At 71.9% G+C, this 57,671-nt stretch carries 44 protein-coding genes (2 of these 44 cut by a window edge); 8 read left to right on the plus strand and 36 right to left on the minus strand.

Translation table 11 applies throughout. The annotated features are described in order from the left end of the window. The 4 genes from ACIP67_RS34350 to ACIP67_RS34365 all read right to left on the minus strand — a co-directional run. Positions 1–465 carry the beginning of an LCP family protein gene (locus ACIP67_RS34350; RefSeq protein WP_401697129.1) on the minus strand. Its footprint begins 1,428 nt before the window's first position, so only the first 465 of its 1,893 coding nucleotides appear in the window; the start codon lies at positions 463–465; its stop codon lies beyond the left edge, outside the window. Between the two features lie 16 nt (positions 466–481). Then, entirely contained in the window at positions 482–1,108 is a 627-nt protein-coding gene (gene nadD / locus ACIP67_RS34355) for a nicotinate-nucleotide adenylyltransferase (protein ID WP_385065163.1), read from the minus strand. A 79-nt stretch (positions 1,109–1,187) separates the two neighbouring features. Then, complete coding sequence (locus ACIP67_RS34360) at positions 1,188–1,352, minus strand: hypothetical protein (RefSeq protein ID WP_389512297.1); 165 nt, start codon at positions 1,350–1,352, stop codon at positions 1,188–1,190. Positions 1,353–1,507: 155 nt separating this feature from the next. After that, positions 1,508–1,669, minus strand: coding sequence for a hypothetical protein (locus tag ACIP67_RS34365; RefSeq protein WP_401697130.1), 162 nt, complete (start codon positions 1,667–1,669; stop codon positions 1,508–1,510). Between the two features lie 140 nt (positions 1,670–1,809). Here ACIP67_RS34365 and ACIP67_RS34370 point away from each other — a divergent pair, with 140 nt between their 5' ends. Continuing rightward, a complete protein-coding gene (locus ACIP67_RS34370) occupies positions 1,810–2,904 on the plus strand; it encodes a M48 family metallopeptidase (protein ID WP_401697131.1) in 1,095 nt (364 codons plus the stop codon). Between the two features lie 124 nt (positions 2,905–3,028). On the opposite strand, the gene ACIP67_RS34375 is transcribed toward ACIP67_RS34370, so the two are convergent. The 5 genes from ACIP67_RS34375 to proB form a co-directional block, all read right to left on the minus strand. After that, entirely contained in the window at positions 3,029–4,099 is a 1,071-nt protein-coding gene (locus tag ACIP67_RS34375) for a hypothetical protein (protein ID WP_401697132.1), read from the minus strand. 99 nt (positions 4,100–4,198) lie between these two features. Beyond that, positions 4,199–4,810 (minus strand): hypothetical protein, encoded by a 612-nt coding sequence (locus tag ACIP67_RS34380; RefSeq protein WP_401697133.1) that lies wholly within the window; start codon positions 4,808–4,810, stop codon positions 4,199–4,201. A 155-nt stretch (positions 4,811–4,965) separates the two neighbouring features. Then, a complete protein-coding gene (locus ACIP67_RS34385; protein WP_401697134.1) occupies positions 4,966–6,252 on the minus strand; it encodes a glutamate-5-semialdehyde dehydrogenase in 1,287 nt (428 codons plus the stop codon). Positions 6,253–6,345: 93 nt separating this feature from the next. Beyond that, on the minus strand, positions 6,346–6,942 hold the full coding sequence (locus ACIP67_RS34390) for a hypothetical protein (RefSeq protein ID WP_401697135.1): 597 nt from the start codon (positions 6,940–6,942) through the stop codon (positions 6,346–6,348). 159 nt (positions 6,943–7,101) lie between these two features. Further along, positions 7,102–8,229, minus strand: a complete 1,128-nt coding sequence (gene proB / locus ACIP67_RS34395; protein ID WP_401697136.1) for a glutamate 5-kinase — start codon at positions 8,227–8,229, stop codon at positions 7,102–7,104. A 216-nt stretch (positions 8,230–8,445) separates the two neighbouring features. Between proB and ACIP67_RS34400 the strand changes: the two genes are divergently transcribed. Further along, positions 8,446–9,843 (plus strand): polysaccharide pyruvyl transferase family protein, encoded by a 1,398-nt coding sequence (locus tag ACIP67_RS34400; protein WP_401697138.1) that lies wholly within the window; start codon positions 8,446–8,448, stop codon positions 9,841–9,843. Between the two features lie 413 nt (positions 9,844–10,256). Here the strand turns inward: ACIP67_RS34400 and ACIP67_RS34405 are convergent, their stop codons facing one another. The 7 genes from ACIP67_RS34405 to rplU form a co-directional block, all read right to left on the minus strand. Then, the gene (locus tag ACIP67_RS34405; RefSeq protein ID WP_401697139.1) at positions 10,257–11,477 is read right to left on the minus strand and encodes a glycosyltransferase family 2 protein; all 1,221 of its coding nucleotides are present in this window, start codon (positions 11,475–11,477) and stop codon (positions 10,257–10,259) included. Positions 11,478–11,763: 286 nt separating this feature from the next. After that, positions 11,764–13,881: a hypothetical protein gene (locus ACIP67_RS34410; protein WP_401697141.1), complete on the minus strand. Its 2,118-nt coding sequence runs from the start codon at positions 13,879–13,881 to the stop codon at positions 11,764–11,766. A 165-nt stretch (positions 13,882–14,046) separates the two neighbouring features. Continuing rightward, positions 14,047–15,546 (minus strand): SDR family NAD(P)-dependent oxidoreductase, encoded by a 1,500-nt coding sequence (locus tag ACIP67_RS34415; protein ID WP_401697143.1) that lies wholly within the window; start codon positions 15,544–15,546, stop codon positions 14,047–14,049. Positions 15,547–15,771: 225 nt separating this feature from the next. Next, a complete protein-coding gene (locus ACIP67_RS34420) occupies positions 15,772–16,986 on the minus strand; it encodes a hypothetical protein (protein WP_401697144.1) in 1,215 nt (404 codons plus the stop codon). A gap of 507 nt (positions 16,987–17,493) precedes the next feature. After that, positions 17,494–18,939 (minus strand): GTPase ObgE, encoded by a 1,446-nt coding sequence (obgE, locus tag ACIP67_RS34425; RefSeq protein ID WP_401697146.1) that lies wholly within the window; start codon positions 18,937–18,939, stop codon positions 17,494–17,496. A 128-nt stretch (positions 18,940–19,067) separates the two neighbouring features. Further along, entirely contained in the window at positions 19,068–19,322 is a 255-nt protein-coding gene (gene rpmA / locus ACIP67_RS34430; protein WP_401697148.1) for a 50S ribosomal protein L27, read from the minus strand. Positions 19,323–19,336: 14 nt separating this feature from the next. Beyond that, positions 19,337–19,657 carry a 50S ribosomal protein L21 gene (gene rplU / locus ACIP67_RS34435; protein ID WP_004931419.1) on the minus strand — a complete coding sequence of 107 codons (321 nt, stop codon included), beginning with the start codon at positions 19,655–19,657 and terminating at the stop codon, positions 19,337–19,339. A 241-nt stretch (positions 19,658–19,898) separates the two neighbouring features. On the opposite strand from rplU, the gene ACIP67_RS34440 reads away from it, so the two are divergent. The 4 genes from ACIP67_RS34440 (at position 19,899) to ACIP67_RS34455 (ending at position 25,392) form a co-directional block, all read left to right on the plus strand. Further along, positions 19,899–20,501 carry an acyltransferase gene (locus ACIP67_RS34440; RefSeq protein WP_401697150.1) on the plus strand — a complete coding sequence of 201 codons (603 nt, stop codon included), beginning with the start codon at positions 19,899–19,901 and terminating at the stop codon, positions 20,499–20,501. 210 nt (positions 20,502–20,711) lie between these two features. Next, a complete protein-coding gene (gene wecB / locus ACIP67_RS34445; protein WP_401697151.1) occupies positions 20,712–21,815 on the plus strand; it encodes a non-hydrolyzing UDP-N-acetylglucosamine 2-epimerase in 1,104 nt (367 codons plus the stop codon). Positions 21,816–22,009: 194 nt separating this feature from the next. Continuing rightward, entirely contained in the window at positions 22,010–23,254 is a 1,245-nt protein-coding gene (locus ACIP67_RS34450; RefSeq protein WP_389512868.1) for a glycosyltransferase, read from the plus strand. After that, positions 23,251–25,392 carry a glycosyltransferase family 1 protein gene (locus tag ACIP67_RS34455; protein ID WP_401697153.1) on the plus strand — a complete coding sequence of 714 codons (2,142 nt, stop codon included), beginning with the start codon at positions 23,251–23,253 and terminating at the stop codon, positions 25,390–25,392. The genes ACIP67_RS34450 and ACIP67_RS34455 overlap by 4 nt, the downstream gene beginning before the upstream one ends. Positions 25,393–25,536: 144 nt before the next feature. Here ACIP67_RS34455 and galE read toward each other — a convergent pair whose 3' ends face one another. The 8 genes from galE to ACIP67_RS34495 form a co-directional block, all read right to left on the minus strand. Beyond that, a complete protein-coding gene (galE, locus tag ACIP67_RS34460; protein WP_401697154.1) occupies positions 25,537–26,505 on the minus strand; it encodes a UDP-glucose 4-epimerase GalE in 969 nt (322 codons plus the stop codon). An 83-nt stretch (positions 26,506–26,588) separates the two neighbouring features. Further along, entirely contained in the window at positions 26,589–27,872 is a 1,284-nt protein-coding gene (locus ACIP67_RS34465) for a nucleotide sugar dehydrogenase (RefSeq protein ID WP_401697155.1), read from the minus strand. A gap of 9 nt (positions 27,873–27,881) precedes the next feature. Further along, the gene (locus ACIP67_RS34470) at positions 27,882–29,594 is read right to left on the minus strand and encodes a glycosyltransferase family 2 protein (protein ID WP_401697156.1); all 1,713 of its coding nucleotides are present in this window, start codon (positions 29,592–29,594) and stop codon (positions 27,882–27,884) included. Positions 29,595–29,704: 110 nt separating this feature from the next. Continuing rightward, the gene (locus ACIP67_RS34475) at positions 29,705–30,724 is read right to left on the minus strand and encodes a Gfo/Idh/MocA family protein (protein WP_401697157.1); all 1,020 of its coding nucleotides are present in this window, start codon (positions 30,722–30,724) and stop codon (positions 29,705–29,707) included. Further along, positions 30,721–31,836, minus strand: a complete 1,116-nt coding sequence (locus ACIP67_RS34480; protein ID WP_401697159.1) for a DegT/DnrJ/EryC1/StrS family aminotransferase — start codon at positions 31,834–31,836, stop codon at positions 30,721–30,723. The genes ACIP67_RS34475 and ACIP67_RS34480 overlap by 4 nt, the downstream gene beginning before the upstream one ends. A gap of 463 nt (positions 31,837–32,299) precedes the next feature. Next, positions 32,300–36,709, minus strand: coding sequence for an Rne/Rng family ribonuclease (locus ACIP67_RS34485; RefSeq protein ID WP_401697161.1), 4,410 nt, complete (start codon positions 36,707–36,709; stop codon positions 32,300–32,302). Positions 36,710–36,982: 273 nt separating this feature from the next. Beyond that, positions 36,983–37,747 carry a TIGR03936 family radical SAM-associated protein gene (locus ACIP67_RS34490; RefSeq protein ID WP_401697163.1) on the minus strand — a complete coding sequence of 255 codons (765 nt, stop codon included), beginning with the start codon at positions 37,745–37,747 and terminating at the stop codon, positions 36,983–36,985. Between the two features lie 48 nt (positions 37,748–37,795). Further along, the gene (locus ACIP67_RS34495) at positions 37,796–38,863 is read right to left on the minus strand and encodes a hypothetical protein (RefSeq protein WP_401697165.1); all 1,068 of its coding nucleotides are present in this window, start codon (positions 38,861–38,863) and stop codon (positions 37,796–37,798) included. A 274-nt stretch (positions 38,864–39,137) separates the two neighbouring features. Here ACIP67_RS34495 and ACIP67_RS34500 point away from each other — a divergent pair, with 274 nt between their 5' ends. Beyond that, positions 39,138–40,130 carry a hypothetical protein gene (locus tag ACIP67_RS34500; protein ID WP_401697166.1) on the plus strand — a complete coding sequence of 331 codons (993 nt, stop codon included), beginning with the start codon at positions 39,138–39,140 and terminating at the stop codon, positions 40,128–40,130. Positions 40,131–40,199: 69 nt separating this feature from the next. Here the strand turns inward: ACIP67_RS34500 and ACIP67_RS34505 are convergent, their stop codons facing one another. The 11 genes from ACIP67_RS34505 to ACIP67_RS34555 form a co-directional block, all read right to left on the minus strand. Next, entirely contained in the window at positions 40,200–42,149 is a 1,950-nt protein-coding gene (locus ACIP67_RS34505) for a TIGR03960 family B12-binding radical SAM protein (RefSeq protein WP_401697168.1), read from the minus strand. Between the two features lie 65 nt (positions 42,150–42,214). Beyond that, positions 42,215–43,762: a CHAD domain-containing protein gene (locus ACIP67_RS34510; protein WP_401697169.1), complete on the minus strand. Its 1,548-nt coding sequence runs from the start codon at positions 43,760–43,762 to the stop codon at positions 42,215–42,217. 107 nt (positions 43,763–43,869) lie between these two features. After that, complete coding sequence (gene rodA, locus ACIP67_RS34515) at positions 43,870–45,069, minus strand: rod shape-determining protein RodA (RefSeq protein ID WP_401697171.1); 1,200 nt, start codon at positions 45,067–45,069, stop codon at positions 43,870–43,872. Beyond that, positions 45,066–47,324, minus strand: a complete 2,259-nt coding sequence (gene mrdA, locus ACIP67_RS34520) for a penicillin-binding protein 2 (RefSeq protein WP_401697172.1) — start codon at positions 47,322–47,324, stop codon at positions 45,066–45,068. The genes rodA and mrdA overlap by 4 nt, the downstream gene beginning before the upstream one ends. 227 nt (positions 47,325–47,551) lie before the next feature. After that, a complete protein-coding gene (gene mreD, locus ACIP67_RS34525; protein WP_401697173.1) occupies positions 47,552–48,220 on the minus strand; it encodes a rod shape-determining protein MreD in 669 nt (222 codons plus the stop codon). A gap of 12 nt (positions 48,221–48,232) precedes the next feature. Next, positions 48,233–49,174, minus strand: a complete 942-nt coding sequence (gene mreC / locus ACIP67_RS34530; protein WP_401697174.1) for a rod shape-determining protein MreC — start codon at positions 49,172–49,174, stop codon at positions 48,233–48,235. 172 nt (positions 49,175–49,346) lie between these two features. Next, positions 49,347–50,366, minus strand: coding sequence for a rod shape-determining protein (locus ACIP67_RS34535; RefSeq protein ID WP_110628156.1), 1,020 nt, complete (start codon positions 50,364–50,366; stop codon positions 49,347–49,349). A 354-nt stretch (positions 50,367–50,720) separates the two neighbouring features. Continuing rightward, positions 50,721–51,134: a nucleoside-diphosphate kinase gene (gene ndk, locus ACIP67_RS34540; protein WP_389512359.1), complete on the minus strand. Its 414-nt coding sequence runs from the start codon at positions 51,132–51,134 to the stop codon at positions 50,721–50,723. A 63-nt stretch (positions 51,135–51,197) separates the two neighbouring features. Further along, positions 51,198–51,551 carry a DUF4233 domain-containing protein gene (locus ACIP67_RS34545; protein WP_389512360.1) on the minus strand — a complete coding sequence of 118 codons (354 nt, stop codon included), beginning with the start codon at positions 51,549–51,551 and terminating at the stop codon, positions 51,198–51,200. 10 nt (positions 51,552–51,561) lie between these two features. Further along, on the minus strand, positions 51,562–53,082 hold the full coding sequence (locus tag ACIP67_RS34550; protein WP_401697175.1) for a bifunctional folylpolyglutamate synthase/dihydrofolate synthase: 1,521 nt from the start codon (positions 53,080–53,082) through the stop codon (positions 51,562–51,564). Between the two features lie 94 nt (positions 53,083–53,176). Next, positions 53,177–55,801, minus strand: a complete 2,625-nt coding sequence (locus ACIP67_RS34555; RefSeq protein ID WP_401697177.1) for a valine--tRNA ligase — start codon at positions 55,799–55,801, stop codon at positions 53,177–53,179. A 137-nt stretch (positions 55,802–55,938) separates the two neighbouring features. On the opposite strand from ACIP67_RS34555, the gene ACIP67_RS34560 reads away from it, so the two are divergent. Then, positions 55,939–56,904 carry a hypothetical protein gene (locus tag ACIP67_RS34560; RefSeq protein ID WP_401697178.1) on the plus strand — a complete coding sequence of 322 codons (966 nt, stop codon included), beginning with the start codon at positions 55,939–55,941 and terminating at the stop codon, positions 56,902–56,904. Positions 56,905–56,999: 95 nt separating this feature from the next. Here the strand turns inward: ACIP67_RS34560 and clpX are convergent, their stop codons facing one another. Then, positions 57,000–57,671, minus strand: partial view of an ATP-dependent Clp protease ATP-binding subunit ClpX gene (gene clpX, locus ACIP67_RS34565; protein WP_385065258.1) — the 3' portion only. It continues 618 nt past the right edge of the window; 672 of the gene's 1,290 nt are visible here — the last part of the coding sequence; its start codon lies beyond the right edge, outside the window — the gene reads right to left on this strand; the stop codon is at positions 57,000–57,002.

A 57,671-nucleotide genomic window follows, 5' to 3' on the forward strand; every position in this document is an offset into this window, starting at 1 on the left:
GTCGGACGGGCCGCCGCCCTGCGGGGCGTACGTGCCGACGCCGTAGGGGTCGTGGACCGGGGCCTGCTGCCCGGTGTCGTACGGATCGCGGACCGGGGCCTGCTGCCCGGTGTCGTACGGGTCGCGGACCGGGGCCTGCTGCCCGGTGTCGTACGGATCGCGGACCGGGGCCTGCTGCCCGGTGTCGTACGGATCGCGGACCGGGGCCTGCTGCCCGGTGTCGTACGGGTCGCGGACCGGGGCCTGCTGCCCGGTGTCGTACGGGTCGTAGGCCGGGGCCTGCTGCTGCCCGGCCGTGGCGTACGGGTCGTAGCCGTAGCCCTGCTGCTGCCCGTACGGGTCGTAGGCCTGCTGCGGGACCTGCTGCTGTTGCGGGACCTGCCGGTACACGGGCCGGCCGTACTCGTCGTAGCCGACGAGCTCGTAGGCGTCTTCCCCGTGATCCGCGTCGTATCGGTCGTTCACCGGTGCCCCTCTCGGCTCACTCGCCGCGGTACAGCTCGCGTTTGTCGATGTAGCGCACGACTCCGTCCGGCACCAGATACCAGATGGGGTCGCCCTTGGCGACTCTCGCTCGGCAGTCCGTGGAGGAGATGGCCAGGGCGGGCACCTCGACGAGGGAGACGCCGCCTTCGGGGAGTCCGGGGTCGTTGAGGTGGTGTCCCGGCCGGGTGACCCCGACGAAGTGGGCGAGGGAGAACAGTTCCTCGCTGTCCCGCCAGGTGAGGATCTGGCCGAGGGCGTCGGCGCCGGTGATGAAGAACAGGTCGGTGTCGGGGTTGAGGGCCCGCAGGTCGCGCAGGGTGTCCACGGTGTAGGTGGGGCCGCCGCGGTCGATGTCGATGCGGCTGACCGAGAACTGCGGGTTCTCGGCGGTGGCGATGACCGTCATGAGGTAGCGGTCCTCGGCCGGGGAGACCCTGCGGTGGCTCTTCTGCCAGGGCTCGCCGGTCGGGACGAACACGACCTCGTCCAGGTGGAACTGCGCGGCGACCTCGCTCGCCGCCACCAGGTGCCCGTGGTGGATCGGATCGAACGTTCCGCCCATGACGCCGAGGCGGCGCTTGCCCGGGTTCGACGGGCCGGTAGGCATGTCCTGCTCTCCCATGCGTGCAGACCCTACCGGCCCGCCCTGAGGGCCCCGGCCGACGGATGTCCGGGGTGCCCCGGTATGGACATGGTGTGCCTCAGCGGTCGCGGTTGAAGCGGGTGGTGACCCACAGCAGGAGCAGCAGGATGACGAACGCGCCCCCGCCGGTCAGCAGGGGGTTCAGGCTCTCGTGGTTGCCGCCGTGCTCCTCGCCCTCGGCGGCGAGGGTGACCAACTGGGCAGCGGCGCTGTGGAAGCTCATCTTCGGCAGGACCTATCGCGTGTGGGCGGGATAAAGATGTCGGCTCATCGTAAGCGGGTGCCTCTTCGCCCATCACGCCGACTCCACCGTTGGGGAGAGCCGTTGCCTCCCGGCGGCGGGGCGACGGGCACCCGGAGGGGAACCTTCCCGCCCGCTCAGTCGTCCTTCCGCTTGTAGCCCCGCAGCAGGAACCAGGCGGTCAGTGCGCAGCCCAGGACCATCACGATCAGGACGATCCGGAGAAGGTTCCCCGTCCCCTGCTGCTGGGCGGCGTCTGCGGCCTGGGCGATCCAGACGGCCGCGGGGTGGTGCTCCATGGCGCGGGACTCCTTCGGTGTGGTGCCCGTCCACCGTAACTCCGCCTAGGCTGGGCCCCGCTTCGGGGGCGCAAAGGGCAGTACAAGGGTCCGCAAAGGGCCAGACATACGAGGGCCAGACACACGCACTGGGGGAAGACATGTCCGACGACGGCCACGAGCAGACCGGCCACGCGAAGGTGCCGAGCAGGCAGCGCAGGCGCTTCCCCGGGATCTCCTCGCGTGCCTACGAGCACCCGGCGGACCGTTCGGCGCTGGTGGCGCTGCGCAAGCTGAGCGGCTTCGACACGGTCTTCAAGGCGCTCAGCGGGCTGCTGCCCGAGCGGAGCCTGAGACTGCTGTTCCTGTCCGACTCGGTCCGCGTCTCCGACCAGCAGTTCGCCCATCTGAACGACATGCTGCGGGACGCCTGTTACATCCTGGACCTGGAGAAGGTCCCGCCGATGTACGTCAACCAGGACCCGCAGCCCAACGCGATGTGCATCGGCCTGGACGAGCCGATCATCGTGGTCACCACGGGCCTGGTCGAGCTGCTCGACGAGGAGGAGATGCGGGCGGTCATCGGGCACGAGGTGGGGCACGCGCTGTCCGGCCACGCCGTCTACCGGACCGTCCTGCTGTTCCTGACGAGCCTCGCCCTCCGGGTCGCCTGGATCCCGCTGGGCAACCTGGCGGTCATGGCGATCGTGACCGCCCTGCGCGAGTGGTTCCGCAAGTCGGAGCTGTCCGCGGACCGGGCCGGGCTGCTCGTCGGACAGGACCTGAAGGCGTCGATGCGCGGTCTGATGAAGATCGCGGGCGGTAACCACCTGCACGAGATGAACGTGGACGCGTTCCTCCAGCAGGCCGAGGAGTACGAGGCCGGCGGTGACCTCCGCGACTCCGTGCTGAAGATCCTCAACGTGCTGCCCCGCTCCCACCCCTTCACCACGGTCCGCGCGGCCGAGCTGAAGAAGTGGTCGGAGTCCCGTGACTACCAGCGGATCATGGACGGCCACTACCCGCGGCGCAGCGACGACAAGGACACCTCGGTCGCCGACTCCTTCCGCGAGTCGGCGTCGCACTACGCCGACCACGTCAAGAACTCCAAGGACCCGCTGATGAAGCTGGTCAGCGACATCGCGGGCGGGGCCGGCGGTCTGGGCGGCCGGGTCCGGCGCGGCTTCGACGGCTTCACCAGCTCCCCGCCGCCGAACGACCGCCCGGCCGACGCGCCCCCGCGCGAGGACGACTGAGCCGAGGGGACGACCGAGCCGAGGGGACGACCGAGCGGAGGAGACGACCGAGCGGAGGGGACGACCGAGCGGAGGAGACGACCGAGCGGAGGGACAGCCGCCTGGTCGGCCGTGCGCCGGGGGTTCACACCTTCGGCTGCGCACTCCCCGCCAGTGATCCGCACAGTGCCGTCGCTCCGCCCGTCGCGTACGGGTCGGTGCCGGCCGGACCACCCGCCTTGGCGGTCTGGCCGGCGAGCAGGGGCCGCAGGTGGTTCGTGGAGTCCTCGCCGCAGGACAGCGGTCCGGCCTGGACGTAGGAGACGATCAGCTGGGTCTGGCGCAGCCGCAGGTCGTCGCGGTCGAAGCGGAACTGCAGCTCGCGGCGGACGGTGAACAGCGAGGCCGGCGCCTCAGCGTCGGCTCCGGCCGGCCGCAGCGCGTACACGAAGGTGTGGTCGGCGGTGACCTCCAGGGTGGAGGAGTCGGCCTCGGCGGCCTGGAGCGTGCCCTGGACACGGATCTTGCGGTCGGCGAGCTCCGCCCTGGCCGGGTCGAAGCGGACGAGCCAGCCGGTCGGCGCGTGCCGCCCGTCCGCCGTCGGACGGGCGAAGCTCTGGTCGAACTGGTCGAGCTGGTCGGGGTCGATCAGCACCCGCACGGGCCGCACCTGCCGGCCGGTGAGCACCTCCGGGTAGAGGGAGGAGCGCACGATGTAGTCCTTGGCGGTGGTCAGGGCGGTGACGACCTGGCTGTCGGAGAAGTGCGCGGTGCGCCGGGAGGCGGGCAGCGGGATGCCCTCGGCGCCGATGCGGTACTGCGCGGCGGGGCTGTGCGCGTACAGGTACTCGGGGTCGGCCGTGCCGGGCACGGCGGCCTGCGGGGCGAGCGGGATGACGGTCATCCGCAGGGGTTCCACGGTGCGGCGGGCGGTCGGGGTCTGGTAGGGGTGGCGGACGCCCATGTAGATCGCGGTGCCGAAGGCCAGGGCGATCAGGACGACCAGGACGAGCGCCTGCCGGGACAGTCCCCGGCGCAGGGGCGGGCGGCGGCGGACGGCGGGCGCGTGGTCGGTGATGCGCTCCTCGGCGGAGTACTCCTGGAGGCGGGCAGCGCGGACGAACGATTCGTCGAAGACGACGGATCGGTACTCGTCCTCCGCTCCACCGGGAGCTCCCTCGGGTGTCCCCTCCGGTGGGTCTCCGGGCCCGCCCATACCTTCAGAGTAGGTCGCCGGAGGCTCGCATAAACGCCCTGGTACACGACAACTTCTGACATGTTCTCACCCATCGGCGAGGTGTCGTCCCGGCCGGGCTCAGGGCGTGCGCGGGACGGCTGAGACGGGTGGCCGGTAAGAGTCGGCGGACGCGGACGGCACGGTCGGGTTCCCCTGTTCGAGCCCGGTCGAGGCGGGCGGCGGCACCTGCTCCCGGCTGCCCGCGGAGGCGCCCCGGTAGACCGCGGCGAAGGCCAGCGCGATCATGCCGACGCCCATCACCAAGGCGAGTATCCAGGCGACGGGACGGTGCCAGCGGACCTGCTTGCCGTACGTCCCGAAGGTGCCGTAGCGGCGGTCCCAGCCGTCGGGGTCGTCACCGTCGTCCAGGTCGTCGTAGTCCGGGTCGTGGCCGAAATCGCCCGGTCCGTCGGGGCCGTAGGGGTCGTCGTAGCGGTCGCCGCGGGCGCGGGCGCGGCGGGCCTCGGCCTCGGAGGCCTCCGCTCTGGCCTGCGCGGCGGCCAGGAGGCGCTCGACGGCGGTCGGCTCGTGCACCGCGGCCGCCTGTACGAAGGCCTCGTCGAAGACCACGGAGGCGAACTCTTCGTCCGACACCCCGCGGTCGTGGTCGTCGTCGGGCTCCCAGCCGTCCGGGAACGGCGTGCCCCCCACGTCCTCCGGCACGGATCCAGAGTAGACCTGGGGGGTCATTTTGGGCAGACGGTACGGACATTCATCCGTCTGGTGAGACGCCTGTCACGGCCTCGCGCACGCCCCTTCCCGAGCCGTACGCCCCCGTGCCGGGCCGTACGCCCCCGTCGGCGCCGCTCTGCCCGCGGGGGCGGGCCGGCCGCCGTGGGGCCGCGTCAGCGCCGGACGTGCCCGTCGCCGGTGACGATGTACTTGGTGCTGGTCAGCTCGGGCAGGCCCATGGGGCCGCGGGCGTGCAGCTTCTGGGTGGAGATGCCGATCTCCGCGCCGAAGCCGAACTGGCCGCCGTCGGTGAAGCGGGTGGAGGCGTTCACGGCGACCGTGGTGGAGTCGACCAGCTGGGTGAAGCGGCGGGCGGCCTGCTGCGAGGTGGTGACGATCGCCTCGGTGTGGCCGGAGGTCCACAGCCGGATGTGCTCGACGGCCTTGTCGAGCGAGTCGACGACCGCGGCGGCGATGTCGTACGACAGGTACTCCGTCTCCCAGTCCTCGGGCGTGGCCTCCACGACGGTCGCCTTGGAGTCCTCGGCGTACGCCAGCACGCGCTCGTCGGCGTGGACGGTGACCCCGGCCTCGGCGAGGGCGTCGAGGGCGCGCGGCAGGAACCGCGCGGCGATGTCCTGGTGGACCAGGAGGGTCTCGGCGGCGTTGCAGACGCTGACCCGGTGGGCCTTGGAGTTGATGAGGATCTCGACCGCCATGTCGATGTCGGCCTGGGCGTCGACGTAGACGTGGCAGTTGCCGGTGCCGGTCTCGATCACCGGGACGACGGACTCCGCGACGACCGTCCGGATCAGCGAGGCGCCGCCGCGCGGGATCAGGACGTCGACGAGGCCCCGGGCCCGCATCAGCTCCCGGACGCTCTCGCGGCTCTCGCCGGGCACGAGCTGGACGGCGTCGGCGGGCAGCCCGGCGCCGCCGACGGCGTCGCGGATCACCCGGACGAGGGCGGTGTTGGACTCGTAGGCGGAGGCCGAGCCGCGCAGCAGCACCGCGTTGCCGGACTTCAGGCACAGGGCCGCCGCGTCCACGGTGACGTTGGGGCGGGCCTCGTAGATGATGCCGACGACGCCGAGCGGCACGCGCACCTGGCGCAGGTCGATGCCGTTGGGCAGGGTCGAGCCGCGCACGACCTCGCCGACCGGGTCGGGCAGCGCGACGACGTCCCGGACGTCGGAGGCGATCGCCCGTACCCGCTCCGGGGTGAGGGTCAGCCGGTCGACGACCGACTCGGCGGTGCCGGCCTCGCGGGCCTTGGCGATGTCCTTGGCGTTGGCCTCGACGATCTCACTCGTACGGACCTCCAGCGCGTCCGCGATGGCGAGCAGCGCGTCGTCCTTGGCGGCCCGGGGCAGCGGCGCGAGGTCGGCGGCGGCGGCCTTGGCACGGTAGGCCGCCTGGGTGACCGGCGAGAGGGCGTCGTACGGCGAGAGCGTGGTCATACGGGAAGGGTAGTGCGCGGCGCGGGGCCGGACGGCGCTCGTTCCACACCCCGAGACACGCGGCGGGACCGCCCGGTGGCCGTCCGGAGCGGGTCAGTACGGGTGTACTCCGACGGGCGTCGCGGGGGGCGGACCGTAGCCCTCGGCGATGCGCTGGTGGTAGGTCTGGCGGTCGATGACCTCGAGGCCGACGATCTCCCACGGCGGCAGTCCGGCGGTCTGGCGGTGCTCGCCCCACAGGCGCAGGGCGACGGCGGCCGCGTCGTGCAGGTCGCGGGCCTCCTCCCAGTAGCGGATCTCCGCGTGGTCGACGGCGTAGCGGCTGGTCAGGAGGAAGGGGTGGTCGTGTGCGAGCTGTTCCAGGGCGCGCCGCAGCTCCCTGAGGTCGGCGTCCTCGCCGGAGACGCTGAGGGTGACGTGCCAGAGGCGGGGCAGCTCCTCGGGCCGGGTGGCCTCCGGGCCGCGGCGCTCGGCTCCCCGGTAGCGCTCGCCGGCCGCGACGCTGGTCAGCGCGCGCTCCTCGGCTCCCGCACGCGCGGTCGGCCGGCCGGCGGCAGCGGAGGAGGCGGACGGTCCGCCGGTCGCGGCGGGCGGTGTGCCGGCCGGGGACGCGCCCCCGGCGGACGCTGCTTCGCCGGTTCCGCCGGTACTCCCACGGGCCGCTGCCACCCCAGGGTGCACTCGTCTCACGACGGCCTCCTTCACGCAGCGCTCGTGCGGAATGTCCCGCGGAATATGTCCCGAAGACAAAGTTGAGCAGGCCGCACGGCTCCGCGGGGCGGTTTCACGGAACGTCCCCCACCGGTACCGACCGTTCGAGCGGGTGCGGGAGCGGCCGTTCGACGCCGGTCAGGGGTGCAGGACGACCAGGTCGTCCCGGTGGACGATCTCCCGCTCGTACTCGGCGCCCAGCTCTCGGGCCAGTTCGCGGGTGGACCGCCCGATCAGCTGGGGGATCTCCTTGGCGTCGAAGTTGACGAGCCCCCGGGCCACCGCGCGGCCCGTGACGTCGCGCAGCTCCACGGGGTCGCCCGCGCTGAACTCGCCCTCGACTGCGGCGATCCCGGCCGGCAGCAGCGAGGTGCGGCGCTCGACGACCGCGCGGACGGCGCCGTCGTCGAGGGTGAGCGAGCCCTGCGGGGTGGACGCGTGCTGGAGCCACAGCAGCCGGTCGGCGGAGCGCCGGCCGGTGCGGTGGAAGTAGGTGCCGGTGTCGCCGCCGGAGAGGGCGTCGGCCGCGTGGACGGCGCTGGTGAGGACCACGGGGATGCCGGCGGCGGCCGCGATGCGGGCGGCCTCGACCTTGGTGACCATGCCACCGGTGCCGACGCCCGCCTTGCCGGCGCTGCCGATGTCCACCCCGGCCAGGTCGGACGGCCCCCGCACCTCGGCGATCCGCGAGGTGCCCGGCTTGCCGGGGTCGCCGTCGTACACGCCGTCCACGTCGGAGAGCAGCACCAGCAGGTCGGCGTGGACGAGGTGGGCGACGAGGGCGGCGAGCCGGTCGTTGTCGCCGAAGCGGATCTCGTCCGTGGCGACGGTGTCGTTCTCGTTGACGACCGGGAAGGCGCCCATCGCCAGCAGCTTGTCGAGGGTGCGGGAGGCGTTGCGGTGGTGGGCGCGACGGCTCATGTCGTCGGAGGTCAGCAGGACCTGGCCGACGCGGACGCCGTAGCGGGCGAAGGAGGCGGTGTAGCGGGCCACGAGGAGGCCCTGGCCCACGCTGGCGGCGGCCTGCTGGCGGGCGAGGTCCTTGGGGCGGCGGCGCAGGCCCAGCGGGGCGAGGCCGGCGGCGATGGCGCCGGAGGAGACGAGGACGATCTCCCGCTCTCCCCCGCTGCGGCTCTTGGCCAGGACGTCGACGAGCGCGTCGACGCGGTCGGCGTCGAGTCCGCCCGAGGCGGTGGTCAGCGACGAGGAGCCCACCTTGACGACGATCCTGCGGGCCTCGCGTACGGCCTGCCTTGCCCCTGCCACCTGTGCTTCGTCCCCTCGCCTGGATCACGGCTGCCCTCCGGGCAATCTACGCGAAGGGACGCCCGGACGGCCTCCGGGTTTCACTCCCCGGACGCTCACGCCCCGTGACGGCCTGGTCACTGCTGCCGGACGGGGGGAAAGGCTGTACGCCTTCCCCGCCGGGATTGAAGGCAGTCCAAATTCATTTTGAAGTTTCCGTCACTTAAAGTTCGCCCTGTGAAGCGCATACTCCTGAGATCGGGGAAGGGCCCCTTCGACGTGATCCCCGTCGAGGAAGCCCTCCACCGCGACGTGATCGCCACCAATTCCGGCAACCTGATCTTCAGTGATGCCGCCCACAAGATCCTCACCACGCCGGACAGTGAGGTCTTCTCCAACGGCATGCGCACCGACATCGGTGCGGCCGGGCGGATCAACGACGAATACGACGCCTTCGTCGTGCCGCTCGCCAACGCCTTCCGGCCGTCGTTCGAGGCCGCGCTGCAACGGCTGACCCGGCTGATCGGCAAGCTGAAGATCCCGGTCGTCGTCCTGGGCGTCGGCGCGCAGACCGGGGTGACCTACGACCCGGCGCGGCTGAAGGCCATGGAGCCCACCGTGCGCGCCTTCTGCTCGGCGGTGCTGAACCACAGCGCCTCCATCGGCGTGCGCGGCGAGTTCACCGAGCAGTACCTCAACGACATGGGCTTCAAGGACGTCGAGGTCATCGGCTGCCCGTCGATGTTCCTGTGGGGCGACACCCTCACCGTCGAGAAGCGGGTGCCGGCGCTGAACGCGCAGTCCCGGGTCGCGGTCAACGGCTCGCACACCGCGGTGCGCGGCGGAGGCCTGCACAAGATCATCACCCGGGCGCACGGCCAGTACCCGAACCTGCGGTACATAGGCCAGAACCTCACCGACGCCAAGCAGCTGCACTGGCGGGACGTGGACTCCCCGGCGGGCAAGATCACCGAGATGCCGACCCACCCCGACCACCCGATGTACCGCGAGGACAAGGCCCGCGTGTACATCGACCCGGTCACCTGGATCGACGACCTGCGGGACTTCGACTACTCGTTCGGCTCGCGCATCCACGGCAACATCGCGGCGCTGCTGGCGGGCACGCCCGCGACCGTGCTGGCCTTCGACTCGCGCACGCTGGAGCTGTGCCGCTACTTCGAGATACCGCACCGCCTCCTCAGCGAGGTGCCCGCGGACCTCGATCCGGCGGAGCTGTACGAGGAGGCCGACTTCGGCCCGCTCACCGGCAACCACAAGGAGCGCTTCGACCGCTTCACGGCGTTCCTGGACAAGAACGGCCTGGACAACACCTTCACCCACGGTGACGGCGGCGAGGCCTTCGAGACGAAGCTGCGCTCGCTGTCCTTCCCGGCGGGCGTGCGCCCCTGGAACGACACCGGCGTGGCGTCCCTGACCAGCCGGTTCGGGTGGCTCCAGCAGCGCATCACGCAACTGGAGGGCGACAACGCCCAGCTGAAGAAGGACCTGGCCCGCTCCAAGGTCCTGGCCAAGGCGGCCGCCGCCAAGGCCGCGCTCCCCTCGCCCTCCATCTACCGCCGGGCGCGCCGTGCGGTCGGGGGCCCGCTGAAGCGCGCGCTGAAGCCGACGAAGTAGGCGCCGGCCGGCGCGGCGGGTGTCGCGGGTGCCCCGGGTTCCTCCCGCCGGGCACCACGCGCCGCCCTGGCGCCGTCGGCCGGGCCATCGGGACCGCTGCGGCGCCTCCAGGCCATCGGGACCGCTGCGGGCCTCCGGGCCATCGGGACCGCTGCGGCATCTCCGGGCCATCGGGACCGCTGCGGGCCTCCGGGCCATCGGCACCACTGCGGCGCCTCCGGGCCATCGGCACCACTGCGGCATCTCCGGGCCATCGGCACCACTACGGCATCTCCGGGCCATCGGCACCGCTGCGGGCCTCCGGGTTATCGGTACCACTGCGACGGGTCCGGACGGGGCGGGTCCGGACGGGGCGGGTCGCCGTAGTGGGTCCGCCGTGGTGGGTCCGCCGTGGTGGGTCCGCCGTCGGTGCCTCACGCCGCCGCGGGCCGCCCGGCGGTCGCGCCGCGCCGGGACAGCAGCCGCCGTACCTTCCGGGCGGCCCGCCGCAGGAAGGACCCGGCCGGCCCGCCGCGCCATCCCGGGTGGGCCTTGGCCTCACGCGGTCCGGCGAGGTAGACGCGGTCGGGTACGGCGGCCGTCCGGGACCGGAAGTGGGGGTAGGCGAGGTAGAGGCGGGTGCCGCGCTTCTCCAGCACGGGGGTGGGCTCCTGTCCCGCCTCTACGAAGCGCAGGACGTCCGCGAGCAGATCGGGGCGCCGCTCGGCCACCAGGTGCAGGCGCAGCCGTTCGTGGACGCGGAGGCGGTGGGCGACGCCCTCGTTCCAGTGGGCGTCCATCAGCGGCGCGGCCAGTTCCGTCTTGCTGCGCCGGGTCTCCTCGTCGTCGCGGAGGAAGACCGGCCCGAACTGCGGCAGGACGGTGACGAGGAACGGGCGGACCATGAGGGCGTCCCTGCGGGGGCCGGGCGGGAGCTTCCGCGCGAGGAGGTCCATCAGGGCGCGCGCGGAGTCGAAGCGCGGGGTGTGACCGCCGGTCCTGGTCACGTGCTTGCCGTCCGCGCGGCCCACCAGGTAGTAGCAGGTGTGGTCGGCCAGCACGGAGACGCCGTCGGCCCGCAGGTAGGCCTCCATCGTGAACAGCGCGTCCTCGCCGGTCCACAGGGACTCGTCGAAACGCATGCCGTGCCGTTCCAGCAGCGCGCGGCGGAACAGCTTCTGGGCGCTGAGCGTGAACTTGATGTCGGAGGAGAAGACGTCGGTGCGGTCGAGGTTCCTGCCCCACATCGACCGGGGCGCCTTGCGGTCGACGCCCTCGACGCGGCCGAGGACGACGTCCGTGCCGTTGGCGTCGGCCAGGGCGACCATGCGTTCCAGCGCCTCGGGGCCGAGCCGGTCGTCGGCGTCGAGGAAGAAGACGTAGCGGCCGGCGGCCCTGGCGAGACCGACGTTGCGCGGGCCGCCGGGGCCGCCGGAGTTCCGCTGGCGGACGACGGTGACGGCTATGGGGGCGCGGGCGGCGAACTCCTCCAGTTGCTCACCGGTGCCGTCCCGTGAGCCGTCGTCCACGGCGACGACCTCGAAGCGCGCCGGGTCCATCGACTGCGCCTCGACCGACGCCAGGCACTCGACCAGGTACGGCATCGCCTCGTAGGCGCCGATGACCACGCTGACGTCCGGCTCCGCCCGGATCATCGCTCCCCCTCGTCACGCATGCTCTCCCCCTCGTCATGTCTCCCGTCGTGCCGACGCTTCGACGCTTCGACGCTTCGACGCTTCGACGACCCGGTGGACGGGCTACGACGGGATGGGGTTGCTTCGACGGCTTTCGTCCTCGTATGTGTCCCGCGCGACGGCGCACGGAAACGGCTCGGCCCCCGGAGATCACTCTCCGGGGGCCGAGCCGATGGGGTGGCGGGGACGGCCTCCAGCCGGGGGCGGGCGCCGGTCGCGCCGTCGTCAGGCGGTCGTCGGGCGGTCGTCAGGCGGTGGTCAGACCGTCCGTCAGGCCTTCCGCGGCCACGCCCTCGTCCGCCAGGGCGTCCGCCGCGTCCGCCGCGCCGGCCGCCGCGGCGACGGCCAGGGACTCCTGGCCGACGTTGCGTGCCTCGGCCTTCAGCGCGAGGTCGGCCACGGCGGTGTTGAACTGCTCGATGGAGGTCGGCTCGTCGGGGCCGAGCAGGTACTCCTTGAGCTCCTTGCGGTCCTCGGCCAGCGGGTCGGCGGCCGGGGTGCGCACGGCGTCCAGCAAGCGGTCCAGCTCGTCCGCGCCGTTGCCCAGGATCACGGCCGCGCGCACGGCGGTGTTCTGCCGCCGGAACTCCTCCGCGCCCAGCCCGGCCGAGTCGGTGACCGCGTACGGCTTGCCGCTGGCGATGAAGTCGGAGACGACGCTGGAGATGTCGGAGACCATCGCCTCGGAGGCGTTGAAGCAGTCGTACAGGCGCGGTCCGGCGCCGGTGACGACCCGGTGCTCGAAGGAGGGGAAGGAGCGCCAGTAGGCGTCGTTCCACTCGGTCCGCAGCCGGGCGGCCTCCTCGTGCTTGCGCATGTCCACCAGGCCGTCGCGGCTGGTCACGGCTTCGTCGGCCTTGTCGTCGAAGGCGAGCGACAGGGAGTCCAGGCGGGCCTTGAGCCGGGTCAGGTCGGACTTGGCGCGGGTCTGGGCGGCCGCGTCCGCGTCCGCGGTGAAGCGGGGGTCGGCGGCGCGCTGGGCGGCGGCCTTCTTGATCAGCGCGGTGATCCGGCGGTGGGCGGCGCCGGCCTTGGCGCTGCGGGTGCCGGTGAAGGGGTGCGGCTTGTACAGGACGCGGACCGGGGGCTCGGCCGCGATCAGCTTCTTCACGATGTTCTCGCCGGCCAGCAGGAGCGAGGTGTTGCCCGGGTTGTCGTCCCAGCCCTCCCAGGTGGGCGCGTACAGGACCGTCGGGATCCGTCCCTCGGACGGGCCCCGCCACGGCTCGATGGGGGCGAGCTGCGGGCGGCCGACCTCGACGATGTCCTCGTCGCGGATGCCGACGTCGGCGATGGCGTAGCGGTCGCGGCCCGCGCGGCCGGCGGTCCACACCTCGTCGTAGACCTTGCTGAACGGGTTGACGCTGGCGAGCTTGTCGCTGTCGCCGTGGCCGATGAAGACGTGCTTCATGGTGGGCACGCGCAGCAGGTGGATGTTCTTGCCGACGTTGGCCGCGTACAGCGCCACCCGCACCGTGGACAGGTCCATGTTCATCAGGTGCACCCCCCCGGGCACGCAGACGACGGGGACCGTGGTGGGCGCCATCTTCTCCAGGATGTAGCGCTCACGCAGGATGACCAGCGGCCGGGAGTCCAACTGCTCCATGGTCTCCAGCCACATGTTGACCTGGTACGCGGAGTCCTTGGAGCCGGAGAAGTACAGCACCGTCTCCGGGCGGTACTCGCGCAGCCAGGTGCTGACGGTCTTCAGCACCTTGTCGGCGTGGGGCGGGATCCGGTCGGCCCGCAGGTGCGGCACGAGCGCGAGGACGTAGAGCACGCCCAGGCCCACGGTCACGCCGACGCCCGCGTAGGCGGCGGGCGCGGAGTCGGTGAGGGCGTAGACGAGCAGGCCCACGACGGCCGCGAGGTCCAGGTGGAGCATCTTCACGCCGGCCCGGCTCAGCAGGCGGCGCGGCGGGGCGTCCGGGATGCGCATCCGGGAGGCCAGGTCGACGTTGCGGGTGACGACCGGCATCTGGCGGCGGTTGCCGATGAGGGTGACCAGCGCGCCGTGCGGGGCCTGGAGGCCGAAGAAGGCCGTGAAGCAGGCGATCGCGGCGTAGAAGGCGGGCTCCTCCGAGTGGCCCAGCCGGGCCAGCAGCAGGATGAGCAGCAGTTCCCGGATCAGGAAGCGGGTCGACAGGCCGGCTCTCACCTTGCCCAGCAGGGCGATGAGGTAACTGCCCTTGCGGTGGAGGTAGAGGTCCGCCAGGTACGTCACGGCGGCCACGGCGGCGAAGGCGGGGACGCTCGGGACGAGCGCGGCCAGCATGAGGCCGGGGTAGCCCAGCGTCATGAGGGCCGCCGCGGCCAGCTCGGCCGCACTGCCCACCCGGGCGACCCGAATAGCGGTGCTTATCACGGAGGAACCTGCTCTGGGAGGGGTGCCGGTCATAGGGGAAAAGAGCCGGAAAGTCCGGAAAATCCCCTGCGGGGGTTTCGGGAGTTTTACGGATTCAGGCCTCTGTGAATTCTCCGTAAACGAGGAGCCACAGAGGCCTGAATTCTCATGGCTATGAGCGCCCGATTATGCCACGCCGTCCTGTCGGTCCAGGACCCCCGCCAGGGCCTGCTCGAAACCGGAGGCCCGGCTGGCGTCGGCGGTCGGGTCCTGCTGGCGTACGTCGATGACGTGCCCGGTCAGCTCGGACAGCAGCACGTCGAGGGAGGTGCGGGCGACCGCCTCGGAGGACAGCAGGCTGCCCGCGGGTTCCTGGCCGAAGGCCTTGGTGCGCATCGGGGTCGCCGTGCGCTCGGGGTTGATGCAGTTGACGCGGACGCCGTCGCCGGCCCACTCGTCGGACAGTGCCTGGGTGAGATTCACCATGGCGGCCTTGGTCGAGGAGTAGAGGCTGTACTCGGCGCGCCCGCGGGTGTAGCTGCTGGAGGTGTACAGCAGCAGCTGGCCCTTGCTCTCGGCGAGGTACTTGTAGGCCGACCGGGCGATCTGCACGGGGGCCAGGTAGTTGACCTTCAGCGCTTCCTCGATGGTCGCGTTGTCGGTCTCGGCGAGCTTGCCGATGCGCAGCACACCGGCGGTGTTGACGACGTAGTCGATCCGGCCGGTCTCCGCGTACGCCTTGGACAGCGCGTCGTCGACCTCCTCCGGGTTCTCCACGTGGGTGCCGGTGGTGGAGCGGCCCAGGGCGTACACCGTGGCGCCGTAGGACTCGGCGAGTTCGGCGATGTCCTTGCCGATGCCGTACGAACCGCCGAAGACCACCAGGGTCCTGCCGGTGAGCAGGTCCCGGTAGGCCTCCTCGCCGTTCTGCTCGGGCGCGGCGGTGGAGGCGAGCTGGAAGAGCTTGTCGGCGATGAAGACGTCGACCGGCTGCGTCACCTTCATGTTGTACTCGTCGCCCGCGACGACGTGGATCGGCACGTCCGGCAGGTAGCGCAGCACGACCGTGCAGTCGTCGGTGGCCTGGAAGTTGGGGTCGCCCGCCGCCACCTCGTACGCCCGGCGGATCGTCGACAGCTTGAACGCCTGCGGGGTCTGGCCGCGGCGCAGCCGGGAGCGGTCCGGGATCTCGGTGATGAACTCGCCGTCCTCGCCGTGGGTCCGGGTCACGATGATGGTGTCCGCGGACGGGATGGCGACGTCGACCGCCTGGTAGCGGTCGAGCGCGGCGACGCAGTCGTCGATGACGCGCTGCGAGAGCAGGGGGCGCACGGCGTCGTGGAAGAGGACGTTGAGGTCCTCGCCGTCGGCCAGCCCCTCGCCCAGGGCCGCGATGGCGCGCTCGGTGGTCTCGTTCCGCGTGGTGCCGCCCTCGATGACCCGGGAGACCTTGGTGAACCCGGCCTTGGCCACGATCTTCTCGACGTCGGGCACATAGCCGGGCGCCATCAGCACGATGATGTCGTCGACGGAGTCGGCCTGCTCGAAGGTGGTCAGCGTGTGCTCGATGACTGCCTTGCCGGCGATCTTCAGCAGCTGCTTGGGGATCGACAGACCCACCCGCTGGCCGGTGCCACCGGCCAGGATCACTGCGGTGGTACGGGGCTTGGCTATGTGCTGGGACACAGGTGACCTACCTTGGGGCGACAGGGAACGGGGAAATGGTCCCACTTGCGGTTACCGCGATGCAAGGTGAGCGCCCTTCCGTGCATATGTGCACGCCATCTGTCATTCACCTTGTCGGCCCGGCGATTGACGAGACATGAGTGCGCCTTCCTCGGAGCCCCCGTGAAATCCTGTGAGTAAGTCCACAGGAAGCGGCGGCGGGCGGCCGGAAGCGGCGGAAAGCGCCTAGCGCCGCCGCAGCCGCTTCAGACAGCGGTGCCCCAACACTCTCACGAGTTCCTTCGACGGCGTCCCATGCACCGTGCGCGCCTTGCCGGCGGGTTCGGCGGCCACCGCGGCGAGCGCGCCGTACAGCGCCTGAGCGGCGACTTCGGGTGAGATCCGGGGCTCCTCCTCGGGCTGCCCGGCCTCCTGTGCGGGACGGTGGGCGGGCTTCGGCACGGCGGACAGCAGGCCCGGATCGCCGATGACGCGCACGCCCATGGCCTCGATGCGCCCGGTCATCTCGGCGCCGATCGCGGCGGCCGCCTCGGCCGCCCAGGCCGGGGTGGAGATCCGCACGTCGCGGGACGTGGGGCTGCACGCGTTCTTCATATGCATGACCGCGCCGTGACGGACCAGCCTGGAATAGAGCTCGTCGGGAAGTCCATTGCCGCGGAATTCCTTATTGAGATTGCGCAGCATTTCGGTCTCGGCGAGCGTGAGCGAACGGTTCGCCGTGTCGGGCACGGGCTGCAGGAGCCGGTCCGGCAGGCCGAGCAGCGCCTCGAAGGTGCGCATCAGCCCGTCGCGGTCCCGGTCGTCGACCACCACGACGGTGACCCGGTCGGCGCCCACCACCCGCACCCACCGTTCGACGAGCCGGTCGTGCCGGTGGCGCCGCCAGAAGCTCGGGTTGGGCTTCTCGTAGGGCGCCTTGCGGAGCATGTGCTCCAGCCACTCCTCGTAGCTCATCCGCAGCCCGTTCTGCACGTACTGCTGCCACTGCGAGGGCATGATCCGCACCAGCGGGCGCAGGGTCACCAGGACGTGGACGCGCTCCCCGCCCAGTTGCCCGACGATCCGCTCGATCGTCTCGTCGTCGGGGGCGTCGGCGAAGAACTCGCTGCTGATCACCGACGTGCTCCGGCCGGTGGCGCGCACCTGCTCGACGAACCGGGTCCAGTGCTGCTCGGTGGGGGTGGTGTCCCCCATCATCCCGGAGCGGGCGCAGGCGGCCAGCACGGCCTGCATGGGGTGTCTGCTGGTCGCGGGGAACACGACGCCGCGCTCCGGCATCCGGTCCTTCGCCGCGAACAGGGCGCCCTGGATGGCGGTGGTCCCGGTCTTGTGCGGGCCGATGTGCAGCAGGCGGGTGCCGGTGGGCAGGGGCGCGGGGCGGCCGCCGGCCGCTCGGGTGTCGTTCACGTGCTTGTCGTCGCTCGTACAGTCCGTCTCCATGGTTAGGAGACGGTAAGAGACGTTCCTTAGGCGAAGCTGAGAGGAGCCTGGGTGTGCGATGAGTGACCGCTGGTCCCGGGCTGCTCCCCGCCGGTGTCAGGCCGGCCGTACGCCCGTCCTGCCGTCGCTCACGCACGGTTTCGCCGGCGTCCGGGCGGTCGCCTCGGGCTTCCGGACGGTGTCCACGACCCGCACTCCGGTACGGGGTGCCGGTACGGGGTGAGGGGGTACTGCTCCCCTCCTCCGGAGGCCTGAGGGTTCGGCGGCCACAGGCCGGCCCAGGCCGCGGGCGAGCCTCGAAGCGCCGCCGGACCCCGGACGCCGAAGAGCCCCGGGGCACGAACGGGCCCCAGGGCTCGGACGAACCCCGGCCCGTGGCCGAGCCTTGAAGCGCCGCCGGACCCCGGGCGCCGGAGGGTCCCGGACTGCCGGAGAGTCCGAGGGCACAGGCGGGTCGCAGACCGTGGGCGGCCCCGGGGCGCGCGAGTCCCGGGGGCTCCGGTGGGGTCAGAAGGGCTCGAAGCCCTCGAACTCCTCGGCGGCGTCGTCGCGTTCGGCCTGGCGGTCGCGGCGGCGCTGGGCCGCGGGCCGCGGGGCCTCGAAGCGGTGGTCCTCACCGCGGCGGCCGAGCATCTCGGCGCCGGCGGTCACCGTCGGCTCCCAGTCGAAGACGACGGCGTTCTCCTCGGGCCCGATGGCGACGCCGTCGCCGGACCGGGCCCCCGCCTTCATCAACTCGTCCTCCACGCCGAGGCGGTTGAGCCGGTCGGCGAGGTAGCCGACGGCCTCGTCGTTGCTGAAGTCGGTCTGCCGCACCCAGCGTTCGGGCTTCTCGCCCCGGACGCGGAACAGCAGCTCCCCGTCGATCTCCTCCCGCGTGACGGTGAAGCCCGCGTCGTCCACGGCCTTGGGCCGGATGACGATCCGCGTGGCCTCCTCCTTGGGCTTGGCCGCGCGGGCCCTGCCGACGAGGTCGGCGAGCGCGAACGACAGCTCCTTGAGCCCCGTGTGCGCGACGGCGGACACCTCGAAGACGCGGTAGCCGCGGGCCTCCAGGTCGGGGCGGACCATCTCCGCGAGGTCCTTGCCGTCCGGGACGTCGATCTTGTTCAGGACGACGATGCGGGGACGGTCGCCGAGCCCGCCGTACTCGCGCAGCTCCGCCTCGATGACGTCGAGGTCGCTGGCGGGGTCACGGTCGGATTCGAGGGTGGCCGTGTCCAGCACGTGCACGAGCACGCTGCACCGCTCGACGTGCCGCAGGAACTCCAGGCCCAGCCCCCGGCCCTGGCTGGCGCCCGGGATGAGACCGGGGACGTCGGCGATGGTGTAGACGGTCGAGCCGGCGGTCACCACGCCCAGGTTGGGCACGAGGGTGGTGAACGGGTAGTCGGCGATCTTCGGCTTGGCGGCGGAGAGCACGGAGATCAGGGACGACTTCCCGGCGCTCGGGTAGCCGACCAGCGCCACGTCGGCGACGGTCTTCAGCTCCAGCACGATGTCGTGCAGGTCGCCGGGCTCGCCGAGCAGCGCGAAACCGGGCGCCTTGCGGCGGGCGGACGCGAGAGCCGCGTTGCCGAGGCCGCCCCGCCCGCCCTGGGCGGCGACGAAGGAGGTGCCGTGCCCGACCAGGTCGGCCAGCACGTTGCCCGCCCTGTCGAGGACGACGGTGCCGTCCGGCACCGGGAGGACGAGGTCCTGCCCGTCCTTGCCGGAGCGGTTGCCGCCCTCGCCCGGCTTGCCGTTGGTGGCCTTGCGGTGCGGGGAGTGGTGGTATTCGAGCAGCGTGGTCACGGACTGGTCGACGGTGAGGATCACATCGCCGCCGCGCCCCCCGTTGCCGCCGTCGGGACCGCCGAGCGGCTTGAACTTCTCACGGTGGACGGAGGCACAGCCGTGGCCTCCGTTACCCGCGGCGACGTGGAGTTCGACGCGGTCCACGAAGGTGGTCATGGTGGGGTGCCTCCAGCACTTCGGTGATACGTACGGTTCTGTCTACTGCGTAACACGCGAAAGGCGGACCCGCCTTCCCGGATGGGAAGTGAGGTCCGCCTCGCGAAACGTTCGCGGAAAGCCTGAGGTCAGGCGGCCGGAACGATGTTCACGACCTTGCGGCCACGGTGGGTGCCGAACTCCACCGCACCGGCCTGGAGCGCGAACAGCGTGTCGTCGCCGCCGCGGCCCACGCCGGAGCCCGGGTGGAAGTGGGTACCGCGCTGGCGGACCAGGATCTCACCCGCGTTGACGACCTGACCGCCGAAGCGCTTCACGCCGAGCCGCTGGGCGTTGGAGTCGCGACCGTTCCGGGTGGACGATGCGCCCTTCTTGTGTGCCATGTCTCCTCAGTCCCTTACTTCGCAGCCGCGGGGATCTCAGTGACCTTGATCGCCGTGTACTGCTGGCGGTGGCCCTGACGACGGCGGTAGCCGGTCTTGTTCTTGTAGCGCAGAATGTCGATCTTCTGGCCCTTGTGGTGGTCCACGACCTCGGCCTGGACCTTGATGCCGGCCAGCACCCACGGGTCGCTGGTCACAGCGTCGCCGTCGACGACGAGCAGGGTCGAGAGCTCGACCGTGTCGCCCACCTTGGCGGTGGAAATCTTGTCAACCTCAACGATGTCACCGACAGCAACCTTGTGCTGGCGGCCACCGCTGCGCACGATGGCGTACACGCGGATCTCACTCTCTCGCTCGGGAACGGCACCCCCGCAGTCCAGCCACCCGGGAACGAACACGGACGGCCTCTCCCGGCCACCGAGGCAACTCGGGAGGAAGAGGTTTACGGGGATGTGGCACGTCTGTGGACACGCCGACGGTCAAGGTTACGGGGCCGGTGTACAGGGGTCAAACCGGGCCGGGACGCCCCCGGCCCGTATGCTCGCGGGGCGAAGCCGTACTGCGGAAGGCGAAGAAGTGAATTACAGGGTCCAGCCCAGCGCCCAGGTCGACGCGAGCGCCGAGATCGGCGCCGGGAGCAGCGTCTGGGACCTCGCGCAGATCCGGGAGGGTGCCCGCCTCGGGGAGGGCTGCGTGATCGGCCGCGGCGCGTACGTCGGCTCGGGGGTCCGCATGGGCGACAACTGCAAGCTGCAGAACTACGCCCTCGTCTACGAGCCGGCCGAGCTCGGTGACGGCGTCTTCGTCGGCCCCGCCGTGGTCCTCACCAACGACCACAACCCGCGCTCCGTCGACCCCGAGGGCAACCAGAAGCGCGGCGGCGACTGGGAGGCCGTCGGCGTGCGCATCTCCGACGGGGCCTCGATCGGGGCCCGCTCGGTGTGCGTCGCGCCGCTCACCATCGGGCGCTGGGCGATGGTCGCCGCGGGGGCCGTGGTGACGAAGGACGTACCCGACTTCGCCCTGGTCCTCGGCGTGCCGGCCCGTCAGGTGGGCTGGGTGGGCCGCGCCGGCGTCCGGCTGGTCGCACGCGAGGGCGAGCCGGGCGTGTGGGAGTGCCCGCAGAGCGGCGCCCTGTACGAGGAGAAGGACGGGGTGCTCGTCGAGCGCTCCGCGTGATCCGTCCCGTTGCCGCCCGGACCGGGCACAAGATTCACGAAACCGTTATGCGTCGACCCCAAAGCGTCGCTCCGGCCCCGCTGACCACGGCGTGAACACGGCGTGAACAGTGCCGGGCGACCCCGCGCCGGCCCGGCCAAGGGCCTGCCGGGGGTCGCCCGTTGCCTACCATTCCCCTACCAAAAGCCCGACCGAGAAGAAGAGTGCTCAGTGAAAGTCATCAGCATCGTCGGAGCCCGACCCCAACTGGTGAAGCTCGCCCCCATCGCGGCGGCCTTCGCGGAGACTGAGCACGAGCACGTGATCGTGCACACCGGGCAGCACTACGACGCCGACCTCTCCGACGTCTTCTTCTCCGGCCTCGGCATCCCCGACCCCGACGTCCACCTCGGCGTCGGCTCGGGCAGCCACGGGGTGCAGACCGGCGCCGTGCTGTCCGCGCTGGACCCGGTACTGGAGCGGGAGCGGCCCGACTGGGTCCTCGTGTACGGCGACACCAACTCCACCATCGCCGGCGCGCTGTCCGCCGTGAAGATGCACCTGCCGGTCGCGCACCTGGAGGCCGGCCTGCGCTCCTTCAACCGGCGGATGCCGGAGGAGCACAACCGCGTCCTCACCGACCACTGCGCCGACCTGCTGCTGGCCCCGACCGAGGAGGCCGTGCGCCACCTGGCGGGCGAGGGCCTCGCCGAGCGCACCCGCCTGGCCGGCGACGTCATGGTCGACATCTGCCTGCGCATCCGCGACCAGGTGCGGGCCGGCGAGTTCCCGGCGCCGGAGCTGCCCGAGGGCATCGACCCGGCCAAGCCGTTCCTGCTGGCGACCCTGCACCGCCCGGACAACACCGACGACCCCGAGCGGCTCGCCGCGATCGTCGGCTCGCTCGCCAAGCTGCCGGTGCCGGTGGCGCTGGCCGCGCATCCCCGTCTGGTCGCCCGCGCCGAGGAGCACGGCATCGACCTGGCCCAGGGCAACCTCCACGTCGGCCGCCCGCTGCCGTACGCGAGCCTGGTCGCCGCCGTGCTCGCCTCCGTCGGCGTGGTCACCGACTCGGGCGGGCTGCAGAAGGAGGCGTTCCTGCTGGAGCGCATCTGCACCACCATCCGCCCCGAGACGGAGTGGGTGGAAACCGTGCACACCGGTTGGAACGTCCTTGTACCCGACCCGCACACGCTGTCGCCGCAGGAGTGGGCCGAGACGGTGACCCGTCCCGTGCCGACCGCCGACCCCGGCACCCCCTACGGCGACGGCCGCGCGGCGCAGAACGTCGTCCGGCTCATGGAGGAGTGGAAGGGGGGCAGCCGGCCCGCCTGACGCGGCACAGGGGGTCGTGGCCGTCCGCCCCGCGGACGGCCACAAGCGACCCACAGTCCGCGCACGTCAGCGTGCTAGCGTCAACTGCTATGTCATCGTCTCCCACGTCCGGTCCGTCTGCGGAAGGCAGGCGGCCCCACGTCATCTATCTCGCGATCGGCTTCCCTCCGGCCGCCAAGAGCTCCACGTACCGGATGCGCGAGACCGCCAACCAGTTCGTGAAGGCCGGCTGGGACGTCACGGTCGTCAACATCGCCCGGGAGTCCTGGGAACTCGACTCCGGCATCGACCTCTCCCTGCTGGAGCAGGTCGACCCCCGGGTGAACATCGTCGAACTGCCGCTGTCGCGCGAAGACCTGGAGACGGACATCCGCCTCTACGACGAGGCGCGCGCCCTCGACCCCAACGGCTGGGTCGCCCAGCTCCGCCGCCGCCAGACCGCGGCCTTCCCGGAGCCCAACTTCGGTGAGTGGCGCGGCGACCTGGAACAGGCCGTCCTGCGCATCCACCGGGAACGGCCGGCCGATCTGCTGCTCGCCAGCTGCGTGCCGTACGTCAACCTCGCCGCGGCCTGGAAGCTGTGGGAGGACGCGAAGGTGCCGTACGCGGTGGACTTCCGCGACGGCTGGTCCATCGACGTCATCGACGGCGTCGAGGCGTTCTCCCGCGACTCCGAGGAGGGCCGCTGGGAGCAGAGGATCCTCGACCACGCGGTGTCGCTGTGGGTCGTCAACGACCCGATCGCCGAGCACTACCGCAAGCGCTACCCGGAGTTCGCCGACCGCGTGCACGTCGTGCGCAACGGCTACGACGCCGACAGCTCGCCGGGCCGGGTGCACAAGGCGGACCGCGAGTCCGGGCTGGTCTTCGGCTACCTCGGCACCGTCAACTTCACCATCCCGCACCTGGAAGTGGTGCTGAACGCCTGGCGCGCGGCCCGCGAGAAGGAACCGCTGCTGGCCAACGCGCGCTTCGAGATCCGCGGCCACCTCGGCAACGGCGCCAGCCGCGGAGCGAACCGGCACGCCGAGGTCCTCAAGGACGCCGAGCCCGACGGCGTCTTCTACGGCGGCCCCGCCGCCAAGGCCGAGGTCTCCTCGATCTACGCCGGCTGGGACGCCATGGTGCTGATCCTGATCGGCGGCCGGTACGTCACCTCCGGCAAGGTGTACGAGTACATGGCGACGGGCCTGCCGATCGTGTCGGCGCACGCCGTCGAGCACGACGCCTCCAACGTGCTGAAGGGCCACCCGCTGTGGACGGGCGCCCCCGGCCTCGACGAGGAGGGCCTGACCGAGTCGTTCATCAGGGCCGCGCACATGGCGGTGGAGACGACCGACGCCGAGCACGCCGAGGCGATGGCCCACGCCGACCAGTTCACTCGTGAGGCGCTGATGTCCGTCGCCGTCAAGAACCTCGTCGAGGAGCTCGCCCCGTGACCGAAGTCCTGCTCGTCGCCGCCGACCGGCCGCAGCTCGGCGTCCTGGCCTCCGCGGTGCGCACGTTCGAGGCCCTGGGGGCGCGCGTGCACCTGGCGGGCGCCTTCCACCTGGAGGCCGAGGGCGTTCCCGAGGAGCTCGCCAAGGTCGGGCTGGCCGGTGTGCACCAGCTGCCGCGCAGCCTCAAGCACCGCAGCCAGGCGCTGCGCCGCCGGGCCGGCAAGTCGCCGCGCGGCCTGCGCGTGTGGATGCAGATCGGCCGCGACTCGTGGCTGCGCTCCCGGGCCCGCAAGGCCGACGTGCTCGTCGCCCTGGATGCCGGCTCCGTGTACACGGTGTGGCGGCTGGCCGAGTACAACCGCGGCGCCGCCGCCAAGTTCGGGCTCGCGCCCGCGCTGAAGGCCGTCGAGGAGCTGAAGGACAAGGGCGGCGCCGCGGCCCGCTCCTCCGTCCTGCCGCCGCTGCACGTCGTCGCCCGCGATGTGCGCCGCGGTGTCGGTGAACTGCCCGCCCAGCTGGTGCGGGCGGCCACGCCGCGCACCGTGATGCGCTCCGGCGTCGGCGCCCGGCTGTGGCGCTCCGCCGTGACCGCGCCCGGCATGCCCGTCAAGGTGCGCGCCGCGACCTCGCGGTACGTCGCCGAGGGCATGCAGTGGGCGGGCCGCACCAGCGGTGCCGCGCTGACCCTCGCGGACGCCGCCGCGCGCATCCCGGACCCGAAAGTGCGGGCGGACCTCTACTACGAGGGCGCCATGCAGGAGATCCGCAAGGGCATCAGCCCGCGCATCATCGGCAAGGCGGTCGGGGCCCATCTCGCCCACGCCGACGCGGAGTTCGCCAAGGGCGACATCGGCGAGGCGGCCGAGGCGCTGAACCGTGCGCTGTTCCTGGACTTCCACCGGGTGCTGCACATCGACCAGCTGTCGTCGCCGCTGGCCAAGGACGCCGAGGGGTTCGTCGCCCCGCTGCACCGCTCCACGGCGTTCCAGGCGCTGAGCCGCCCCCGCGGCCGCAAGGTGCCCGCGGCGCCCGTGCCCACCGACCGCCCGCTGCGGCTGCTGCTGGCGACGAGCGCCAACGACAACTTCCTGCACCTCATCCGGGAGCACTTCGCCGACCACCCCGGCGTCGAGCTGCGCTACCTGGACCTCGCCTCGAACAAGCACCTCAAGCGGATCTCCTGGGCCGCCCCGAGGATGATCGAGGACCGTCTGTCGGACGGTACGAGCTCCTACCAGGAGGAGGTGGAGCGCCTGATGCGCCCCTACCTCGACTGGGCGGACACGGTGTTCCTGGAGTGGGCGGCGGGCCCGGCCGGCATGCTCACCACGATCGACCCGGGCGACACCCGGATCGTGGTGCGCCTGCACAGCTACGAGGCGTTCACGCGCTGGCCGCACATGACGGACTTCTCCCGGATCGACGACATGGTGTTCGTCGCGCCCCACGTGAAGGACCTCACCACCTCGCTCGTGCCGGTGCTCCGCGGCGAGCAGGCCCCGCGTTTCCACGTCCTGGACAACGCCATGGACCTGTCCGGCTTCGACCGGCCCAAGCCGGCCGAGGCCCGGTTCAACCTGGGGCTGATCGGCATCAGCCAGGTCGCCAAGGACCCCAAGTGGGCCGTGGACGTCCTGCAGCGGGTCCGCAAGCACGACGAGCGCTACCGGCTGATCCTGGTCGGCGGCGACATGGACCCGAAGACCAGCCAGGCCACCCGCGAGTACCGGCGCGAGCTGGACCGGCTGCTGGCCCCGCTGGAGGAGTCCGGCGCGGTCGTGAAGCTCGGTCCCACGGACGACGTCCCGTCGAAGCTGGTCGAGATCGGGACGATCCTCAGCTCCTCGGTGCGCGAGGGCTGCCACGTCGGCCTGATGGAGGGCGCCGCCAGCGGTGCCGTGCCCGTCGCGCGCGACTGGCCGTTCTACGCGGGCAAGCCCCACAGCGCCCGCACCCTCTACCCCGAGGGCTGGGTCGTGGCCTCCCCCGCGGAGGCCGCCGAGCGGATCCTGAAGGTCACGGCCACCGAGGAGGCCTGGCGCACCGCCGGCGAGCAGGCCACCGAGCACGCGCTGACGGTGTGGGACTGGCCCGTGGTGCGCAAGCACTTCGAGAAGCTGTTCCTCGAACAGGGCTGAGCCCGGCGAGGCCTGTGGGCACAGGCGCAACGAGGAAGGGCCCCCGGATTCCGGGGGCCCTTCCTCGTTGCGCGGGTGGCCTTCCGCGCGGTGGCCTACCGCACGGGTGACGCTCCGCGCGGGTGGCCTTCCGCGCGGGTGGCGTCACGGGTGCCGCAGCCGCCACCCCGCCCACGCCGACTCCACCATCTCCCGCACGTCCCGCCGCGCGCTCCAGCCGAGTTCCGTACGGATCAGGTCGCCGGAGGCCACCACCCGCGCCGGGTCGCCGGGGCGGCGCCCGCGCACCCGCGGCGCTACGCCGGTGAGGCCGGTGACGTCCTGGACGATGCCGACCATCTCCGCGACCGAGACGCCCTCACCGCGCCCGATGTTGAGGACCAGCCGGGCCTCCGGGTCGGCGGCGAGCCGCCGCGCGGCCGCGACGTGCGCGGTGGCGATGTCCTCGACGTGGATGTAGTCGCGGACGCAGGTGCCGTCGGGGGTGGCGTAGTCGTCACCGAAGATCAGCGGCGACTCACCGGCGTCGAGCCGCTCGAACACCATGGGGACGAGGTTGAAGACGCCGTCGTCGCCCAGCTCGGGCGTGGCGGCGCCCGCCACGTTGAAGTAGCGCAGCGAGGCCGTCGCCATGCCGTGCCGGGCGCCGACCGCGGCCACCAGCCACTCGCCGGCCAGCTTGGTCTCGCCGTACGGGTTGATGGGCGTGCACGGCGTCTTCTCGGTGACGAGGTCGACGTCGGGCATGCCGTACACGGCGGCGGACGAGGAGAACAGGAACCGGCCGACCCCCGCGCCGGTGGCCGCGTCGAGCAGGACGCGCAGGCCCTCCACGTTCTCGCGGTAGTAGTACAGCGGCCGGTCGACGGACTCGGCCACCTGCTTCTTGCCCGCGATGTGCACGATGCCCGTGACGGCGTGCTCGCGCAGCACCCGGTCGACGGTCCCGCGGTCGAGGACCGTGCCGGTCTCCAGCACGACACCGTCCGGGAGCCGCTCGGCCCGACCCGTGCTCAGGTCGTCCAGGACGACGACGGACTCGCCGGTGTCGATCATCGCCTTCACCACATGGGAGCCGATGTAGCCGGCCCCGCCCGTGATCAGCCAGGTCATGAAGAACCCTTCCTGCACCGGGGCCCCGCCCCGGGGTGCGGGGGCGGGGCCACGAGGTTGTTCGCGTAACTGCGTGAGCGTCCTCAGCCGCCGATGACGACCCGGCGGACGCCCTTCCAGGCCTCCGGGTCGGTCGTGCGGCGGCCGTCGACGAGGACGGTGACGTCCGGCAGGTCGGCCGGGGTCAGGGTGCGGTACTCGGCGTGGTCGGCCTGGAGGACGGCGGCGGTGACCTTCTCGCCCGCGTGCGGGGTGAGGCCGTGCGCGGCCAGCTCCTCGTCCGTGTACATCGGGTCCGAGACGAACGGCACCGCGCCGCGCGCCTTCAGCGCCTCGACGGTCGGGAAGACACCGGAGAAGGCGGTCTCCTTGACGCCGCCGCGGTAGGCGGCGCCCAGCACGAGCACGTTGACGCCGGTCAGGTCGCCGTAGGCGGCGGCCAGCAGGTCGACGGCGTACTCGGGCATCGCGGCGTTCGCCTCACGGGCGGAGCGCACGACGGTCGCCGCCGGGTCGTTCCACAGGTACATCCGCGGGTAGATCGGGATGCAGTGGCCGCCGACGGCGATGCCCGGCTGGTGGATGTGGCTGTAGGGCTGCGAGTTGCAGGCCTCGATGACCTTCTTGACGTCGATGCCGTTGTCGTCGGCGAACCGCGCGAACTGGTTGGCCAGACCGATGTTGACGTCCCGGTAGGTGGTCTCGGCGAGCTTGGCCAGCTCGGAGGCCTCGGCGGTGCCGAGGTCCCACACGCCGTTGGCCTGCGGCAGGTCGGCGCGCTCGTCGAAGTCGAGGACCTGCTCGTAGAACTCCACGCCGCGGGCCGTCGACGCCTCGTCGATGCCGCCGACCAGCTTCGGGTAGCGGCGCAGGTCGGCGAAGACCCGGCCGGTGAGGACGCGCTCGGGGGAGAACACCAGGTGGAAGTCCTCGCCCGCGGTCAGGCCGGAGCCCTCGGCCAGCATCGGCGCCCAGCGGGTGCGGGTGGTGCCGACCGGCAGGGTGGTCTCGTAGGAGACGAGCGTGCCCGGCTTGAGGCCCTGGGCGATCGCCTTCGTCGCGGAGTCCATCCAGCCGAAGTCCGGCGTGCCCTCGGCGTCGACGAACAGCGGGACGACCACGACGACGGCCTCGGAGTCGGCGACCGCGGCCGCGGTGTCCGTCGTCGCCGTCAGCAGCCCGGCGTCGACGGCCTGCTTGAGCTTGACGTCGAGGTCGTGCTCGCCGGGGAACGGCTCGACACCGGCGTTGACCAGCTCGACGACCTTCTCGTTGACGTCCGCGCCGATGACCCGGTGGCCCTTGGAGGCGAACTGCACCGCCAGCGGGAGCCCGATCTTGCCGAGCGCTACTACACAGATGTTCATGGAGGGTCGCTACTTCCTTCTGGAACCGGTCGGTTTCTTGGCACCGTTCGGCTCGGACTTCTTGGCGCCGCCCCGCTTCACGCGGACGGCGCCGGACTTCAGTTTCCGGACCAGGCGCCCGAGCGCCCGCCGCACCAGTGTCCTCTTCGGGGGGTGCAGCTGGGCCGTGTCGATGACCACACGACCCTTGTCGTTCACCAGCGCCGACGCACGGTACAGGTCCTTCTCCGGCCCCCACAGGCGCGCCAGCGGCATGGGCAGCCCCTCGCCGCGCACGGGGATCTCGTACGTCCGCCCGGCGAGGTCCAGGTAGACCCGCACCCCGCGCCTGGCGGTGAGGTGCTCCAGCGGGACGCGGGCGTGCAGCACGCTCCCCGCGCCGTCCTCGGCGGGCTCCACCCGCATCTCGCCGACGGCCGGCGCCAGGACCTGCCCGGCCTTCAGCCGGCGCGCGCCGGGCTTGTCGGCCGACTTGGGCATGGCGCCCTTGACGAGCCGCAGCACCACGCCCGCGCGCTCGACGTCACCGACGACGGGCACCCGTACGGACGCCGTGTAGGTGAGCCCGTCGCCCTGCTGCTCCCAGCCGGAGGCGAGCAGTGCGGTGCCCTTCGCGAGCCGGCCCGGGACCGACTCCCCCACCAGTTCGTAGACCCGGTCGGACACACCGGTGCGCGGGTCGCGGAAGCCGGGGTAGCGGGCGTAGGCGCGCTCGCCCTCGGCGACGAACGGCGGTGCCCCGTGCTCCTTCTCGGAGGTGACGGCCTCGCACAGCTCGTCGATCGCCCCGGCGTGCGCCAGCGCGATCCGCACCCGGCGCTTGACGTCCATCGCGTCGCGGATGCCGTCGGTGAAGTAGCTGTCGGCGAGCCGGGCGACGCCCGCGCAGAGCTGCCGCTGGAGGACGCGGTCCAGGGCCGGGAAGTCGTCCTGGACGAGCTTGGCGAGCTCCCAGGTGAAGTGCCGGCGCAGCACGGCGTCACGGCCCGGGCCCGCCTCGATGAGGCCGGCCGTGAAGTCCATGATCTCGGCCGCGCACCGCAGCCGCGCCAGGTGGTCGGCGCGGTAGGTGATGTTGCTGGCGTCGCCGCGCTTGACCGCGTAGTAGCAGGTGTAGTCGGCCACCACGGAGATACGGCGGGCGCGGACGCACGCCTCGATGGTGAACGGCTGGTCGCTGCCCACGGGCATGTGCTCGGGGAAGCGCAGCTTGTGCTTCTCGACCAGCTCGCGCCGGAACAGCTTGGTGTTGGCCAGGGTGAACGGCAGCGCGGAGTCGTACAGGCTGACGTCGGCGGTGTTCTCCTCGTAGAGCGCCTGGTGGACGTAGCGGCCATTGGTGCCGACCATCTTGCCGACGACGACGTCCGACTCGTTCCTGTCGGCGCACTTCACCATGCGCTCCAGGGCTTCCTCGCCGAGGTAGTCGTCGGAGCCGATGAAGTACACGTACCGGCCCGTGGCCACCTCCAGCGCCCGGTTGCTGGGCGCGGCGGGGCCGCCGGAGTTGGGCTGGTGGATCACCTTGACGGTGTCCGGGTACAGGGCCGCGAACCGGTCGAGTTCGCGGCCGCTGTCGTCGGTGGAGCCGTCGTCGACGGCGACGACCTCCAGCCGGTCCCGGCCGATGCTCTGCCCGAGGAGGGAGTTCAGGCACTCCGTCAGGTAGGGCATCGTGTTGTAGACGGCAACGATGACGCTGACGTCAGGCGCAGCACTCATTCTCCGGCTCCTGGTCTCCGACAGCCGACGGCCGGCTGGGTCCTGCGGGGAAGGTCTCACAGAACATAGGAGTCCCGCCGAGCGCGTGCCGTTCCCCCCACGGGTGACGCTCAGCTGCCATGGACGGCCAGGTCCTCCGGATGAAGGGACACACTGCGGTTCTCCGTCGCCGACAGCAGCACCGCGGCCGCGACCTCGACGGTCCGCATGCCCTGGCGCAGGGTGCAGATGTCGGCGTCCTTGCCGAGCACTGCGTCCCGGAACAGCTCGTGCTCGACGAGCAGCGGCTCCCGCTTCGGGATGGCGTAGCGGATCATGTCACCTTCGGAGACACCGCGGAAGGCGCGCAGGGCCTCCCACTCGGTGGTCACTGCCGCGTTGGAGTGGAACGTCAGGTCGGCGGTGAGGGTGTCGGCGATGAAGCAGCCGCGCTCACCGGTGACGGACGTGAACCGCTCCTTGAGCGGGCTCAGCCAGTTGACCAGGTGGTTGACCATGGTGCCGTCGTCCAGGCGGCCGACCGCGGAGACCATGTCCTCGTGCTCACGGCCGCTCTTGGAGACGGTGTGCGCGGCGATGGACACGTACTGGCGGCCCGTCACCCAGCCCGTGAGGTCGATGTCGTGCGTGGCCAGGTCCTTGACCACGCCGACGTCGGCGATCCGGTGCGGGAACGGGCCCTGGCGGCGGGTGACGACCTGGTAGACGTCGCCGAGCTCGCCGGCCTCCAGGCGGGCGCGCAGCGAGCGCAGCGCCGGGTTGCACCGCTCGATGTGGCCGACGCCGGCCACCAGACCCCGCGATTCGAACGCGTCGACGAGCCGGCGGGCTCCCTCGACGGTGTCGGCGACCGGCTTCTCGATCAGCGCGCAGACGCCGGCCTCGGCGAGCGCCAGACCGACCTCCTCGTGCAGGTGGGTCGGACAGGCCACGACGGCGTAGTCGATCCCGAGGGCGATCAGCTCCTGGACGGTGTCCAGGACGGGGGCGCCCTGCGCGGCGCCGAACGTGTCGCCCATCGGGTCGACGACGCCGACCAGCTCGACGCCGTCCAGACCGGACAGCACACGGGCGTGGTGACGCCCCATCGAACCGAGGCCGACGAGTCCGGCCCGCAGCGGCTTGCTCACAGCTGCTCTCCCAGCGCGTTCACGGCGGTGACGATGCGGTCCAGGTCCTGCCGGGTCAGCGCGGGGTGGACCGGCAGGGACACGACCTCGGCGGCCGCGCGTTCCGTCTCCGGCAGGTCCCAGGTGCGGCCGGCCTTCTGGTCCGGCTCCCAGAACGGCTTGAGCCGGTGGATCGGGGTCGGGTAGTACACGGCGTTGCCGATGCCCGCCTCGGTCAGCTTCGCCATGGCGGCGTCGCGGTCGCCCCGGATGCGCACGGTGTACTGGTGGTACACGTGGCGGGCGCCCTCGGCCGGCTTCGGCGTCACCACGTGCGGCGCGGAGATGTGCTCGGTGAGGTACGCGGCGTTGGCGATGCGCTGCTCGGTCCAGCCCTCGACCTTGGTCCGCTGCACCCGGCCGATCGCGGCGGAGACGTCCGTCATGCGCACGTTGGCGCCGACGATCTCGTTGGCGTAGCGCTGCTCCATGCCCTGGTTGCGCAGCAGGCGCAGGGTCCGGGCGACCTCCGCGTCGGCCGTGCTGATCATGCCGCCCTCGAGGCTGTGCATGTTCTTGGTCGGGTAGAAGCTGAAGGTGCCCGCGGCGCCGAAGGCGCCGACCGGCGTGCCGTGCTGCGCCGCCGCGTGCGCCTGGCAGGCGTCCTCGACGACGGCGAGCCCGTGCTGCGCGGCGATCGCCATGATCCGGTCCATCGCGGCCGGGTGGCCGTACAGGTGGACCGGCATGACCGCCGCGGTGCGCGGGGTGATCGCCGCTTCGAAGGCCGCCGGGTCCAGACAGAAGGTGTCGGCCTCGATGTCGGCGAAGACGACGTCGGCGCCGACCAGCCGGACCACGTTGGCGGATGCCGCGAAGGAGAACGACGGCACGATGACCTCGTCGCCCGGACCGATGCCCAGCGCCATGAGGGCCAGGTGCAGCGCGGAGGTGCCGGAGTTGACCGCGACGCAGTGCCGCCCGGCGACCAGCTCCGAGAACTCCTCCTCGAAGGCGGCCACCTCGGGACCCTGGACGACCCGGCCGCTGCGCAGCACGCGCACCGCGGCCTCGATCTCCTCCTCGTCGATCACAGGCTTGGCGGCCGGTATGAACTCATGGGCGTCGGTCATCGACATCCCCTCCTCTACGGCGACCTCGAAGGCGCGTCGTGCATGATCGGGAAGGGACCGCGTCGAACTGGGCACGGCCGCATCCCCGGGTGTTCACCGCAGCCTGTGGGCGGGCGAACGGCTTGTACACAGGACCCCGCCCCCGAGGGTTCCTTGCGGGAAGACAGCCGTATCCGGGCTGAAGGACCGGACGTGCAGTTCGGCTGTGGTCACGGTGCGCATGGCTGTGGCCACCGAGACCGGCGCTCACGTTACCAGCACAGACACAGTGACTTTCCCCAGGGTTACCACAGAGAAACCCCCTCGGGGGTGCCCTCCATCACAAGCAGGACACAGGGTAACGCGCTCGGTAACGAGCGGCGAAACACGCGGCGGCGCGGGTCGCCCGGTATCGCACCGGGTTCCCCGCACCGCCGTCGTCGCACCACCGGCAACCGCGCCGGCCCGGAGGCCGGCGGGACCGTCAGTCCTCCGTGGCCGCCGACACGGAGGGGGCGCTCTGCTGCGCCGCCGCCGTCTTCTTCGCCACCGTCTTGGCGGCCTTCTTGGCCGTCGTCTTCTTGGCGGCCGTCTTCTTCGCGGCCGTGGCGGTCTTCTTGGCCACGGTCTTCTTGGTGGCGGCCTTCTTGGCGGTGGCCTTCTTGGCCGTCTTGCGGGCGGCGGCCTTCTTGGCCGGGGCGGACTCGGCCGGCTCCTCGGCCGACTCCGCCGCCGGCGCCTCGGTCACCGCTTCGGCCGGGGCCTGAGCGGGAGCCTCGGCCGGGGCTTCGGCCGGGGACTCCGCGGGGGCCTGCGCCGGGGACTCCGCCGGAGCGTCCGCCGCGGCCGACGGGACGACCACGACGGCCGTCTCCTGGGACGCGGTGGGCGCCGTCGCCTTGCGCACGGCCCGGCGCCGCGGACGGGCCGGCGCCGCGCTCTCGGCGACCGGCTCGGCGACGGCCTCCGCAGGGGCCTGCGCCTCGGGCGCGGGCTCGGCCGGGGCCTCGGCCTGCGCCGGCGCGGTCTCGGCGACCGTCACGACGGCGGCCTCGGCCCCCTCGGGGGAACCGGCCGGAGCGGACACCTTGCGGGTGGCCCGACGGCGCGTGCGGCCCTTGGGCGCGGCCTCCTCGGCGGCGGCCGGGGCCTCGACGACCGGGTCCTCGACGGCGGCCGGCTCGGCCTGCGCGGCGACGGCCTCGGCCGGCTGCACCGGACGCTCGGCCTCCTCCTCGGCGGTGACGTCCTGAGCGGTGGGGACCGTCTCGGCACCCGCCGTGGCCGGCTCGGCCGGCGCCTCGGACACGGCGGCCCTCGGCGCGGCGGAGCCCCTCGGCGTGCCCGCCGGGGCGGACGCCCGACGGCTCGCCCGGCGACGGCCGCGACCGCGCGTGGCCGCGGCCTCCGCCTCGGCGACGCTGCTGTACAGCTCCTCGTCGGGCGCGAAGTCGGGGGCCTCCAGCGCGACCGGCGCGGCCGCCTCGGCGGCGACCTCGGCCTCGCTCTCGCTCTCCTCGGCGATGGTCACCGGGGTCTCGGCGGCCACGGCCTCGTGCTCGTGGTCGGGAGCCTGCCCGTCCGCGCCGCGGCCGCGCTTCTTGCGCTTGCCACCACCGCCGCCGGCGGCGGACGGCTGGTCGACGTGGACGATGACACCGCGGCCGTTGCAGTGCACACAGGTCTCGGAGAAGGACTCCAGCAGCCCCTGCCCGACCCGCTTGCGGGTCATCTGGACCAGGCCCAGCGAGGTCACCTCGGCGACCTGGTGCTTCGTGCGGTCCCGGCCCAGGCACTCCAGCAGGCGCCGCAGCACCAGGTCCCGGTTGGACTCCAGCACCATGTCGATGAAGTCGATCACGATGATGCCGCCGAGGTCGCGCAGCCGCAGCTGGCGCACGATCTCCTCGGCCGCCTCCAGGTTGTTCCTGGTGACCGTCTCCTCCAGGTTGCCGCCCTGGCCGGTGAACTTGCCGGTGTTGACGTCGATGACGACCATCGCCTCGGTCCGGTCGATCACCAGCGAGCCGCCGCTGGGCAGCCAGACCTTGCGGTCCAGCGCCTTGGCGAGCTGCTCGTCGATCCGGTACGTGGCGAAGACGTCGACCTCGGAGGTCCACCGGGACAGCCGCTGGGCGAGGTCCGGCGCGACGTGCGACACGTACCCGTGGATCGTCGACCACGCGTCGTCGCCGCTGACGACGACCTTGGTGAAGTCCTCGTTGAAGATGTCGCGCACGACCCGGACGGTCATGTCCGGCTCGCCGTAGAGCAGCGTCGGGGCGTTGCCGCTCTTGGCCTTCTTCTGGATGTCCTCCCACTGCGCCTGGAGCCGCTCGACGTCCCGGCGCAGCTCGTCCTCGCTCGCGCCCTCGGCGGCGGTGCGCACGATGACGCCCGCGTCCTCGGGGACGATCTTCTTGAGGATGCTCTTCAGCCGGGCCCGCTCGGTGTCGGGCAGCTTGCGGCTGATGCCGGTCATCGAGCCCTCGGGCACGTACACGAGGTAGCGGCCGGGGAGGGAGACCTGGCTGGTCAGCCGGGCGCCCTTGTGTCCGATCGGGTCCTTGGTGACCTGTACCAGGACCGACTGGCCGGACTTCAGGGCGGACTCGATGCGGCGCGGCCCGTTGGCCATGCCCAGCGCCTCGAAGTTGACCTCGCCGGCGTACAGGACGGCGTTGCGGCCCTTGCCGATGTCGATGAAGGCGGCCTCCATCGACGGCAGGACGTTCTGGACCTTGCCCAGGTAGACGTTGCCGACGTACGACGTCGACTGCTCCTTGTTGACGTAGTGCTCGACGAGCACGCCGTCCTCCAGGACGCCGATCTGGGTGCGGTCGCCGTGCTGCCGGACGACCATCACGCGCTCGACGGCCTCGCGGCGGGCCAGGAACTCGGCCTCGGTGATGATCGGGACGCGGCGGCGGCCCTGCTCACGGCCCTCACGCCGGCGCTGCTTCTTGGCCTCCAGACGGGTCGAGCCCTTGATGGACTGCACCTCGTCGGACGGCTCGCTCGCCTTGCGCGGCTCGCGCACCTTGACGACCGTGCGCTCGGGGTCGCCCTCGCCCGGCTCGCCGTCGGCGGAGGTGTCCCCGGCACGGCGGCGACGACGGCGGCGGCGACGGCTGCCGGCGGTGGAGCCGCCCGCTTCGTCGAGGTGTCCCTCCTCGGCGTCCTCTTCCTCCTGCTCGGCGGTGTCCTCGGCGTCCTGCGCGGCCTGCTCGGCGGCGAGGTCGTCGGACTCGCCGTCCCCGGCCTCTCCGTCGGCGGACTCGCCACGGCGGCGGCGACGGCCGCCCCGGCGGCGGCGACGGCGCGAACCGCCCTCGTCGGTCTCGTCGTCGCCCTCGACGACGTCCTCGGCGGCCTCGTCGTCCTCCTCCGGCTCCGCCTCCTCCTCCACGGCGGCGGGCACGGCGGCGGGCACGGCGGCGCTCTGCGCGGGCTCGGCGCTCTCGTCACCGGCGCCGGCGCTGCGGCGACGGCGGCGACGGCGCGGACCGGCCGCCTCCTCGGGAAGCTCCTCGACGGACACGGCGGGCGCGACAGGCGCGGCGGGCGCCGCGGGCGCCGCGGGCGCCGCGGCCTCGGCGGGTGCGACGGCCTCCTCCGGCTCGACGGCCTCCGCCTCGGCGGCGGCCGCTTCGGCCGCCGCGCGCTGCGGCGTCTGGAAGCGGGGCTCGGTGAACACGGGCGCCTGGAACACGGCGACGGCGGGACGTGCCGGGCGCCGCGGCGCGTCGGCGTCCTCGCCGGCCGGCCGCGGGGGCTCGGAGAAGCCGCCGGCGGCCTTGCGGACGACGCGCCGGCGCGCACGGCGCGGAGCGGCGTCCTCGTCGGCCGGTGCGGCGGGGGCCGTGGTCTCGGGGGTGCGGACCGGCTGGGTGGCCTCGGGGGCCGCGACCGGCTCGGCGGCGGGCCGCTCGGCAGCGGCGGCGGGCTGCTGGGCCGCGGCGGCCTCGGGAGCGGTGCCGGCCTCGGCCGTCTCGGCGGCGGCCTCACCGGTCTCGGCGGGCGCGGACACGCGGCGCGTGGCCCGACGACGGGTGCGGCGCGGTGCGGCCTCCTCGGCGGCGGGCGTCTCGGCGGGGGCCTCCGTCCCGGCGCTCACGGCCGGCTCGGCGACGGCGGCCGCGGCCTCGGTCCGGGGCGCGGTCTCCGTCTCACCCTCGGCGGTCTGCGGCGCGGCTGCGGGCGCGGCGACCCGGCGGGTGGCGCGGCGGCGGGGACGCGCGGGCGCGGCCTCGGCGGCCGGCTCCTCGACGGCCTTCTCGGCGGGCGCACCGGCGGACGGGGCGGCCTGCTCCGCCTCCTCGGCGGCCACCGCGGGCACCACGGTCTCGGCGGCCTCGGCCGGCACCGGAGCCCCGGCGGGCGCGGACGCCCGACGCGTGGCACGACGACGCGGACGCGCGGGCGCCGCCTCGACGACCGGCTCCGCCACAGCGGTCTCCACGGCCTCGACAGCCTCGACCGTCTCAGCGGTCTCGGCGGCCACCGCGGGCACCACGGTCTCGGCCGCCTCGGCGGCCTCGGCCGACACCGGAGCCCCGGCGGGCGCGGACGCCCGACGCGTGGCACGACGACGCGGACGCGCGGGCGCCGCCTCGACGACCGGCTCCGCCACAGCGGTCTCGACGGCCTCGACGGCCTCGACCGTCTCGTCCGCCTTCTCCTCGTCGCTGGTGTCCGTCACCAGATCGGCGACGGACTCGGTGGCCGGTATGGCCGGCGCGACCGTCTCGGCCGGGGTGTCGGTGGTGGCGGCCGGCGGACCGGCCGGGCGGGAAGCGGCACGGCGCCGACGGCGCGGCGGCAGGGTGTCGCTGGGGGTGTTGTTCGATGCGGAGTCCGTCACGGACTCGATGGGTTCGGTCGGCTCGAGCATGCGGGTGTATCTCCCGTCAGGCTCCCGGGCGCCGCACCTGGTCCGGCATCGACCTCGTCGATCGCCGTTGACGTCCGCGGCTCGCGCTGTGCGCGGTGCCGCCGTCCGGGGCGCGGCCGCCGCACGGGAGCTCTCTGTGTCTTGTCTCGCCGGTTCCGTACGCCATGTTGCGTACGGCCTGGCGAAAGTCTTCTGGTCGGTGCGCTGCCCGACCCAGGTGGCTCCCGAGTACGAGGGCGGCGCTACGACGTCCGTCCCTGTGCGGAACCTTCCTTACGCCGACGCCTTCGCGGCGGCAGTCGGTTCGGCCGTTGAGTGGGCCTCGGCTGCCTCGCGGTCGGGCGCGAGCGGGTCGGTCACCGCGCCGGTCTCTTCATCGAACAGCCCCTGCGCCAGCCTGGTCACCGCTGCGGGGACCGGCGGCGCCAGGTCGGCCACGGCGCGGAGACCGGACAGGACGTCGTCGGGTCGTACGGCAGGCGTCACGTGCCGAACCACCAGCCGCAGTATCGCACAGGGCTGGTCGATAGGCCTATCAGCCGGTGGCAGGTGCGTTTCCAGCCGTACGACGGCGGGGCGGGCGTCGAAGGTGCGGACGCCGTTCTTGGTGAGGCGCTGGACCTCGACGGTGTCGGCCCCGTTGAAGGCCGCCACCGCGCGGTCGGCGTCCGCGGGGTCCACGCCGGGCAGGCGCAGTTCCCACACGGAGGCCGTGAGCCGGTCGGCGAGCCCCGTGGTGCGGGCCTCGACCGCCTCGATCACGTCGAGCCCGGTGGGCAGCGACTCGTCGAGGAGCTCACGCAGCGCTTGCGGATCCCGCGCCTCGGTGAGCGCGATCTCCAGGTACTCCGCCTCGCTGCCCGTGCCGGTGGGTGCGGCATTGGCGTACGACACCTTCGGGTGCGGCGTGAACCCCGCCGAGTACGCCATCGGCACCTCGGCACGGCGCAACGCGCGCTCGAAGGCGCGCTGGAAGTCACGGTGGCTGGTGAACCGGAGGCGGCCGCGCTTGGTGTAGCGCAGTCGGATGCGCTGCACCGCGGGTGCGGGCGGCGGGCCTTCGGGCTGTCGCTTGCCCAGTGTCGTTCAGTCCTTCGTGAGAGCGGTCGTACTGCTACCAAGAGTACGTGTCCCACGGGCGGAAGGTTCCCCGCGGGCCGCGCCTTCCCGCTCCGGGGCCTCGCCGAAGAGCATCCGCCGGACGTCCGCGCGCGCCTGCCGTACGGACTGCCGGGCGGCGGTCAGGGCCTGGCCGGCGACCCGGCCCGCGGCGCGGACGGCATCGGCCGCCGGCCGCAGGACGGTGTCACGGACGACGTGTCCCACCGGGGTCAGCACGGTCCGGTACAACCGGCGCACCGGCTCCACGAAGATCCACCGGAAGAGGGTCGCCAGGAAGCGTCCCACGACGAGCGAGACGTGCCCCGCGATCCGCCAGGCGTGCCCGAGGGCGTCCCCCACCTCCCGCACGACGACGGCGAGGAGTCGGCCGACGGGTGCGAGGACCCGGCTCCACAGCGCGACCGCGGGCAGGACGAGCAGGATGCGGGCCGTCCGGTACAGGACCCGGCCGAGCCCGGAGACGAGCGCGCTCAGCACCCACAGGACCCCCCGTGCGCACCAGGTGATCGCCCGGCCGACCGGCATGAGCACCCACGTGTACACCGCGCGGGCGGGGACGGCGACCAGGTACCGCGCCAGCCGGACGAGCGCCGCGCCGAGGCCGGTGCCGACCGGGGTGAGCACGCGCGCGTACAGCAGGGCGAGGACCGCGCCGACCGCCCGGACCAGCCAGGCGACGGCGTGGCCGACGGGCGTGAGGACATGGCGGTGGCACGCCACCAGGGGGATGACGACCAGCACCTTCCCGAGCAGTCGAAGCGCCCGTCCGGCGGGGACGACGACGTACCGCCACAGGCCGACGAGCGGCAGGACGAACAGGACCCTGCCCAGCCACAGCAGGGCCCGGCCGACGGGCCGCAGCACCGTGTCCCGCAGGAAGCGGCCGGCGACGACGAGCGCGTCCCACGCCATCCGCACCGGCAGGACCAGCACGAGCGCGACGATCCGCACGGGCAGCCGGATCGCGACCACGAGGCACCCCTCGGACGGCGGCTGCGCGGGCGGTCGGGCGGGCGGCTTGTCGAGGTCCATGTACGGGTAGACGCCACAACCGCCCGCGCGGATCCCGCGCGGGCGGCGGAACAGGGGGAACGCCCTGCGGCGACGAGTCGGGCGACGCGCGCCACGGGGCGTGCGCGGCCGCTCCCCGCCGGGCGACCACCCATCAGTACCCATCTGATTAGTCCGATATGTCGATCAATGGGCGCGTTCCGAGCCGGAAACCGGCTGGACGCTCAGCGTCCCGGTCAAGCTCGCATCCGGATTCGGGGCACCACTCGAACCGGTTGAGGCAAGGAGCACACAGATGAGTCCTGTCTTCAGGACGCCTACGACCACTTCGCGGCGGAGACCGGCGGCTTCACGTCTGGGGCCGTCGGCCGGGCACACGTGCGCGAGGGCGGGTACGGTCGCCTCGCTCGCGCTGGTCCTGGCGACCGGCCTGATGAGCCCGGCCACGGCGGCGGCGCCGGGCACGGGGAACCTGGCGGCCTCGGCGGAGGCCGGCACGGGCGACCACCACCCCTGCGAACCGGTCAAGCCGGTCAAGCCGGGGAAGGGAAAGCCCGGACAACCGGTCAAGCCCGGCAGGACCGGCGCGAAGGCCGCACCGAAGGCCGGTTCGAAGGCCGGGCCGTCCGGCGGTAAGGAGTGCAAGGGCGAGCAGGGCCCCCCGGGCCCTCCCGGACCTCCGGGCCCTCCCGGACCTCAGGGAGAACCGGGACCCCAGGGCGAAACCGGCCCGCAGGGCGAGGTGGGCCCGCAGGGCGAACCCGGCGTCCAGGGTGAGCCGGGTCCGCAGGGCGAGGTGGGTCCGCAGGGCGAACCCGGCGTCCAGGGAGAGCCCGGCGTCCAGGGAGAGCCGGGTCCCAAGGGCGACCAGGGGCAGCCGGGTGCCACCGGGCCGTGCGCCGACATCGACGGCTTCCAGGACCAGCAGGTCTACGAGGTCCGCGCCGCGGTGAGCGACGGCAACACCTACGCCGGGATCCGGGACGTCCGCCCCGGAGAGAACCACACCCTGAGGTGGACCGACCTCAGCACCCGGACGGGCTACCCGGACGGCGGCGACACGGGCGAGGTCTGCGGCGTCTCCGTCAACGAGCACAGCCAGGGGAACCAGGATCTCGCGGGCATCAAGATCGACGTCCTGACCACCACGGGCTTGGTCTACGAGATCATCTGCACCGAGAGCCACAGCAGCAACACTCCGGCCACCCTGACCTGTCCCGACCCCGCTCCCCCGGCGCTGGCCTGGCTACCCCTGAACTCCCCGCAGCCGGGCGACGACAACAGCTGAGCGAACAGCACGTCCACGCCGACAGCACTGAGCCCCCCGCCCGTCGGGCAGGGGGCTCGGTGCTGAGCCTCAGTGGGAGTGTCCGGTCCCGGCCGGCTGCTTCACCGACAGCGGCAGCAGCTTCTTGCCCGTGGGACCGATCTGAATGCTCGTGTCCATCGCCGGGCAGACACCACAGTCGAAGCACGGCGTCCAGCGGCAGTCCTCGACCTCCGTCTCGTCGAGGGCGTCCTGCCAGTCCTCCCAGAGCCAGTCCTTGTCCAGACCGGAGTCGAGGTGGTCCCAGGGAAGGACCTCCTCGTAGGTGCGCTCACGGGTGGTGTACCAGTCGACGTCCACGCCGAAGGCGGCCAGCGCCTTGTCCGCGCAGCTCATCCAGCGGTCGTAGGAGAAGTGCTCGCGCCAGCCGTCGAAGCGGCCGCCGTCCTCGTAGACGGCGCGGATGACCGCGCCGATCCGGCGGTCGCCGCGGGAGAGCAGGCCCTCGACGATGCCGGGCTTGCCGTCGTGGTAGCGGAAGCCGATCGAACGGCCGTACTTCTTGTCGCCGCGGATCTTGTCCCGGAGCTTCTCCAGGCGGGCGTCCGTCTCCTCGGCGGAGAGCTGCGGCGCCCACTGGAACGGGGTGTGGGGCTTGGGGACGAAGCCGCCGATCGAGACCGTGCAGCGGATGTCGTTCTGGCCGGACACCTTGCGGCCCTCGGCGATCACGTTCATCGCCATGTCGGCGATCTGGAGGACGTCCTCGTCGGTCTCCGTCGGCAGGCCGCACATGAAGTACAGCTTCACCTGGCGCCAGCCGTTGCCGTACGCGGTGGAGACCGTGCGGATCAGGTCCTCCTCCGAGACCATCTTGTTGATGACCTTGCGCATGCGCTCGCTGCCGCCCTCCGGCGCGAACGTCAGACCCGAGCGGCGGCCGTTGCGGGTCAGCTCGTTCGCCAGGTCGACGTTGAAGGCGTCCACCCGGGTCGACGGGAGGGACAGGCCGATCTTGTCCTCCTCGTAGCGGTCCGCCAGGCCCTTCGCGATGTCACCGATCTCCGAGTGGTCCGCGGAGGACAGGGAGAGCAGGCCCACCTCCTCGAAGCCCGTCGCCTTCAGGCCCTTCTCGACCATCTCGCCGATGCCGGTGATGGAGCGCTCGCGGACCGGGCGGGTGATCATGCCCGCCTGGCAGAAGCGGCAGCCTCGGGTGCAGCCGCGGAAGATCTCCACCGACATACGCTCGTGGACCGTCTCGGCGAGCGGCACCAGCGGCTGCTTGGGGTACGGCCACTCGTCGAGGTCCATGACGGTGTGCTTCGACACGCGCCACGGCACGCCCGACTTGTTCGGTACGACACGGGCGATACGGCCGTCGGCGAGGTACTCGACGTCGTAGAACCCCGGGATGTACACCGATCCCGTCTTCGCCAGGCGGAACAGGACCTCCTCGCGGCCTCCGGGGCGCCCCTCCGCCTTCCACTCACGGATGATCTTCGTCATGTCGAGCACGGCCTGCTCGCCGTCGCCGATGATCGCCGCGTCGATGAAGTCGGCGATGGGCTCCGGGTTGAAGGCGGCGTGTCCGCCGGCCAGCACGATCGGGTCGTCGAGCCCCCGGTCCTTGGACTCCAGGGGGATCCCGGCGAGGTCCAGGGCCGTGAGCATGTTGGTGTAGCCGAGCTCCGTGGAGAAGGAGAGGCCGAACACGTCGAACGCCTTCACCGGCCGGTGGCTGTCCACCGTGAACTGCGGGACGGCGTGCTCCCGCATCAGCGCCTCCAGGTCCGGCCACACGCTGTAGGTGCGCTCGGCGAGGACGCCCTCCTGCTCGTTCAGGACCTCGTAGAGGATCATGACGCCCTGGTTGGGCAGACCGACCTCGTACGCGTCCGGGTACATCAGTGCCCAGCGGACGTCACAGTCGTCCCAGGGCTTGACGGTGGAGTTCAGCTCGCCGCCCACGTACTGGATCGGCTTCTGCACATGCGGGAGCAGGGCTTCGAGCTGCGGGAACACCGACTCGACAGACATCGGGGGAACCTTTGTGAGCTGACTGGGGGTACCCCCCGGCCGGAGGCTGGGGGACGGGTGACCATCTAGCCTAACCCGCCCGCAGGCGCCTCCCGGACCGCCGTTCTCCCCCTGATCACCGCCCACGCCCCGGGCAGCGCCGCCTCCGCGAGCTCCGCCCGCCGCTCCTCCCGGCCGTACAGCAGGCCGTAGGCGAAGGCGTCCTCCCCCGCCGCGTGCGCCTGGGCGGCGAGGTCGCGCAGGGCCTCGCGGGTCATCACGCTGTCCTGGTGGTCGCCGAGCAGTTCCTGGAGTGACTTCATCTGCCGGACGAGGTCGGCGGCGGGCTCGCCGAGCGCCGGCACCGCCGCCTCCGCCGCGTAGCGGGTCCGCTTGGCCTTCTTGCGGGCCTCGTGCAGCGCCAGGTCGCGCTCCGGCCCGGCGGGGTGTCCGAGCGCCTCCTCGACGAGGGCCGTCACCTGCCCGAAGTCCTTGCGCACGGCCCTGGCGATCACCTTCGACGGCTCACCGGCGGCGGCCGGAAGCAGCGGCGGTTCGTCCACCAGCCGGTCCAGCGCGTCCAGCAGCGCCAGGTACCGCCCGCCGTCCAGGACGGTGGTCAGTCGCCGGCGGGAGCCCCCGCCGCGCGCCTGCGACCAGGTGCGCAGACGGGCGCGGACCGGGCCGGTGGCCGACGGGGCGGGCAGCCGGTCCACGGCGGCCGTCAGCCGCTCCAGGAGCACCTCCTGGTCCCGGTCCACTCCCAGCTCCCCGGCGAGCCACTTCAGTTCCTCGCCGACGGGGCCGGTGACGGAGCGGTCGAGGACCTTGGCGTGGGACCGGAGGGCGCTGCGGGCGCGGCGGGTGGCGACGCGCATGCGGTGCACGGAGTCGGGAAGGTCCCGGCGGACGGCCGGGTCGAGCTCGACGAGGGCGTCCCGCTGGGCGCGGAGGTAGGCCAGGACGTGGTCGCCCGCGGTCACGGGCTCGACGGCGGACGGTCCACGCCCCGCTCCCGAGGCGGCTTCCGTCCTCCCGGGCCGGGTCTCCGCCAGCGCCCGCGCCAGTTTCGACGCCGACCGGGACGGCCGTACGCCCGCCGCGCGCAGCTCTCGCTCCACCTGGTCGAGGAAGGCGGGGTCGCCGCCGTCGGCGAGTTCGACCTCGATCTCGGTCCACCGGGCGGAGCCGCCGGCGCCGGTCAGCCGGTCCGCCCGGACGGCGTCCGCACTGACCTCGGCGAGCAGCCGGCCCTCCGCGTCGAAGAGCTCGCGCACGTCCCGGGCGGAACGCAGCCGGACCACCGGGACCAGCTCGGCGTCCCGGACCCGGGAGCGGACCAGGCCGGCCAGGAGGTCCGGGACGGTGTCGGACAGCGGTGCGCGGATCTCGTCGCGGACGCCCGGGGCGACCGGGACCTTCAGGTGCCAGCCCGCGTCGGAGCCGCCGGTGCGGCGGCGCAGGGTGAGGGAGGCGGCGGCGAGGCGTTCGTCGGCGGTGTCGTAGTAGACGGCGTCCAGTTCGGCGATGCCCTGGTCGAGTACGGCCGCGACCCCGGCGACGCCGGTCAGGTCGGGCAGTCCACTGTCGTCGGATTCGTACTTGCGCTCGATCTCGCGTCTCGTCTCCGCCATGAACCGAATCTAGTGGCAAGCCGGGGCCGGAGGGCAGTGCCCTCCGGCCCCGGATCGGCCCGGATCGGCCCCGGATCAGGTGCTCGACCGACCGTGTCGCGAACCGCTCACGCGGACATGGGCCGTTGGACCCGGATCGACTGCAGCAGTCCCACCGCCACCCACACCGCGAACATCGACGAGCCTCCGTACGACACGAACGGCAGCGGAAGACCGGTGACCGGCATGATGCCGAGCGTCATGCCGATGTTCTCGAAGGCCTGGAAGGCGAACCAGGCGACGATCCCGGCGGCGACGATCGTGCCGTACAGCTCGCTCGTCTCACGGGCGATGCGGCAGGAACGCCAGAGGATGACGCCCAGCAGAACGATGATCAGGCCACCGCCCACGAAGCCGAGTTCCTCGCCCGCCACGGTGAAGACGAAGTCCGTCTGCTGCTCGGGGACGAACTGGCCGGTGGTCTGGGACCCCTGGAACAGCCCGGACCCGGTCAGTCCGCCCGAGCCGATCGCGATCCGGGCCTGGTTGGTGTTGTAGCCGACGCCCGCCGGGTCGAGGCTGGGGTTGGCGAAGGCCGCGAAGCGGGCGATCTGGTAGTCGTCCAGGATGTGCAGCTGCCACACCGTGACCGCGCCGGTCGCGCCCGCGCCGAGCAGGCCGAAGACCCAGCGGTTGGAGGCGCCCGAGGCCAGCAGCACCCCCAGCACGATGATCACCATGACCATGACCGAGCCCAGGTCGGGCATGAGCATCACGATCAGCATGGGGACGGCGGCGAGGCCGAGGGCCTGGAGCACCGTGCGGTGGTCGGGGTAGGGCTTGTCGCCGGCGTCGACCCGGGCCGCCAGCAGCATCGCCATGCCGAGGATGATCGTGATCTTCACGAACTCCGAGGGCTGGAGCGAGAAGCCCCCGCCGAGCACGATCCACGAGTGCGCGCCGTTGACGGTGGAGCCGAGCGGGGTGAGCACCAGCAGGATCAGCAGGACCGACAGCCCGTAGAGGACCGGCACCGCGTTGCGCAGGGTGCGGTGGCCGAGCCAGACCGTACCGACCATCAGGGCGAGCCCGATGCCGGTGTTCATCAGATGCCGGAGCAGGAAGTAGTACGGGTCGCCCTGGTTGATCTCGGTGCGGTTGCGGGTCGCCGAGTACACCAGCAGCGAGCCGATCAGCGACAGGGCGACGGCCGACAGCAGTATCGGCCAGTCCAGCCGCCGGGCCATCGAGTCGCGGGCGAGGAGCCGCGTCCAGCCGGCCCGCTCGGGCCCGTACCCGGAGACGGAGAAGCTGTTCGCGCCGGTCATGTGCACTTCCTCCGGCTTCCTCGCCCGCGCCGTCGCCGCCGGGTGTCACGGTTGTCCGCCTCGGGCGAGGCCACGGTCGCGGCGGGCTGCGTCCCGTTGTCCGTGGGCGCGCCCTCCTCGGTGGCCTTCTGGCTGGCCTGCTGCTCCTTGGCCGGGTCCGTGGAGATCTTCGGGGAGGCGATGGTGCCGTCCGTCTTGATCTTCGGCAGGTCCTTCAGCGGGGTGGGCAGCAGCGCGTTCTCCTTGTTGATGGTGCCGTCGTCGGACACGCCGTACAGCGCGTCGTAGATGTTGCGCACGGCCGGGCCCGAGGCGCCGGAGCCCGTACCACCCTGGGAGATCGTCATGACGATGGTGTAGTCCTCGGTGTACGTGGCGAACCAGGACGTCGTCTGCTTGCCGTAGACCTCGGCGGTACCGGTCTTGGCGTGCATCGGGATCTCGTCCTGGGGCCAGCCGCCGAAGCGCCAGGCGGCGGTACCGCGGGTGGCCACGCCCTCGAGGGCCTCGTCCATCTGGGCCAGCGTCTTCTGGGTGACCGGCAGCTTGCCGTGCGACTGGGGCTCGATCTCCGTCACGGTCTTGCCGTCGGCGCTGACGATCGCCTTGCCGACCGTCGGGTCGTAGAGGGTGCCCCCGTTGGCGATGGCCGCGTAGATGGTGGCCATCTGGATCGGGGTCACGAGGGTGTCGCCCTGGCCGATGGAGTAGTTGATCTCGTCACCGGCGCGCATCTTGTTGCCCTCGAGGCAGTTCTCGTACGCGATCTTCTCGACGTAACTGCCGTCCTTCTTCCCCGTCTTGCACCAGGCGTCCTTGTTGGCCTCCCAGTACGACTGCTTCCACTCGCGGTCGGGGACGCGGCCGGTGACCTCGTTGGGCAGGTCGATACCGGTCTCCTCGCCGAGGCCGAACTGGTGGGCGGCCTTGAAGAAGTAGTCGTTGGGCTTCGCCTTCGGGTCGATGCCGCCGTCCTTCTGCCACTGGCTGTGGGCGAGCCGGTAGAAGACGGTGTCGCAGGAGACCTCCAGGGCGCGGCCGAGGCTGATGGGGCCGTAGTTCGCCGACTCGAAGTTCTTGAAGACCTGGCCGCCGACCGAGTACGAGCTGGAGCAGTCGTAGCGGCCGTCGAAGTCGTAGCCGGCCTCGACCGCGGCGGCCGTGGAGACCACCTTGAAGATGGAGCCGGGCGCCGCCTGGCCCTGTATGGCCCGGTTGAGCAGCGGGTAGTTGGAGGACTTGCCGGTCAGCTGCTGGTAGTCCTTGGCGGAGATGCCGCCGACCCACGCGTTCGGGTCGTACGTCGGGTTGGACGCCATGGCGACGACGCGGCCGGTCTTGGCCTCCATCACGACGACCGCTCCGGCGTCGGCCTTGTAGTTGACCCCGGTGTTGCGGTCGAGCTGCTTGCGGGCCTCCTTCATCGCCTCGTTCAGCTCGTACTCGGCGACCCGCTGCACGCGGGCGTCGATGCTGGTGACGAGGTTGGAGCCGGGCTCGGCCGGGGTGGCCTCGGCCTCGCCGATGACGCGGCCGAGATTGTCGACCTCGTACCGGGTGACGCCGGCCTTGCCGCGCAGTTCCTTGTCGTACTGGCGCTCCAGGCCGCTGCGGCCGACCTGGTCGGAGCGGAGGAAGGGCGAGTCGGTGTCCTGGGCCTCGGTGATCTCCTCGTCGGTGACCGGGGAGAGGTAGCCGAGGACCTGGGCCGTGTTGGCCTTGCCGGGGCTCGGGTAGCGGCGCACGGCCTCGGGCTCCGCGGTGATGCCGGGGAAGTCCTCGGCGCGCTCACGGATCTGGAGGGCCTGCTTGGGCGTGGCCTCGTCGGTGATGGGGATGGGCTGGTACGGCGAGCCGTTCCAGCAGGGCTGGGGGGTCTCCGCGTCGCACAGCCGGACCTTCTGCATGACCTCCTCGGGGGACATGCCGAGGACGCCCGCGAGTTTGGTGAGGACGGCCTTGCCGTCGTCCTTCTGCTTCAGCAGGTCGGTGCGGGAGGCGGAGACGACCAGCCGGGTCTCGTTGTCCGCGAGCGGCACTCCGCGCGCGTCCAGGATGGAGCCGCGCACCGCGGGCTCGACGACCTGCTGCACGTGGTTGCCGGAGGCCTCCTTGGCGTACTCCGCGCCCTCCCGGATCTGGAGGTACCACAGGCGGCCGCCGAGGGTGCCGAGGAGGGAGAGGACGAGGATCTGGATCACGACGAGCCGGATCTGGACGCGTGGGGTCCGCCCGGTCTCGGGAATGTTGGTCACTGCGGCTGTCTCCCCCTCTCAGCGCGCGAACGTCTGTGCGCGGACGAATGATGAACGACGGGCCGGTGCGGCCTCGTTCCGCCGGAACTTCCCCGTTCGGGTGAACTCCCGGGCCGGCCCCGTTCGGGTGAACTCCCCGGCCGGCCCCGTTCGGGTGACCTCCCGGGCCGGCCCCGGGACTGGGGTGACCGGCCGGGCCCTCCCTGTTCGGGTGAACTCCCCCGCGTTCACAGCCGCTTGACCCCCTTGATCCGTCCGGCGCGGGCGACCCGGGAGCGCGCGGCCCGCAGTTTCAGGCCGCCCCGCTGGCCGCCGATCCGCAGACCGGTGCCGGAGGCGAGCCACCCGGAGGAGATGTCGGCCTTCTGGGCGGCGTTGGTGTCGGCCAGCGGGTCGTTCTCCGCGCGCCGGGCCAGCCACATCACGGCGGGCACGACGAACGGGGCGAGCAGCAGGTCGTACAGGGCCGCCGAGAACAGCAGCCCGGTGAGGCCCACATGGCGGGCGGTGGTGTCGCCGACGAGGGCGCCGACCCCCGCGTACAGCAGGGTGGAGCCGACCGCGGCGGCGACGACCACGACCATGGGGCCGGTGGCCGACTTGATCTGCCCGGTCTCCGGCTTGACGAGACCGGCGAGGTAGCCGATCACGCACAGCACGAGGGCGTAGCGGCCGGCCGCGTGGTCGGCGGGCGGGGCGAGGTCGGCGAGCAGGCCGGCGCCGAAGCCGATGAGGGCGCCGCTGACATGGCCGTACACCATGGCCAGGCCCAGGACGGTGAGGAGGAGCAGGTCGGGGACGGCGCCGGGGAGGTGGAGGCGGGCGAGGACGCTCACCTGGACCACCAGGGCGACGGCGATCAGCGGGACGGAGAGCAGGATCCGGTTGACGCGCATGGTAGTCAGCTCCTACTGCTCGTCCTGGCCGTCGGCGGGTGCGTTCGCGTCCGGGGTGACCGTGACGGTCACCGTGGGCGTGGGGACCGGTTGGGGCTTCGCGGGGAGCACGGTGTCGCGGGGGTCCTTCTTCGGGGCCTCGACGACGACACCGACGATGTCGAGCTTGGTGAAGCTGACGTACGGCGTGACGTAGAGGGTGCGGGTCAGGTCGCCGCCGGAGGGGTCGACGCGGGAGACCACGCCGACGGGGACGCCGGGGACGAACGGCTTGTCGGCCTGCGAGCCGAAGGTGACGAGCCGGTCGCCCTTCTTCACCTCGGCCTTGCCGTTGAGGAGTTCGACGCGCAGCGGGCGGTCGCCCTGTCCGGAGGCGAAGCCGAGCTCGTCGCCGGCCTCCATGCGCGTACCGACGGTGAAGTCGGGGTCGTTGGCGAGGAGGACGGTGGCGGTGTCCGGGCCCACGGTCGTCACCCGGCCGACGAGTCCGTCGCCGTTGAGCACGGTCATGTCCCGCTCGATGCCGTCGTCGGCGCCGATGTCGATGGTGACGGTCCAGGAGAAGCCCTGGGCCGCTCCTATCGCGATGACCTCGGCACCCTTGATGCCGTACTGGCCGGCGCCGGCGGTCCGCAGCATCTTGTCGAGCTGCGCCAGGCGGCTGCGGTTGCGGTCGTCGCTGCCGAGCTTCGCCTTGAGGGCCGCGTTCTCCTGCTCCAGTTCGGCGAGCCGGTCGTGGCGTTCGCCGGAGTCGCGGACCGCGGAGACGGCGTTGCCGACCGGGTCGACCGCCGAGGCCACCCCGTTCTCGACCGGGCCGAGGACCGCGGCCGCGGCCCGCCGGGCACCGTCGACCGGGGAGTCCTCGCCACCGCGGATGTCGACCGTGATCAGTGCGAACGCGACGGCGATCAGCAGCACCAGGAGCAGCCGGCTCTCTCGTGTGTCCCTCACGTGCGGCGGCCGTGCCCTTCTCATAGGAATCGGGAATTCCGGTCGCCCCCCGGAGAAATCCGAGGGGCGCCGTATGGGATGTTTCGAGGCTCTTTGCGGATCTTATGCCTCTATATCAACGATCCGCCGCACGAGAGGCGATCATCTCGTACGGCGGAATCGAAGCGTTACGTCATCTGCGGGGTGCGGCGTCCAGGACCTGCTGGAGCGCCTCGAACTCCTCGACGCACTTGCCGGATCCGAGCGCCACGCTGTCCAGCGGGTCCTCGGCGATGTGGATCGGCATTCCGGTCTCGCGCCGCAGCCGTTCGTCCAGACCGCGCAGCAGGGCGCCGCCGCCGGTCAGAACGATTCCGCGGTCCATGATGTCGCCGGACAGCTCCGGCGGGCACTTGTCGAGCGTGGTCTTCACGGCGTCGACGATGGCGTTGACGGGCTCCTCGATCGCCTTGCGCACCTCCGCGGCGGAGATGACGACGGTCTTGGGCAGCCCGGAGACCAGGTCGCGGCCGCGGATCTCGGTGTGCTCGTCGGTGTCGAGGTCGTACGCCGAACCGATGGTGATCTTGATCTGCTCGGCCGTGCGCTCACCCAGGAGGAGGCTGTACTCCTTCTTGATGTGCTGGATGATCGCGTTGTCCAGCTCGTCGCCCGCGACCCGGATGGACTGGGCGGTGACGATGCCGCCGAGCGAGATGACCGCGACCTCGGTGGTGCCGCCGCCGATGTCCACCACCATGTTGCCGGTGGCCTCGTGGACCGGCAGGCCGGAGCCGATGGCCGCCGCCATGGGCTCCTCGATGATGTGCACCTGCCGGGCGCCGGCCTGGGTCGACGCCTCGATGACGGCGCGGCGCTCGACGCCTGTGATGCCGGAGGGGACGCAGACGACGACGCGCGGCCGGGCGAGGTACCGCCGCTTGTGGATCTTCAGGATGAAGTAGCGGAGCATGCGCTCGGTGATCTCGAAGTCGGCGATGACCCCGTCCTTCAAGGGACGCACGGCCACGATGTTGCCAGGGGTCCGGCCGATCATCTTCTTGGCTTCGGCGCCGACCGCGAGGATGCCACCGGTGTTGGTGTTGATCGCGACGACGGACGGCTCGTTGAGTACGATCCCGCGACCCCTGACGTACACCAGCGTGTTGGCGGTCCCGAGGTCGACAGCCATGTCACGGCCGATGAACGACATTGAGTTCCCCATCAGGATTCGACTGGCCTTCCCATGAGCTTTTGAGGGCTTTTCAGGTCGGCGAGGTGGGTGCTGTGACGTGAAGGCTTACATCGTAAACGCGCTTGCACGAACACTGCGCGAGGGTCTTCGCCATTGTCAGCAGATGCCGTGACGCCTCGCTTGTGGAGACGGGCCATCGGGGGAACGCGTTCCCCCGATCGGCACGCATATACCGAAGGACGGCCGAAAAGGTACGGCCGTCCTCGGTCGGGCGGACAGGTGAACTGACGCGCCGTCAAAAAGTTGCACGAAAATTTCGCGGGCCCCTCGGCGCTCCAGCTCCCCGGAGCGTCGCGCGCGGCGCCCTGTGGGCTACGCGTGGGCCGGGAAGAAGATCTTCACCTCGCGCTCCGCGGACTCCTCGGAGTCGGAGGCGTGGATCAGGTTCTCGCGGACGATGACGCCGTAGTCGCCGCGGATGGAGCCGGGGGCGGCGGCGATCGGGTCGGTGGGGCCGGCCAGCGCGCGCACGCCCTCGATGACCCGCTCACCCTCGACGATCAGCGCCACGACCGGGCCGGAGGACATGAACTCCACCAGCGGCTCGTAGAAGGGCTTGCCCTTGTGCTCGCCGTAGTGCTGCTCCAGGGTCTCCTGGTCCAGCGTGCGCAGCTCCAGCGCCGTGATCCGCCAGTCGGCCTTGCGCTCGATACGGCTGATGATCTCGCCGGTCAGGCCACGACGGACGGCGTCGGGCTTGAGGAGGACGAGGGTGCGCTGGCTCACGGGGGGCTCCTTCTGCTGCCGGTGTGCGGTGGGACGAGATTACAGGGCGTGTCCGTGCGCCCGTCACACAGCGTCAGGGGTGGAACCGGCCTGTGCGGCGAAGCGGGCCTTCGCCTCGTCGATCTTCCGGCCGTAGTGCACGGACGCCCACCACAGGGCTCCGAAGAGCACGCCCAGGACGAACATCATGGGGACGAAGAAGCCGGAGGCGACCAGGGCGATCTGCAGGGCCCAGCCGAGGGCGACGCCCCCGGGCCGGGTGACCATGCCGCACAGCAGCACGCTCAGCAGCATCGCGACACCGCACACCGTCCACACCGTGGTCATGGACAGGTCGGGATCCTTCATGGCGACCAGACCGGCGAAGCCGATGACGAAGAACTCGCCGATCAGGGTCGAGGAACAGAGCGTACGCATGGTGTGAGCCTCAGCCCTTCCCCAGGAGCAGCCGGGCTTCCCCGACGGTGATGACGGAACCGGTGACGAGGACGCCGCCGCCCGCGAACTCGCCCTCCTCCTCGGCGAGCGTGATCGCCGCCTCCAGGGCGTCGGGCAGCCGCGGCTCGACCTGGACGCGCTCCTCGCCGAACACCTCGACGGCGATCGCGGCGAGCTCGTCGGCGTCCATCGCGCGGTGACTGGAGTTCTGGGTGATCACGACCTCGGCGAAGATCGGCTCGAAGGCCTCCAGCAGCCCTCGTACGTTCTTGTCGCCGCTGGCCCCGACCACGCCGATCAGCCGGCTGAAGTCGAAGGCCTCGCCGACCGCCTCGGCGGTGGCGCGGGCGCCCGCGGGGTTGTGGGCCGCGTCCAGCACGACGGTCGGGGACCGGCGTACGACCTCCAGGCGGCCCGGTGACGACACGGAGGCGAAGGCCTTGCGGACGGTGTCGATGTCCAGCGGCTCGGGCCGCTGGGAGCCGACGCCGAAGAACGCCTCGACGGCGGCGAGCGCGACGGCGGCGTTGTGCGCCTGGTAGGCGCCGTGCAGCGGGAGGTACACCTCGCCGTACTCGCCGCCCAGGCCGCGCAGGGTCAGCAGCTGGCCGCCGACCGCGACCTGGCGGGACACGACGCCGAACTCCAGCCCTTCCCGGGCCACGGTCGCGTCGACCTCGACGGCCTTCTTCAGCAGCACCTGGGCGGCGTCGACCGGCTGCTGGGCCAGGATGACCGTCGCGTCCTGCTTGATGATCCCGCCCTTCTCGGCGGCGATCGCGGCGGTCGTGGCGCCGAGCCGGTCGGTGTGGTCGAGGTCGATCGGGGTGACGACGGCGACGTCCCCGTCGATGACGTTGGTCGCGTCCCAGGAGCCGCCCATGCCGACCTCGACCACGGCCACGTCGACGGGGGCGTCGGCGAAGGCCGCGTACGCCATGCCGGTGAGCACCTCGAAGAAGGACAGCCGGTACTCCTGCGCCTGGTCGACCATCTCGACGTACGGCTCGATGTCCCGGTACGTCTCGATGAACCGCTCGGCCGACACGGGCGCGCCGTCCAGGCTGATCCGCTCGGTGATCGACTGGACGTGGGGGGAGGTGTAGCGGCCGGTGCGCAGTTCGAAGGCGCCCAGCAGGGCCTCGATCATGCGGGCGGTGGACGTCTTGCCGTTGGTCCCCGTGATGTGCAGGGAGGGGTACGACCGCTGCGGCTCCCCCAGCACGTCCATCAGCGCGGCGATCCGGCTGACGGACGGCTCCAGCTTGGTCTCCCCCCACCGTGTGGCCAGCTCCGCCTCGACCTCGCGCAGGGCCTTGTCGATCTCGGGATCCTCGGGCCGTGCCGGCACGTCGGCCTGCGGCGGACCGCCCTGCGTGCGCAGGGTGCGGCTGCCCGCCTCGATGACCGCGAGATCGGGGTCGCGGTCGGTCTCGGCCGCGATGATCTCGTCGAAGGAGTCGAGGGGGTCGGGCTGGTCGTGGTTGCCGTTCGGGGGGAGCTCGCTCACGAGGCCAGTCTACGGAGGGGAGGTGACAGAGGTGGGCGAAGGCCCCCGGAACCGTCGGGTTCCGGGGGCCTTCACCTACGGGGGTACGGGACCCTCACGCCTGCGGCAGCCGCTCCAGCTGGGCCTGGATGCGGGCGATGTCCTCCTCCGCCTTGGCCAGCCGGGTGCGGATCTTCTCCACCACGTTGTCCGGCGCCTTGGCGAGGAAGGCCTCGTTGCCGAGCTTGGCGTTCGCCTGGGCCTTCTCCTTCTCGGCGGCGGCCAGGTCCTTGGCCAGCCGCTTGCGCTCCGCCACCACGTCGATCGTGCCGGACAGGTCCAGGGCGACCGTGGCGCCCGCGACCGGCAGGGTCGCCGTCGCCGAGAAGGCCTCGCCCTCCGGCTGGAGCCGCAGCAGCTGGCGGATGGCCGCCTCGTGCGGGGCGAGCGCGGTGCCGCCCAGCTCCAGGCGGGCCGGGACCCGCTGGCCGGGCTGGAGGCCCTGGTCGGCGCGGAAGCGGCGGACCTCGGTGATGACGGACTGGAGGGTCTCGATCTCGCGCTCGGCCGCCCGGTCGCGGAAACCGGAGTCCTTCGGCCAGTCGGCGACCACCAGGGACTCACCGCCGGTGAGGGTCGTCCACAGGGTGTCGGTGACGAACGGGACGACCGGGTGGAGCAGCCGCAGCAGCACGTCGAGGACCTCGCCGAGGACCCGGCCGGTGACCTTCGCCGGCTCGCCGCCCGCGAAGAAGGTGGTCTTGGTCAGCTCGACGTACCAGTCGAAGACCTCGTCCCACGCGAAGTGGTACAGCGCCTCGCTGAGCTTGGCGAACTGGTAGTCCTCGTAGTAGGCGTCGACCTGCGCCACGGTCTCGCCCAGCCGCGACAGGATCCAGCGGTCGGTCGGCGACAGTTCCTCGGCCGGGGGCAGGTCGCCCTCGATCGTGGCGCCGTTCATCATCGCGAAGCGGGTGGCGTTCCAGATCTTGTTGGCGAAGTTGCGGGACGCCTGGACCCAGTCCTCGCCGATCGGCACGTCGGCGCCGGGGTTGGCGCCCCGGGCCAGGGTGAAGCGGACGGCGTCGGAGCCGTACTTGTCCATCCAGTCGAGCGGGTCGACGACGTTGCCGAAGGACTTCGACATCTTCTTGCCGAACTCGTCCCGGACCAGGCCGGTGAGCGCGATGGTGTGGAAGGGGACCTCGCCGTCCATCGCGTACAGGCCGAACATCATCATCCGGGCGACCCAGAAGAAGATGATGTCGTGGCCGGTGAGCAGGACGTCGGTCGGGTAGAACTTCGCCAGGTCCGGGGTCTTCTCCGGCCAGCCGAGCGTGGAGAAGGGCCACAGGCCGGAGGAGAACCAGGTGTCGAGGACGTCGGAGTCCTGGGTCCAGCCCTCGCCGGACGGCGGCTCCTCGTCGGGGCCGACGCAGACGACCTCGCCGTCGGGGCCGTACCAGATCGGGATGCGGTGGCCCCACCACAGCTGGCGCGAGATGCACCAGTCGTGCATGTTGTCGACCCAGTCGAAGTAGCGCTTCGACATCTCCTCGGGGTGGATCTTGACCCGGCCGTCGCGGACCGCGTCACCGGCGGCCTGCGCGAGCGGGCCGACCTTGACCCACCACTGCATGGACAGCCGCGGCTCGACCGTGGTCTTGCAGCGCGAGCAGTGGCCCACGGAGTGCATGTAGGGGCGCTTCTCGGCGACGATCCGGCCCTGCTCCCTGAGCGCGCCGACGACCGCCGAGCGGGCCTCGAAGCGGTCCAGGCCGAGGAAGGGACCGTGGACGGTGATGACGCCGTGCTCGTCCATGATCGTCATGGCGGGCAGGCCGTGGCGCTGGCCGATCGCGAAGTCGTTCGGGTCGTGGGCCGGGGTGACCTTGACGGCGCCGGTGCCGAACTCGGGGTCGACGTGCTCGTCGGCGACGACCGGGATGGTCCGGTCGGTCAGCGGGAGCTTGATCCGGCGGCCGACCAGGTGCCGGTACCGCTCGTCGTCGGGGTGGACGGCGACGGCCGTGTCACCGAGCATCGTCTCGGCGCGGGTGGTGGCGACGACCAGGGAGTCCTCGCCCTCGCCGTACCGGATGGAGACCAGCTCGCCGGCGTCCTCCTGGTACTCCACCTCGATGTCGGAGATGGCGGTCAGACAGCGCGGGCACCAGTTGATGATGCGCTCGGCGCGGTAGATCAGCTCGTCCTCGTAGAGCTTCTTGAAGATGGTGCCGACGGCCTTGGACAGGCCCTCGTCCATGGTGAACCGCTCACGGCTCCAGTCGACGCCGTCACCGAGGCGCCGCATCTGGCCGAGGATCCGGCCGCCGTACTCCTCCTTCCACTGCCAGACGCGCTCGACGAACGCCTCGCGGCCCAGGTCGTGGCGGGACTTGCCCTCCTCGGCGAGCTGCTGCTCGACCTTGTTCTGGGTGGCGATGCCGGCGTGGTCCATGCCGGGCAGCCACAGCGCCTCGTAGCCCTGCATGCGCTTGCGGCGCGTGAGGGCGTCCATGAGGGTGTGCTGGAAGGCGTGGCCCAGGTGGAGCGAGCCGGTGACGTTCGGCGGCGGGATGACGATGGTGTACGCGGGCTTGTCACTGCTCGCGTCGGCGGCGAAGTAACCCCGTTCCACCCAGCGCTCGTACAGCGTCCGCTCTACCTCGGCCGGCGCGTACTGGGTCGGCAGTTCGGTCGTGGGCGCTGGTGGCTGCTGCTGAGCGTGGTCGGTCACGGGCTCAGTTTAGAGGTGTCACGACGCCGTCCCGAAACGCGTTTGTTCTGTAACGGTGGGGGCCCCGGCGCGGTGGCCCCACAGGCTGTGAGCCAGGATGTGAAAAACACATAAGCTTTCTGGAGGGGAACCCAGGAATGAGCTACAACCAGCCGGGCCCGTACGGCGGGCAGCAGCCTCAGCAGCCCGGCCCGTACGGCCAGCCGGGTCCGTACGGCCAGCAGCCGCCGGCCCCCCAGCCCGGCTACGGCTACCCCCAGCAGCCCCCTCAGGGTGTTCCGCCGCAGACCCCGCCCTACGGCCAGCAGCCGGGCCCGTACGGCCAGCAGCCGCCCACCCCGCCCTACGGCGGCCAGCCCCCCTACGGCCAGCAGCCCCCGTACGGCCAGGCCCCCTACGGCGTCCCGCATCCGCCGGCCCCGGGCGGCGGCAAGAAGAAGGCCGGCCTGGTGATCGGCGCGGTCGCGGTGGTGGCGGCGCTCGGTGTGGGCGCCTACTTCGTGCTCGGCGGCGGCGGGGGTGCCGGCGGTCTGGAGGACGACGGCCCGCACAAGCTGACCGCGCCGGCCTCCCTGCTCTCCGACAAGTACCAGCGGATGGGCGACTCGGCGGAGGAGGAGGCGAGCGAGAGCGACGAGGAGGACCTCGCCAAGGCCGGAGTCACCGACGCCACCTCGATCGGCGCGATCTACTCGACGATCGACCTGACCTCCCTCGACACCGACGACCCGTCCGACGTGGCGAAGACTCAGACCGCCGAGAACATCACCTTCTTCGGTGTCTACGGCACGATCGCGGACCCCGAGAAGGCCCTCGACATCACCTTCTCCCAGATGAAGGCGGAGTCGGACGACGACGTGACGCTGATCGGCGACGCCGAGACCGTCGAGCCCGACAACCTGGACGGCGCCGTGATGCGGTGCCAGAAGGCGGAGAGCAAGAACGCGCTCACCGAGACGACGCAGACCACCTACATGTGCATCTGGGCCGACTACAGCACCATGGGCGTGGTCGAGCCGACCGCCGGCGCCAAGACCTACTCGCTCGACGAGTCCGCCGAGATCGCGGCCGACGTGCGCGAGGAGGCCCGCGTCGCCCTCTGACGCCGGGCCGGCGTCGCACTCCGGCGCCGCACCACCGCACGCGAAGGGGCCCCGGTCGGTCGACCGGGGCCCCTTCGTCGTGTCGCGGGTGGCGGTTACGCCGTCTTCTGCTCCCCCGAGCCCCGGCCGCCCCGCGCGTCGCGGGGGATCAGGGTCGGGTTGACGTTGGAGTGGACGACGTCCGCCGTGATGACGACGCGGGCCACGTCCTTGCGGGACGGGACCTCGTACATCACCGACATCAGGACCTCCTCCATGATGGCGCGCAGGCCGCGGGCGCCGGTCTGGCGGAGGATGGCCTGGTCGGCGATGGCCTCGAGGGCCTCGCGCTCGAAGTCCAGCTCCACCCCGTCGAGTTCGAAGAGGCGCTGGTACTGCTTGACGAGCGCGTTGCGCGGCTCGACCAGGATCTGGAGCAGGGCCTCGCGGTCCAGGTTGTGGACCGAGGTGATCACGGGCAGCCGGCCGATGAACTCGGGGATCATGCCGAACTTGACCAGGTCCTCGGGCATGACGTCCTCGAACTGGTCCTTGGCCTCCAGCTCCCGCTTGGAGCGGATCGTCGCGCCGAAGCCGATGCCCTTGGCGCCGGCCCGGGACTCGATGATCTTCTCCAGACCCGAGAAGGCACCGCCCACGATGAACAGCACGTTCGTCGTGTCGATCTGGATGAACTCCTGGTGGGGGTGTTTGCGGCCGCCCTGCGGCGGGACCGAGGCCGTCGTGCCCTCCAGGATCTTCAGCAGGGCCTGCTGGACGCCCTCGCC

Source organism: Streptomyces sp. NPDC088812 (genome assembly GCF_044750285.1).
Lineage (GTDB): Bacteria > Actinomycetota > Actinomycetes > Streptomycetales > Streptomycetaceae > Streptomyces.

Excerpts from the sequence above, each read along its gene's own strand:
- ACIP67_RS34385 (WP_401697134.1), bottom strand. The coding sequence starts at position 6,252 with ATGACCACGCTCTCGCCGTACGACGCCCTCTCGCCGGTCACCCAGGCG.
- ACIP67_RS34375 (WP_401697132.1), bottom strand. The coding sequence starts at position 4,099 with ATGGGCGGGCCCGGAGACCCACCGGAGGGGACACCCGAGGGAGCTCCC.
- ACIP67_RS34380 (WP_401697133.1), bottom strand. The coding sequence starts at position 4,810 with ATGACCCCCCAGGTCTACTCTGGATCCGTGCCGGAGGACGTGGGGGGC.
- ACIP67_RS34500 (WP_401697166.1), top strand. The coding sequence starts at position 39,138 with ATGAGTCCTGTCTTCAGGACGCCTACGACCACTTCGCGGCGGAGACCG.
- ACIP67_RS34465 (WP_401697155.1), bottom strand. The coding sequence starts at position 27,872 with ATGAACATCTGTGTAGTAGCGCTCGGCAAGATCGGGCTCCCGCTGGCG.
- mreD (WP_401697173.1), bottom strand. The coding sequence starts at position 48,220 with ATGCGCGTCAACCGGATCCTGCTCTCCGTCCCGCTGATCGCCGTCGCC.
- ACIP67_RS34545 (WP_389512360.1), bottom strand. The coding sequence starts at position 51,551 with ATGCGTACGCTCTGTTCCTCGACCCTGATCGGCGAGTTCTTCGTCATC.
- obgE (WP_401697146.1), bottom strand. The coding sequence starts at position 18,939 with ATGACCACCTTCGTGGACCGCGTCGAACTCCACGTCGCCGCGGGTAAC.
- ACIP67_RS34360 (WP_389512297.1), bottom strand. The coding sequence starts at position 1,352 with ATGAGCTTCCACAGCGCCGCTGCCCAGTTGGTCACCCTCGCCGCCGAG.
- ACIP67_RS34495 (WP_401697165.1), bottom strand. The coding sequence starts at position 38,863 with ATGGACCTCGACAAGCCGCCCGCCCGACCGCCCGCGCAGCCGCCGTCC.
- rpmA (WP_401697148.1), bottom strand. The coding sequence starts at position 19,322 with ATGGCACACAAGAAGGGCGCATCGTCCACCCGGAACGGTCGCGACTCC.
- ACIP67_RS34510 (WP_401697169.1), bottom strand. The coding sequence starts at position 43,762 with ATGGCGGAGACGAGACGCGAGATCGAGCGCAAGTACGAATCCGACGAC.
- ACIP67_RS34420 (WP_401697144.1), bottom strand. The coding sequence starts at position 16,986 with ATGGAGACGGACTGTACGAGCGACGACAAGCACGTGAACGACACCCGA.
- ACIP67_RS34560 (WP_401697178.1), top strand. The coding sequence starts at position 55,939 with ATGAGCTACAACCAGCCGGGCCCGTACGGCGGGCAGCAGCCTCAGCAG.
- ACIP67_RS34480 (WP_401697159.1), bottom strand. The coding sequence starts at position 31,836 with ATGACCGACGCCCATGAGTTCATACCGGCCGCCAAGCCTGTGATCGAC.
- ACIP67_RS34450 (WP_389512868.1), top strand. The coding sequence starts at position 22,010 with ATGCGCGAGACCGCCAACCAGTTCGTGAAGGCCGGCTGGGACGTCACG.
- ACIP67_RS34535 (WP_110628156.1), bottom strand. The coding sequence starts at position 50,366 with ATGTCGTTCATCGGCCGTGACATGGCTGTCGACCTCGGGACCGCCAAC.
- ACIP67_RS34505 (WP_401697168.1), bottom strand. The coding sequence starts at position 42,149 with ATGTCTGTCGAGTCGGTGTTCCCGCAGCTCGAAGCCCTGCTCCCGCAT.
- nadD (WP_385065163.1), bottom strand. The coding sequence starts at position 1,108 with ATGGGAGAGCAGGACATGCCTACCGGCCCGTCGAACCCGGGCAAGCGC.
- ACIP67_RS34370 (WP_401697131.1), top strand. The coding sequence starts at position 1,810 with ATGTCCGACGACGGCCACGAGCAGACCGGCCACGCGAAGGTGCCGAGC.
- ACIP67_RS34485 (WP_401697161.1), bottom strand. The coding sequence starts at position 36,709 with ATGCTCGAGCCGACCGAACCCATCGAGTCCGTGACGGACTCCGCATCG.
- galE (WP_401697154.1), bottom strand. The coding sequence starts at position 26,505 with ATGACCTGGCTGATCACGGGCGGGGCCGGCTACATCGGCTCCCATGTG.
- ACIP67_RS34470 (WP_401697156.1), bottom strand. The coding sequence starts at position 29,594 with ATGAGTGCTGCGCCTGACGTCAGCGTCATCGTTGCCGTCTACAACACG.
- ACIP67_RS34365 (WP_401697130.1), bottom strand. The coding sequence starts at position 1,669 with ATGGAGCACCACCCCGCGGCCGTCTGGATCGCCCAGGCCGCAGACGCC.
- ACIP67_RS34405 (WP_401697139.1), bottom strand. The coding sequence starts at position 11,477 with ATGATCCGGGCGGAGCCGGACGTCAGCGTGGTCATCGGCGCCTACGAG.
- rodA (WP_401697171.1), bottom strand. The coding sequence starts at position 45,069 with ATGACCGGCGCGAACAGCTTCTCCGTCTCCGGGTACGGGCCCGAGCGG.